The sequence below is a fragment of the Lentzea indica genome, from assembly GCF_012184385.1.
GTDB lineage: Bacteria > Actinomycetota > Actinomycetes > Mycobacteriales > Pseudonocardiaceae > Lentzea > Lentzea indica.
Window position 1 is genome coordinate 1 of sequence record NZ_VSRL01000016.1, and the last position, 55,577, is coordinate 55,577.

A 55,577-nucleotide genomic window follows, 5' to 3' on the forward strand; every position below is an offset into this window, starting at 1 on the left:
GGCACGCCCAGCGGCCGGGAACAACCCCGGGCACCCCCGGCGGCCACCGCCGAGCCAGCCCGGCACCCACCCAGCCGTCCCGCAGCGCCGCCGGCGAAGTCACAGCTCCCGTTGAAACCGACGGCCCCCGCCGGCGGCCGGCGACGTCTTCCTCAGCGACAGGTCGAAGGACCACATCATCCACGGCGACGGTGGCAGGCAGGGCGGCCACCTCGCGGGCAGCGGGTTCTCGAAGAAGACGGAGTTCCCGAAGAACTGGAACGAGGCCAAGATCCTCGACGCGGCGTACAAGGTCACTCAGACGGGTCCACCGGTCGGCCCTGTCATGCCCACCAGGGACGCCGACGGCAACCCGGCGTGGGCGTACAACTACGAGGGCACGGTCGACGGCGTCGAAGTCAGGACGACGGTGTTGTCGACCGGCGAGATCCGCACGTCGTTCCCGAGCAACCCGAACGACCCCGGCGTGATCACCAACCCGTCCTCGCCCCACCCGCCGCCGCAGGGCGTGCCGGCCGCCAGCCCGCCTCGTTTCAGCCACCCCGATCTGGGCGGTGACGGCAGCTGGACCTGGGAAGGCCCGAAGGGCGACCGTGTCGTCAGGGTGGTCCAAGACGCCCAGGGTAACGTCACCAAAACCGATCTCGGCCCGTACAAGAAGAAGTGAAAACCATGGACGTGAAGACCTACGCCGCCGTCACCGACGTGTGCGCGCGGCTCGCGGGCCGGTTGCCGGACGACAACCTGCGTTCAGTACGAGAGGACTACTTCGGCGGCGAGCCCGTGCAGGCCGAGGCGACCCTCCTGCTGACCATGGCGTACGAGAACATCGGCATCACGACCGAGGAACGCGACCTGATCGCGTCCACTTTGGAGGATCCCCACAGCGCTGATCTGGCGGCGGTGCCCCACGTCGACGAGGTACCCCCGGTGCCGTACCGCTTCAGCGCCATCGCGCCCACGAGCGCACCGGACCCGACCAAGGCGGACATCGTTCTGACGGCGGACGCCGCGCGGCACGGTGTCCGTCGCGTGCGTCGCGCCTGGCGTGAGCCGCTCGAAGGCGCGCCCGACGGGGCGAAGTGGGTGTACGTGCTGCAGACGGACGGGAACGCGGACCTGCTCGGTGTGTTCTCCGGGCTTTCCTCGCGGTTGTGGGTGGTGCTGCAGGAGAAGTGGCCGCTGGAGGTCGTGGTCGAGGGCAGGCCGTTGCCGCCCTACCAGGCCGCCGCCGTGACCGTGGCCCCGCAGATCTGGAGCGTCTAGGCACCTGGCCAGGAGTCTTGTCCGCAACCTCAGCGGCTCGCTGGCGCCGAGTGCGTCTGCAAGTACCACCAACTCTTGATCGAATCGCCTTCAACTACACCCAACTCGTTCTGCTCCCGCAGAACCCGACACCCGTGTGTTCGGGCCCGAAGCGACCTGTTGGGCGTAGTTACGCGCCTGTTGATGTTGAGTTGGCGGTACTTGCAGACGCCATCGGGGCCAGGCGCCGGGTCGCTCGGCGAGTAGCGGGCAGGACGTCAGACAGCTTGGTCAGAACTCACCGGACCGCAGGACGCGGCGGAACGTCGAGCACTCCATGTGCGTCGGCGCCGGGCACGCGGCGGCATGACGCAGGTCGTCGCGCATGGACGTGAGCTTGCGGATCGTCGCGTCCAGCTCGTCCGCCTTGGCCGCCAGCATCGCGCGGTTCGGGCTCGGGCGGCCGTCCGGGGCGAACATCAGCGCGATCTCGTCCAGCGAGAAGCCGGCCGAGCGGCAGACCGCGATCAACGCCAGCTGCTCCAGGACCGTTGTCTCGAAGACGCGTGCGAGGCCACGGCGGCGGACCGAGGTGATCAGGCCGCGCTCCTCGTAGTAGCGCAGGGTCGAGGCCGGCACGCCCGAGCGGCGGACCACCTCGCCGATGCCGATTTCGATCGTGTCCACGACACTTGACCTCAAGTCGACTTGAAGTAGGACGGTACGAGCATGACATCTGAGGTCAACAGCGAACAGGCCGCGTGGTGGAACGCCGCGGGACAGGGCTGGGCGCGGGCGCAGGACATCGTGGACCTGGTGCTCCGCCCCTTCCAGGACCTGCTCGTGGACGCCGCGTTGGAACGGCCACGGGACAGGGTGCTCGACGTCGGGTGCGGCACCGGCGCGGTGACCAGGGCGATCGCGGACGCTCTCGACGGTGCCTGCGTCGGCGTCGACATCTCCGAGACGATGATCTCCGGGGCGAAACAACAGGGGAACGTGCGGTTCGTGGTCGCCGACGCGCAGGTCCACACGTTCGAGGAGCGCTTCGACCTGATCGTCTCCCGGTTCGGGGTCATGTTCTTCGACGACCCGGTCGCCGCCTTCCGCAACCTGCTGCGCGCCACCACGCCGGGAGGCGAGCTCTGCTTCATCACGTGGCGAACCCCGGACGAGAACCCGTTCATGACGACCGCGGTCCAGGCGGCCGCGCCACTGCTGCCCGACGCGCCGGCGCCTGATCCCAACGGGCCGGGACCGTTCTCCCTGGCGGACGCCGGCAAGACTCGCAAGCTCTTCGAGCAGAGCGGGTGGAGCGGGATCGAGATCAGCCCGGTGGACCGGATCTGCACGATGCCCGAGAAGCTGCTGGTCCCGTACCTGAGCAACCTCGGGCCCATCGCCCGTGCCCTTAAGGAGGCGGAGGAGTCCGAGCGTCCCCGGATCATCGGGGCGTCCGAGGTGCGTTCGACTCGTTCGTGCACGGCGACGAGGTGCGGATCCCAGGTGCCGTTTGGCAGGTCACCACGTCAGCTCCACTCTGACTGGCGCTGCCACGTGAGCAGGTTGTCGAGGATCTCGCCGGACCAGCCGCGGGTGTCCAGCTCGGCGTGCACGGCGTAGCGGCCGCGGTAGAACAGCAGCGGCTGCGCGTCGCGCACGGGGCCGAGCTCGACGACCGAGCCGACGACCATGTGGTGGTCGCCGGCCTCGTGCACCGCGGACACCTGGCAGTCGACCCAGGTGAGGGCGCCGTCGAGCACCGGAGCACCCGTGGCCGACGGCGTCCACGACACTCCCGCGAACTTGTCCGCGCCTGCCTTGCCGAACACCGTCGACACCTCGCGCTGGTCCTCCGCCAGCACGTTCACGCAGAACGCACCGGCACCGGCCATCGCCGCCCAGCTGCGCGAGGTCCGTTGTGGACAGAACAGCACCAGCGGCGGATCCAGCGACAGGGCCGCGAACGCCTGGCAGGCGAACCCGACAGGGCCGGCCGCGGACATGCCGGTCACCACGGTCACCCCTGTGCAGAAGTGACCCAGCACCGACCGATATCGGCCTACTTCTGGAAGCCCACGCTGAAGTCGTGTCCCCACAGGCTCACCGCCGTGCTTTCGCGTGCGATCCAGTCCTCATCGGACACCTGCCGTCCCTCACAACCGAACTCGACGTCGAACCCGCCGGGCGTCTTCATGTAGAACGACAGCATCAGGTCGTTGACGTGCCGCCCGAGCGTCGCCGACATCGGCACCTTGCGCCGTATCGCCCGGTCCAGGGTCAGGCCGACGTCGTCGGTGTTCTCGACCTCGACCATCAGGTGCACGATCCCGCTCGGCGTCGGCATCGGCAGGAACGCGAGGCTGTGGTGGCGCGGGTTGCAGCCGAAGAACCTCAGCCACGCGGGCGGGCCGTCGGCCGGGCGGCCGACGAACTGCGGTGGCAGGCGCATCGAGTCACGCAACCGGAACCCGAGAACGTCGCGGTAGAAGTGCAGTGCGGCCTCATCGTCCGATGTGGACAGGACGACGTGTCCGAGTCCCTGCTCCTCCGTCACGAACCGGTGCCCGTACGGCGACACCACCCGCCTGTGCTCCAAGGCGGCACCGTGGAAGACCTCCAGGGTGTTGCCGGACGGGTCGTCGAACCTGATCAGTCCGTTGACCCGCCGCTCCGCCAAGTCCTCTGGCGAACCTTCCGCGACCGCGACACCGGCGGAGGCCAGCCGCTTGGCCACCTCGTCGAGCTCGGCCTCGGTCGCGACCTCCCAGCCGGAGGCCTGCAACCGGTCGGCGGAACCCGGCACGATCACCAGCCGGGCCGGGAAGTCGTCCATCCGCAGGTACAGGGCGCCCTCGGTCGACCCCTTGCCCTCGACCATGCCGAGGACCTTCAGCCCGAACTCGCGCCACCGGTCCATGTCGGTGGCCTCGATCCGGAGATAACCAAGAGAACGGATGCCCATCACGCCTCCGTCAGGAAATCGAGAGCGAGCCGGTTGAACTCGTCGAACTTCTCCAGCTGCGCCCAGTGCCCGCACCCGCCGAACACGTGCAGCTGCGCCCGTGGGATCAGCTTCAACGCCAGCAACGCGCCGTCCAGCGGGTTCACGCGATCTTCGCGTCCCCACACGAGCAACACCCGTTGGCGCAGCTTGTAGGCCTCGCGCCAGAGCATGCCCTGCTCGAAGTCGGGGCCGGAGAACGACTTGCCGAGAGCCGCCATGGCGCGCAACGACTCCGGCTTCGACGCCGCCTCGAACCGTTCGTCGATCAGCTCGTCGGTGACCAGCGACTGGTCGAACACCATGATCCGCAGGAACTCCTCGATCTTCTCCCGCGTGGGTGTGCGAGCGAACGCGCTGAGCTTGCGCACGCCCTCGGTCGGGTCCGGTGAGAAGACGTTGAGGGACAACCCGCCTGGCCCCATCAACACGAGCCTGCCCGCTCGTTTGCCGTGGTCCAGGGCGAACCGGACCGCTGTGCCGCCGCCGAGCGAGTTGCCCAGGATGTGCGCCCGCTCGACACCCACCTCGTCGAGCAGGTCCTTCAAAGCCCTTGCCGCGAAGGTGAAGTACTGGTCGTGCTCGGTGGGTTTGTCCGACTGGCCGTAGCCGGGCAGGTCGACGGCCAGCACGCGGAACGACTTCGCGAACACCGGGATGTTGCGGCCGAAGTTGCTCATCGCCGACGCGCCCGGCCCGCCGCCGTGCAGCAGGACCAGCGTCTCGGTGTGGTCGGTGCCCGCCTCGTGGTAGTGCAGCCGCACGTTCATGGAAGCCCCCTCAGAACAGGCCGTCGCGGACCTGGATGCCGAGCTCGCCCTTGCCGTACAGGACGAGCACGCGCTCCGGGTCGTTGGCCGCGTGCACGCGTGCGGCGTGCGCGTCGCGCCAGAACCGGGGCAGCGGTGAACCGGAGTTGATCGCCTTTCCGCCCGCGCTCTCGAAGAGCCTGTCGATCGCCGAGATCGCCCGCGCGCTGCCGAGCACCTGGTCACGCCGGGCCCGCAGCCGCAGCTCGATCGGGATCTTCGTGCCGGCGACCGCGTGTTCCCACTCGTCGTTGATGTCCTTCTCGAGCTGCCACCAGGCGGTGTCGATGTCGTTGGACGCCATGGCGATCCGCACCTGGGCGAACGGGTCCTCGACCGACTTCTCGCCCAGGTAAGCGGATCGGACGCGCTCACGAGTCGCGCCGACGTGCTGCTCGTACGCGCCCACCGCCATGCCGATCATCGGCGCGGTGATCGCGAACGGGTGGATCGACCCGTAGGGCATGCGGAACAACGGCCCAGGATTGACGTCCTGGCCAGGGCAAATGCACCGTGCCGTGTGCATCATGCTCAACGTGCGGTGCTCCGGCACGAACGCGTCGGAGACCACGATGTCGTTGCTGCCGGTGCCGCGCAGCCCGACCGTGTCCCAGACGTCGTTGATCGTGTAGTCGGAGATCGGCAGCAGGAACGTGCGGAAGTCGACGGGCTTGCCCTCGTCGTTCATCACGAGACCGCCGAGCAACACCCACGTCGCGTGGTCGCACCCGGACGAGAAGCTCCACTTGCCGCTGAACCGGAACCCGCCCTCGACCGGTGTCGCCCTGCCGACCGGCGCGTAGGAGGACGAGATCCTGGTGTCCTGGTCCTCCCCGAACACCTCGTCCTGCGCCTGGGCGTCGAACAGCCCGACGTGCCAGGGGTGCACACCCAGCACCGACGCGACCCAGCCCGTCGACCCGCACGCGCTCGCGATCAGCTTGACCGCCTCGTAGAACGCCAGCGGATGTGACTCGAACCCGCCGTGCCGCACCGGTTGCAGCATCCGGAAGAACCCGGCCTCCTGCAACGCCTTCACCGACTCCGGCGGCACCTTGCGCAGCTCCTCCGCCTCCTGCGCGCGATCCCGCAGAGCAGGCAGCAGCTCCCGCACCTTGCCGAGGATTTCCTCGCTCATCGGACTTTCTCCCTGCTCAGCTCCAGTGCGATGTCGATCAGCTGGTCCTCTTGCCCGCCAACGAGCTTGCGTTCCCCTGCCCGGACCAGAATCTGCGCGCCGGACACGCCATAACGCTGGGCTTGGGTGTACGCGTGTTTGAGGAAGCTCGAGTAGACGCCGGCATAACCCATCATCAGCGCCATCCGGTCGAGCAGGCACTCCTCGGGCATGACGGGCCGGACGACGTCCTCGGCCGCGTCCACGATCTTGAAGAAGTCGACGCCGGTGGCGAAGCCGAGCTTGTCGCACACCCCGACGAACGCTTCCAGGGGCGTGTTTCCCGCACCCGCACCGAATCCGCGCACGCTGCCGTCGATCTGCTGCGCCCCTGCCCTGACCGCGGCGACCGAGTTGGCGACGCTCAATCCGAGGTTCTCGTGTCCGTGGAACCCGACCTGGGCGTCATCTCCGAGCTCGGCCACCAGCGCGGAAACCCGGTCGGAGACCTGTTCCAGCACCAGCGCGCCGGCCGAGTCGACCACGTAGACGCACTGGCACCCGGCGTCCGCCATGATCCGCGCCTGCTTCGCCAGCGCCTCCGGCGGCTGCGAGTGCGCCATCATCAGGAACCCGACGGTCTCCAGCCCGCGTTCGCGAGCGAGCGCGAAGTGCTGCACGGAGACGTCCGCTTCGGTGCAGTGCGTGGCGATCCGGACGATCGATGCCCCGTTGTCCTGCGACACCAGGATGTCGTCCTTCACCCCGACGCCGGGCAGCATCAGCACGGCGATCTTGGCCTGCTGAGCCGTGTCGGCCGCGACCTTGATCAGTTCCTGCTCCGGCGTGAGGCTGAAGCCGTAGTTGAACGACGACCCGCCGAGCCCGTCGCCGTGCGTCACCTCGATCACGGGCACACCGGCGCCGTCCAGCGCCGCCACGATCGACCGCACGTCCTCGACCGTGAACTGGTGCCGTTTGTGGTGCGAGCCGTCACGCAGTGACGTGTCGGTCAGCCGCAGCATGGGCGATCTCCTCCCCCACCTTGGTAGCGGCGGCGGTCATGATGTCGAGGTTTCCGGCGTACGCGGGCAGGAAGTCGCCGGCGCCCTCGATCTCCACGAAGATCGACACGCGGCCGGTGTCGAACTGCGGTTCGCTCAGCAACCGGAAACCCGGCACGTACGAACGGATGTCGGTCTCCATCCGCGCGATCGAGTCCGTGATCGCATCCGGGTCAGCGTCCTCGGGAATCGCGCAGAAGATCGTGTCGCGCATGATCATCGGCGGATCGGCCGGGTTCAGCACGATGATCGCCTTGCCGCGCTCCGCTCCCCCGATCGCCTCGATGCCACGACTGGTCGTGCGGGTGAACTCGTCGATGTTGGCCCGCGTGCCCGGCCCCGCCGACACCGACGCCACGCTCGCGACGATCTCCGCGTACGGCACAGGGACCACCCGGGACACCGCGTGCACCATGGGAATCGTGGCCTGGCCACCGCAGGTGATCAGGTTGATGTTGGGCACGTCCTTGTGTTCACCGAGATTCACCGGCGGCACCACGTAAGGCCCGACGGCCGCCGGTGTCAGGTCGATCGCCCGGATGCCCGCCTCGGCGTAACGCGGGGCGTTCGCCCTGTGCACCGCCGCGGAGGTCGCCTCGAACACGATGTCCGGCAGCTCGTCCTGACGCAGCAACCACTCCGCGCCCTCGACCGAGACCTCGAGCCCCAGCGAGGCCGCACGGCGCAGACCCTCGCTGGCCGGGTCGATGCCCACCATCCAGCGCGGTTCCAGCACCGGCGAACGCAGGAGCTTGTAGAGCAGGTCGGTGCCGATGTTGCCGGAGCCGACGATGGCCGCCTTCACCCGTTCACCCCTCACTCGAACTTCAGATCTACAGAGCCGAGTCCGGCGAACTCGGCGTGGAACTCGTCGCCGGGCCGCGCGTCGATGGCCCGCGTGCACGAACCCGGCAGCACGATGTCGCCGGCCAGCAGCCGGACGCCGAAGCTCGCGACCTTCTCCGCGAGCCACGCCACCGCGATCGCCGGATCGCCCAGCACCGCGTCACCGCGTCCTTCCGCGACGACCTCGCCGTTGCGCCGCAACGTCGCCGCGACCGCGGCGATGTCCAGTTCGGACGGTCGGACGCGTTCGGAGCCGAGCATGAACCCCGCCGACGACGCGTTGTCCGCGATGGTGTCCTGCAGGCCGATCCGCCAGTTCTCGATCCGGCTGTCGATCAGCTCGATCGCCGGCGCGACGAACTCCGTCGCCTGCAAGACGTCCTCGACCGTGCACCCCTCACCGGGCAGGTCCCGGCTGAGCAGGAAGGCGATCTCCACCTCGACCCGCGGATACAGGTACGCCGACACGTCCGCCGTGCCCGCGAGCTGCATGTCGTCGAGCAGATGGCCGTAGTCCGGTTCGTCGACGCCCATCATCTGCTGCATCGCCAACGACGACAGGCCGACCTTGTGGCCGATCACGTCACGGTTGCGGTGCCGCACGTTGAGCAGCTGGATCTCGTACGCGTCGACCACGTCGATGTCGGGATACAGCTCGACCAGCGGCTTGATCGGCACGCGGTCGCGTTCGGCCACGCGCAGCAGCTCGGCGGCCGCTTCCCTCTTCTGGATCGTCAGCACCTGGCCTCCCCTGCACCCGTTGATGTGGCAACGTGTTGCCCGGCGCGGCGGCCCGAGAAGACGCAGTCGGCGAGCGCGAGCCCGCTGACGTAGGACTCCGAGCACACCCCGACCGCCGATCGGCCCGCCGCGTACAGGCCGGGAACTCCTTGCACCTGACCGGTCTCCTCGTCCACGACGAGCCCGCCGAGCGTCAGCATCGGGCAGGGGTAACCGAACCCGGCCCGCACGCTCACGTTGATCAACGAGAACGGCGGCGTGCCAACAGGTTCGGGCGTGCCGATTCCCGCCTTGGCCGCCACTTCCTCGATCGTCGGGGCGGTGACCAGGCCGCGGTTCAGCAGGTAGCGGACCTGCCACCGCTGGAACCGCGCCGTCTGCGTTCTGACTTGGGCCCGCGCGACCCGCAGGATGTCGTCGTCGATCAGCAGCCACGCCTTGCCGCCGCGTTCGACGATCTCGTTCCCGATGGCCGCGCCGTACCGGGTCGCATCGCCGAACCGCTTCCCGTCCGCGTCGACCAGCACCCCACGTTGCAACGCACTGGGCGGCGTCACGAACCGCCACACCGAGACCTTGTCCATCCGCGCGGTCTTGCCACCAGCTGCGACACCGAGGCGGATCCCGCCGCCATCGTCGCCGGGCGTGCCGAGGGCAAGACCGCCTCGGTACGCCGGAGCGTTCTCCTGCACCATCGCCCGATCGGCGATGAAGCCACCAGCCGAGATCACGACTCCCTGCCGGGCCACCACGGTGACCGAGCGGGCGAAACGCCGTTCCAGCCACGCTGCCAGCCCGAACAGCCGCCTGCCGAGCGGCGGATAGTAGAGCCACGGCTTGGCGCCGGCCTGGGACAACACCTGATGCACGGCTCGTGGCAGGCCGGAGAGGGTTCGGCACCGCACGCCCGTGACCCGGCCGTCCGAGGTGATCAGCTCGACAGCCCGGGTCTGCGGCATGATCCGCACACCCGCACGCCGGGTCGCCTCGGCGAGCCTGGCGAAGAAAGCCTTGCCCGACGTGCCTTTTGCCCTGGTCCGATGCCCACGCGGCACCGGGTCGGGCCAGGCGTCCTCACTACCGGACTGGTACAGGTAGTAGTCGTCCGTCGGGTACGAAGTCTTGAACGGGCACACGCTCGACGAGAACGGCACGTCCTGGTCCTCCAGCCAGGCCAGCATCTTCGCGCTGTCCTCGCAGAACCGCCGCAGGGTCGCCTCGGACACCGCGTCCCGGACCTCGTGCCGCAGATACCCGAACATCGCGTCGGCCGAGTCGGCCACACCGGCCTCGACCTGCTGCCGCGTCCCACCACCCGCGTACACGACGCCGCCGGACAACGCGGTCGCGCCACCACCGGCGAAACGATCCAGGACCACCACGGACGCACTCCGCCGCCGCGGCCTCGATGGCGGCGCACGCGCCGGCAGCACCGAACCCGATGACGACCACGTCAGCGGCGACGTCCACGCTCACCCTCCCGGAACACGTTCTCGGTGAGTCGACTTGCCTGGAACTCCTACACCATAGCGCCAAACCGGCTCAGAACTATAACCTGTTCTAGTCTGACTTCCGGGGAGGTGCGATGTACGACGTGATCGTCGTCGGCAGCGGCGCGGCAGGCATGACAGCCGCGCTCTGCACCGCTCAGAACGGCCTGCGCACCCTCGTCATCGAGAAGGCCGAGCACTTCGGCGGCTCGACCGCGAGGTCCGGCGGCGGTATCTGGGTGCCGAACAACGCGGTGGTCGCCGCGAACGGCATCCCCGACTCGCCGGAGCGGGCCGGCACCTACCTGGCGCACATCGCCGGGGACGTGCCCGCGGACCTGCGGGAGGCGTTCCTGGACGCCGGACCGGCGATGCTGGCGTTCGTCTGCGCCCACACACCGCTGAAGTTCCGCTGGGTCCGCGACTACGCCGACTACTACCCAGAGGCACCCGGCGGACAGCCCAAGGGCCGCTCGGTCGAACCCCTGCCGTTCAACACGAACCTCATCGGCGAGGAGGTCAAGGACCTCGAACCGCCGTACGTGCCGACACCGGCGGGCATCGTGATCACCCAGACCGACTACCGCTGGCTGACGCTGATCGCCCGGCATCCCCGCGGCCTGGTCACCGCCGCCAAGGTCTTCGCCCGTCGGTTCCTGCCTGGCCGACGGCTGACCATGGGCCAGGCGCTGGCCGCGGGACTCAGGGCAGGGCTCAAAGCGCTGAACGTCGAGGTGCGCCTCAACACCGCGATGACCGACCTGCACTTCGAGAACGGCAGGGTCGCCGGGGTGGCCGTCGGCGACAACTTGATCCTGGCGAAGCACGTCGTACTGGCCGCCGGCGGGTTCGAGCACAACGAACGGATGCGCAAGCAGCACCAGGACATCGGCACGGAGTGGACGGTGGGTGCCAAGGCCAACACCGGCGACGGCATCGAGGCCGGCGTCCGGGCGGGAGCGGCCGTCGGCCTGATGGACGATGCCTGGTGGGGCCCGTCGGTTCCGTTGCCCCGCGGCCCGTTCTTCCTGCTCGCGGAACGCTCACTGCCCGGATGCGTGCTGGTCGACGAGGTCGGACGCCGGTTCGTCAACGAGGCGGCGCCGTACGTCGACGTGGTGCACGCGATGACCGGCAAGACCTGGCTGGTCTTCGACCACACCTACCGCAGCCGCTACCCGTTCTGCGGAATCCCGCCGCGCCGCCCGCTCCCCCGGCGCTGGCGGGACGTCGTGCTTTCCGCACCCAGCCTCGAAGAGCTCGCTCAGGAAGCCGACCTGCCGGAACTCACCGAGACCGTCCGGCGGTTCAACACACTCGCTGTCGACGGCAAGGACGACGACTTCCACCGCGGCGACAGCGCGTACGACCGCTACTACGGAGACCCGCGCAACCACCCGAACCCCAACCTGGCGCCGCTTCTCCAGGCGCCGTTCTACGCGGTCAAGATCGTGCCCGGCGACCTCGGCACCAAAGGCGGCCTGCGCACTGACACCCGCGCGAGGGTGCTGCGCGAGGACGGCTCGGTGATCGAAGGCCTGTATGCGGCGGGAAACACCAGCGCGTCGGTGATGGGTCACACCTACGCGGGCGCGGGCGCCACCCTCGGACCGGCGATGACGTTCGGTTATCTCGCCGGCCTCGACATCTCTGGAGGTAAGCGATGACGCAGGACACCGTGCGGACGATCGACGCAGGCGCACCTCCAGCGCGGTTCGCGCGCGGCTGGCACTGCCTCGGGCTCGCCGACAGCTTCCGCGACGGCAAACCCCATGCCGTGGAGGCGTTCGGCACGAAGCTCGTGGTGTTCGGGACCGAGGACGGCGAGCTCAACGTGCTCGACGGCTACTGCCGGCACATGGGCGGCGACCTCACCCAGGGCACCATCAAGGGCAACGCGATCGCATGCCCGTTCCACGACTGGCGCTGGGCGGGCAACGGCCGGTGCGTCGACATCCCCTACGCCAAAAGGGTTCCGTTGAGGGCGCGCACCCGGTCGTGGATCACGCTGGAGGAGAACAAGCAGCTCTTCGTGTGGAACGACCCGCAGGGCAACCCGCCGCCGGAGCACGTGACGATCCCGCGCATCGAGGCCGCGTTCAGCGACGAGTGGAGCAACTGGACCTGGGACTCGGTGGTGATCGACAACGCGAACTGCCGCGAGATCATCGACAACGTCGTGGACATGGCCCACTTCTTCTACATCCACTTCGCGTTCCCGACATACTTCAAGAACGTGATGGAAGGCCACGTCGCTTCGCAGTATCTCACGACGCGGGGACGCCCGGACGTCGCGATGGGCTCGAACTACACCGGCGACGTCGAGGTTCGTTCGGAAGCCTCGTACTACGGACCGTCATACATGATCGACTACCTGTGGAACGACTACAAGGGCATCGAGATCGAGACGGTGCTGATCAACTGTCACTACCCGATCACGCCGAACTCGTTCAAGCTCCAGTGGGGCGCGATCGTGAAGAAGCTGCCGGGTGTCGACGACGTGCACGCCGACAAGATCGCGGCCAAGTTCGCGCGCGGCATCGGCGTGGGGTTCCTGCAGGACGTCGAGATCTGGCAGAACAAGAGCCGCATCGACAACCCGTTGCTGTGCGAGGAGGACGGGCCGGTCTACCAGCTTCGGCGCTGGTACGAGCAGTTCTACGTCGACGTGGAGGACGTCAGCGACGACATGGTGCGGCGCTTCGAGTTCGAGGTCGACACGAGCCGCGCGGTCGAGGTGTGGGAGAAGGAGGTCGCCGAGAATCTGGCCAGGAAACAACCGGCACCGCAGGAGTCGGCGACATGAGCGAGCGCGACGAGTTCCTCGTCGGCGGGATGGAACCGGTTCGGTGCGACTGCGGGAACCGGGTGCTGGTCAAGAAGAACAGTCCGCAACACACGAGCGTGCAGTGGCTGTCCGACACCAGCACGTGCCCGGAGCTCTGCGGGCCGCGGTCGGCGTTCGTGCCGACCTGCCTGCGCCTGCGGGACAGCATCGAGAAGGCCGTGCGCGACGGGACGCTGGAGGTCGCCGATGGCTGAGGTGCACCGGCTGCGGGTCGACGCGGTGATCGAGGAGACCGCCGACGCCCGGTCGTTCGTGCTGTCGGGCGTGTCGTTCTCGCCGCGCCCCGGCCAGTTCCTGACCGTGCGGGCAGGGGACGTGGCGCGCTGCTACTCCCTGTCCAGCGTGCCGGGTGAGCCGTTGAAGATCACGGTCAAGCGCACGCCGGACGGGTACGGGTCGCACTGGATGTGCTCCGAGGTGCGCGCGGGCATGGAGCTGGACGTGCTGGCGCCTGCCGGGGTGTTCACGCCGTCGTCGCTGGACGGGTCGTTGCTCGCTTTCGCGGCCGGTAGCGGGATCACACCGGTGATGTCGATCATCAAGGCGGTCCTCGCTCAGGGATCCGGGCGGGTGTTCCTCTTCTACGCCAACCGGGACGAGGCCTCGGTGATCTTCGCGCGCGAGCTCGACGAGCTGTGCCGCGCACATCCGGATCGGCTGACCGTCGTGCACTGGCTGGAGTCCGTGCAGGGATTGCCGCACGTGGGCGCGTTGCGCGCGTTCGTCCGGGATTGCGACGAAGCGTTCGTGTGCGGACCTGGGCCGTTCATGGAAGCCGCTCGCAAGGCGCTGCACGGTACTTCGGTCGTGCACATCGAGAAGTTCGTGTCGTTGTCCAGTGATCCGTTCTCCGAGGCCGAGCCCGTGGTGGACGACCGGCCGGACGCGGTGGTCGAGGTCGACCTGGACGGTGAGCACCACCGGTTTCCGTGGCCCGCGCGGACGAAGTTGCTCGACCTGTTGCTGGAGAAGGGACTCGACGCGCCGTACTCGTGTCGGGAGGGTGCGTGCAGCGCGTGTGCGTGCCGGCTCGTCGAGGGCGAGGTCAAGATGCTCAACAACGACGTGCTCGACCCGGAGGACATCGCCGACGGCATCGTGCTGGCGTGCCAGTCGGTTCCGGTCACCGACACCGTGAAGATCACCTACGAGTGAGGGGCGCCTGATGCCGATCGACCCTGACGTTGCGATCGGGGCGGAACTTCCCGAGATCAAGTTCTCCTGGACGCACTCGGACGTGCTGCTCTACCACCTGGCTCTGGGGGCCACCGAACTCCGCTACGTCTACGAGCAGGGCCTGCGGGTGCTGCCCACGTTCGGCGTTGTGGCGCCTCGCTTCCACGAGACCGCGCCGCCCGCCGTGTCGTTCCCCGGTGTGGACATCGACCTGGCCCGCGTTCTGCACGGGACGCAGGAGATCACCGTGCACGCTGCTCTCCCGGCCGAGGGAGAAGCCGTGTTGCGGACGCGGATCGCGGACGTGTGGGACAAGGAGAAGGCAGCCGTGATCGTGCAGGAGTCGACGGCCGTGACTCCCGACGGGAGCGCTTTGTACACGACGAGGTCCAGCATCTTCGCTCGCGGTGAGGGCGGGTTCGGCGGTTCGCGCGGACCGTCTTCGAAGGTGGAGGTGCCTGATCGCGAGCCGGATGTCGTGATCGAGACGCCGACCTTGCCACAACAGGCTTATCTCTACCGGTTGTGCGGCGACCGGAATCCGTTGCACGCCGATCCGGAGTTCGCTCAGCGCGCCGGGTTCGACCAGCCGATCCTGCACGGCCTGTGCACCTACGGCGTGGTGTGCAAGGCCGTGATCGACGCAGTGCTCGACGGGCCGGAGCAGGTTCTGTCGTTCGGGGCGAAGTTCGCGGGTGTGGTCTTCCCCGGCGAGACGCTGACCACGCGGGTGTGGCGGGACGGTCCGCGGCTCGTGCTCACCACCACGGCCGCGGACCGTCCCGTTCTCGCTGATGCCGTGCTCACCCTTCGCGGCTAGCCGTGACAAGCAGCGTCCCCCGGTCGCCGCCATCGGCTCGAGAAGGACCTCGCGCGACGGTCGTAGCGCCGCCCTTGCATGTTGTGCGCCAGTACCTGGTGCGCGAGCGGCACTTGGCCGTAGACGCCGGCCGAAGAGCGGGACAAGCAATAAGTGTAAACCGGGGAAGCCCCACGAGCAGCCGGACGTGAACACGCGGCTGTCGTGAGGGCTTCGCTACTGGTGCGAACTCCGGATCGTCGATTTACTCGAACGTGGCCACGATGTTGCCGGGCCGGTCAAGCCAGGCGGTCTGGCTGTCTGTCGTGACGGTCAGGCCGAACCGGGTGCGCTCCGGGCAGCCGGACTCGACCCACCAGGCGTGGGCCCGCTCAGCCTCGGTCCACAACGCGCGCGGACCCTGCTGGCGAACCTCGAACTCGCCCAGCGCTGTGCTGCCGCCGTCGACCTGCACGGTCGCCCACGAGTCGGAGTCGACGTCGTAGAGCAGCAGCTCGTACGCCTCGCCGTCCTCCTTGTCGTAGGCGATGCTGTGCTGGACTCCGGGCAGGCGCAGGCCCACGGCGAACGCGCCGTCGCGGTCTAGAGCCACCTCATCCGGCCGTACCGTCGAGAAGAACGACGGCACGCCGGTCGCCTCGTCGGCGATGCGGCCGTACTTGCCCGCGAACCCGAACGGCACGCGGTGATCGCGCAGGTTCATGAAGAACGCGTCACCGACGACAGGGCCGACGGCGGTGCGTTCTCCTTGGGAGACAAGGCGAACCAGCACGCCGCTGCCCCACGTCGACTTCCACGGGGTGACGAGCTCGCCGCGCGGGCGCAGCTGCGCGACCCACGCGATCGGGATGTGCCCGGCCTGGACCGACGCGGTGGCGATGATCCGGTCGTACGGCGCGTTGGCGGAGTAGCCCTCGGCGCCGTCACCCACCACGACGGTCGGCTTGCGGCCCACCGCTTCGAGCGCGGCCTGTGCCTGCTCGGCCAACTCCTGGTCGACCTCGACGGTGGTGACCTGCGCGTCGCCGAGACGGTGAGACAGCAGCGCGGCGTTGTAGCCGGTGCCGGTCCCGATCTCCAGCACGTTCGCGACGTCACCGGTGATGTTGAGGGCTTCCAGCATCGCGAGCACCACTGTGGGTTGTGACGCTGAGCTGGTGGCGTTGCGGCTGGTATCCGGCCAAACGGTCTTGCCGTCGTCGAGCTGCGTCACGATCGGAACGTCGGAGTAGACAGCGGCCTCCCACCGGGCATGGTCGGTAGCGCCGTCGAGCGGGCGTGGCTGTCCGTTGTAGTCGTCTACCCAACAGTGCGCGGGGACGAACAGTGCGCGGTCCACGGCGGAGAACGTCTCCGCCCAGGCCGCCGGAAGTGCTCCGGCGGCCGTGAGTTCTGCAGTCAGTTCGGCGTGAGAGCTCACTTGCTGTGCTGCCCGTCCGGCTGGTCCGGGTTGCTCCCGCCCGAGCCCGAGCCTTGCGGCTTGTGCGGCGGATCCTGCCGGTCCTGGTCCGTCTTGTCCTCGTGCTTGCTGTCGCCCATGATCAAGCGCCCCTCTCATCTGGGTGGAACGGTGCACCGGATGTGCCACCGAGTTCAAGGCCGCGACCTGGCGCGGCTGGGTGAAAGTCCTTGCGATGCAGGGAAAAAGGCACCATCGACGCGAGTGCGCAGCGGCGCTGCGCGGTCACCGCGAGCGCGCGCGACGACGCCGAGTCGACGTACCGTAGGCCGGAAGGCTGGTCGAGCGCAGCGCCGCCGTAAGCCGGTCACGGGCGGCGCGGAAGTCTTTCGGCATCGATGTGCGGGTCTCAGTCCTGGGGCTATTCGTTCTCGTCGTGTTAGGCATGCGCTTGGTCGAGTGCCTTCTCGTCGAGCTGGTTCTCGCGTCGCTGCGCGAGCAGTTCGGAGCGTTGTTCGTTGGTCAGGGACAGCCACCGCTCGGCGATGGATTCCGGCGTGAGGTCGTTCATCCGAGTAATCGGCTAGTTGCCGTGTCGCTGGTGACGTCGGTGTGCGGCTGCTCGCCGCCACCAGTCGAAGTGGTCGCCGACATTCCAGGTCCACGTCGCCGTGGCTACGAGGCCGAGGACGATCGTTAGTGCGGTCACGGCTCGTCTCCATGAGGGGCGACGGGGGGCGCGGTGGCGTCCCTCGCGTGGGAGCGCGCGTTTGACGGCGGAGCGGGCGAGCAGTTCGCCGTAGGCGACTGCGATGACGACGCTGATGATCAGCACGACGATGGTCGAAAGCCCGCAGACACAGAGCTGCGCGCTTGCCGCGAGGGCAGTCATCGCGCTTCCTTCCTGGCTGAGCCTGAGCTTGCGCTCTACGTGGTGATCCGCCGGGATGCCCGTGCCGAGTTGCTCAGGCTCGATCCAAGTTAGTGGTGTACTAGAACACTGTCAACTACTGCGTTATAGAGCCCCCCCTTCCGGGGTGAACTTTCACCGTCGCAGCCACTGTGCTAGAACACCGGTATTACCCGATGAGGAGCAGTGGGACAGTGCCTGTCGTCGAACGCCCCGAACCGCCGTATCTGCAGGTCGTTCGGCACATCCGCGAGCAGATCATGGCGGGTGAGCTGACTGAGGGTGAGCTCGTGCCGTCAGCGCGGAAGCTGGCGACCGAGTGGGGTGTCGCCCTCGCCACGGCTGTCAAGGCGCTCAACACGTTGCGCGCCGAAGGCCTGGTGGCAGGTGTGCCGGGCGTCGGCACAGTGGTGACCAGCCGGGAGCGGCACACCTCGCCGCAAGATCGGATGTTGGTGACCCATCGGACAGGTCTGATCTATCCGCCGGGACAACACGCTCGCGTTCGGTCCGCTGAACTCGTTCCAGCGCCGCCCTACGTCGCCGACGCACTCGGGATCGAGTCCGGCGCTCTCGTGATCCGACGCACGCGAACCACGTACAACTCCAAGAACCAACCCGAATCGACCTCGACCTCCTGGTTCAACGGCGACCTCAGGGAGACGTGTCCTGATCTGCTTGAGCTGAAGCGGATCAAGAACGGCACCGCCGGATACATCAACGCGCGGACGGGTCGCCGGCTCGTTCACGGCCGCGACGGCATCGCGGCGGCCGCCGCGACCGGCGAGGTGGCTGCGGAGCTGGGCATCAAGCCAGGCGAACCGGTTCTCCTGGGCCGTAACTGGTGGCGCGACGAACAGGGTGTCGTAGCGGAATTCGGCGAATCCGTCGCTCCGAAGGAGCGCTGGGTGTTCTACGACTATGAGATTGGGAACGGCAAGTGAAGAAGGTCCATGCGGGCAAGGTCCGTGATCTGTACGAACTGGACGGTGGAGACCTGCTGCTCGTGGCCACCGACCGTGTGTCGGTCTACGACGTGTCGCTGCCGACTCCGGTTCCGGACAAGGGAAAGCTGCTCACTGCCTTGTCCACGTGGTGGTTCGGCCAGACAACGGACATCGTGCCGAACCACCTGATCTCCGTCACCGATGTGCCGGAAGACTTCGCCGGTCGCGCGATGCGGTGCAAGCCGCTGAAGATGCTCCCTGTCGAGTGCATCGCCCGCGGCTACCTCACGGGCCTGGGCTTGCGCGAGTACCAGCGCGACGGACGAGTTTCCGGCGTGGAGCTGCCTGCCGGCCTCGTGGATGCCGACCGGCTGCCGGAACCGGTGTTCACGCCCACCACCAAGCTCGACACCGGTACGGGCCACGACGAGTTCATCACGTTCGATGATGTCGTCACCGAAGTGGGCGGGGACGTCGCCGAGCAGCTCCGCGACCTCACCCTGCGGATCTACCGCCGAGGAGCGGAACGCGCCCTCGACAAGGGAATCATCATCGCCGACACCAAGCTCGAGTTCGGCATCGACGCCGACGGTGTCCTGACACTCGCTGACGAGGTTCTCACGTCGGACAGCAGCCGGTTCTGGCGCGCGGAGGAATGGCAGCCAGGCCGGGCAGAAGGCCAGATCTCCTACGACAAGCAGTTCGTCCGTGACTGGTCCGTGAGCACCGGCTGGGACAAGACCCCTCCCGGCCCCGCGATGCCAGATGACGTCGTGGCGGCGACCCGGCAGCGTTACGTCGACGTGTACGAGCGCATCACCGGACTGACGTGGCAAAGTTGAGGGAGCCCGCTGTGAACACCGTTCCTGAGTGGTACAACCCACTCGAGCTCACGCATGAGGTCTACCGCCTTCTGCTGGACAAGGGCCTCCCGGTCGAACGAAGCGGAGACCTCGACGCCGCCGTCGAAGGCGCGGGCATGATCCTCCGCTATCTCGGTCTCGAACCTGTCGTCCCCGCGGCGACCGAGGAGTACCGCAGGCTGGACCACGACGGACACCTCGCCTACAACCGGCGCGTTCACGGAGACTGACCGAGGACCAGCCCGCTGGTCGGGACGCCGGTACCGGCGGTGACCAGGACGTGTTCCACGTTCGCCACCTGGTTCACCGCGGTGCCGCGCACCTGGCGCACGGCCTCCGCGATGCCGTTCATCCCGTGCAGGTAGGCCTCGCCGAGCTGTCCGCCGTGCGGGTTGAGCGGCAGCGAACCGTCCAGTTCCAGCGCACCGGACGCCACGAAGTCCTTGGCCTCGCCCCTGCCGCAGAAGCCCAGTTCTTCGAGTTGAACCAGCACGAACGGCGTGAAGTGGTCGTAGAGCACGGCGACGTCCACATCGGATGGACCGATGCCCGACCTCTCCCACAACCCGCGCGCCACCACGCCCATCTCGGGGAGCCTCGTCAGGTCGTCGCGGTAGTAGCTGGTCATCGTGAACTGGTCGGCGCCACTGCCCTGCGTTGCGGCCTTGACGTGCGCGGGCTTGTTCGGCAGGTCACGGGCACGTTCCGCCGAGGTCACCACCAACGCGACACCGCCGTCGGTTTCCTGGCAGCAGTCGAGCAGCCGCAACGGTTCGGAGATCCAGCGGGACGCCTGGTGGTCGTCGAGCGTGATCGGCCTGTTGTGGAACCACGCGTGCGGGTTCGTGGCGGCGTGCTTGCGGTCGACCACCGCGATGCGGCCGAAGTCCTCCGAAGTCGCGCCGTACTCGTGCATGTACCGGCGGGCGAACATGGCGACCATCGCGGCCGGCGTGCCCAGTCCCATCGGGTACGACCAGCTGTTGTCGATGTTCGCGGCGGCCGCGGTCTGCACCTGGCCGAAACGGTGTCCAGAGCGTTCGTTGAACGCCCGGTAGCAGACGACGACCTTCGCCATGCCGGTTTCGACCGCCATCGCGGCCTGCTGCACGGTCGCGCACGCCGCCCCGCCGCCGTAGTGCACGCGGCTGAAGAACGTCAGCTCCGGGATGCCCAGCTCGCGGGCGACCGCGATCTCGGCGTTGGTGTCCATGGTGAAGCTGACGAGTCCGTCCACATCGGACGGTTCGAGACCGGCGTCGTCCAGCGCCGCGCGTGCTGCTTCTGCGGCGAGCTGCAGCTCACTGCGACCGGAGTCCTTGGAGAAGTCCGTCGCGCCGATTCCAGCGATCGCGGCGTTCACGCGGGCACCTCGATCTTCACGGTTCCGGTGACGTGATCACCGTGGTCGGTCCTGCCGACCACCTCGATGGTCAGGTCCTGCTCCTCACGTTCGATCACCTGACCGAAGAACTTCAGCGTGTCGTAGGCGTAGCAGGGCGCGCCGAGCCTGATGTTCACCTGGCGCACCAACGCTTCCGGACCCGCCCAGTCCGTGACGTACCGCTGCACCAGCCCGGTCGTCGTGAGGATGTTGATGAAGATGTCCTTCGACCCGCGCTGGATCGCCAGGTCGCGGTCGTGGTGGACGTCCTGGAAGTCGCGCGTGGCCAGCGCGGTGCTGATCACGAACGTGGGCGTGGCCTCGACGTGCCACTCCGGCAGGGAATCACCGATCCGCACGGGGCCTCCAGCTCGGCATCGTCAGTTCCTCGTCGACCTTCGTGAACACGACCTCGACCGGCAGGCCGATGCTCGGTTCACCCTCCAGCTCGCCGAGCATCCGCACGCCCTCGTCCAGTTCGACCAGGGCGATCACGAACGGCGTCTGCTTGCCGGGCACCTGCGGGTGGTGGTGCACGACGTAGCTGTAGACCACGCCGCGACCGTCCGAGACGAGGTACTTCGGTTTCGTCGCACCGCATTCCGGGCACATCGGGCCAGGCGGGTGCCTGAGCAGCCCGCAGCCGCCGCACCGCTGGATGCGCAGTTCCTCGTTGCGACAGCCTTCCCAGAAGTACTCGGTGTCGCGGTTGATCGCGGGCCGGATGGCCTGTGCCTTCGGCACTTCCGGCCGGGGCGCAGGTTTCTCCGCCGGACGGAACTTCAGCACCCGGAACCGCATCTCGGCCACCGGCTCGTCACCGACGTACCAGGTGCTCCTGGTCGTGACGAACCAGCCTTCGCCCAGCGCGGTCTTCTTCGGCCCTGTCACGTCCTCCAGGCTCGTCGTCACCGACACGTGCTCGCCGACCTTGAGATAGCGGTGGTAGGTCTGGTCGCTGTTGGTGGCGACAACGGACGTGAACCCCGCCTCGTCCAGGATCTTCATCATCGCGCCGAGCGGGTCGTCCAGGGTGCGCTGGCCGTGCAGACCGGCCATCGTCCACACCTGCACCATCGCGGGCGGCGCGACCTCGGTGTAACCGGGGTGCTGGTCGCCGATGGCCTCCAGCCAGTTGTTGATCATCGGCAGGTTGACCGGGTCCCGCGCCAGCCGTGGCGCCGACTCGCCCTGCTCGGCGATGCGCGCGGCCTCCTTCTCGACGTCGATCATCGCACCACCCGTGGCAGGCCGAGCCCGATGTTCGCGATCAGCTCGCGCTGGATCTCGTTCACTCCCCCGCCGAAGGTCAGCACGAGGTTGCGCCGTGCCTGCACGTCCAGCCACTTCGTCAGTTCCGCATCAGCGCCGTGGCGTCCGACGAGCTCCTCGAGCAGCCTGCCGATGCGCTGGGTCCGGTCCGCGGCGAACACCTTGGTGGCACTCGCATCGGCGACTTCGACCTCACCGCCGGCGACCTGCCAGTTGAGCAGCTCGTTCACGCGGTGCACCGCTCGTGCTTCGGCCAACGCTCGCTGCACGTCCGGCTCGTCGAGGAGCTTGCGGTCCGCGGCCCAGCGGTGGACCCGTTCCAGCAGTGCGCCGATCCGTCCGGACGGGCCGAGCATCACGCGCTCGTGGTTGAGCTGGGTGGTGATCAGCCGCCAGCCCTTGTTCTCCTCGCCGACCCGCATGCCTTCCGGGACGCGGACGTCGTTGTAGTAGGTGGCGTTGACGTGGTGCGCGCCGTCGCAGGTGATGATCGGCGTCCACGAGTAGCCGGGGTCTTTCGTGTCGACGATCAGGATCGTGATGCCCTTGTGCCGCGAGTCCGGGGCTCCGGTGCGGCAGGCCAGCCACACGTAGTCGGCGTCGTGCCCGCCCGTCGTGAACGTCTTCTGCCCGTTGACGACGTAGTGATCGTTTTCCAGGACCGCCTTGGTGCGCAACGCGGCCAGGTCCGTGCCCGCGTCCGGTTCGGTGTAGCCGATGGCGAAGTGGATGTCGCCTTGGAGGATGCGCGGCAGGAAGAACTCCTTCTGCTCCTGCGTCCCGAACGCCTGCAGCGTCGGCCCGACCGTCTGCAGCGTCACGTACGGCAGCGGGACGTCCGCGCGGGCGGCCTCGTTGACGAAGATCTGCTGCTCGATCGGCCCGAACCCGAGGCCGCCGTACTCCTTCGGCCACCCGACGCCGAGCCTGCCGTCGCGGCCGAGCCTGCGCACCAGCTCGCGGTAGGTGTCGCCGTGCCGTTCGGTCAGCATCGCCTCGCGTTCCCCGGCGGACATGAGGTTCGCGAAGTACTCGCGCAGCTCGTCCCGCAGCTTGCGTTGCTCTGCGGTGAGGTCAATGAACATCGATGGCCCCCAAGCGGTGCTCCACTCCGCCGACGAACCGCGTCAGCTCCTTGGCCATGCCGTAGTACCGGTGCATCGGATAGGTGATGTCGAGACCGAGCCCGCCGTGCAGGTGGTGACACGTGTGGACGGCCGGCAGCGCTTCGGCCGCGAGCCAGTAGGCGGCCGTGTCGAGGTCGTTGTCGTCGAGGCTCCAGCAGGCGGACAGGGCGGCCAGGTGGAGCGTGCGGGCGGCGACGTAGACGTCCGCGACCTGACACGCCGCCGCCTGGAAGGTCGCCAGCGGTTTGCCGAACTGGTGACGCGTCCCGAGATGTCGCACGGTGAGGTCGAGGGCGCCGGCCAGCACGCCGTCCGCGACCGCGCAAGCCCCGGCCAGGGCAAATCGGCGAAGACCTTCCGCCGCGCCTTCCTGCAAGGCTTCGCCGTAGGCCTCCGTGAGCTGCACGGAACTGTCCGAAATGGACGAACCCGGTTGTGCCGGGTCGACCACCACCACGACCGATCCCTGGTCGGTCGTGGCGGTGACGAGGATGCGGTGCGCTGACGCGGCATGCGGGACGTTGATCTTCTCGCCGGACACGACGTACCCACTGCCCTCCCGTCGCGCTGTCGTGGCGGGTTTCGGGGGAAAGGGTGTCGATGGTTCGCTCAGCGCCGCCGTGAGCACCCCGTGCTGCTCTGTGACCAGCGGCAGCAACGCGTCCTGCTGTCCCGGGGTTCCGTAACGGACGATCGGCAGCACGCCAAGCGCCAGCGTGGCCAGCGCCGGAACGTCCACCGCCTTGCGCCCGACCTCGGTGAGCAGCACGGCCGTCTCCAGCACGCCGAGCCCGTCACCGCCGAGCCGTTCCGGAACGGCCAGGGCCAGCAATCCCGTCTCCCCCAAGGCCTTCCAGGGGGTGTCGCTCTCCCTGCCCAGCACGTCGGCCGCCAGCGCGGCGATCTCCCGCTGGGCCTCGTCGAGCTTGAAATCCATCAAGACTCCCTCGGTAGACCGAGAATTCGTTCACCGGCGAGGTTCATCAGCACCTGCGTCGTGCCGCCCGCGATGCTCAGGCACCGCGTGAGCAGGAACTCGTGGATCAGCTCGTTGCCGACGGCTCCGTCCGGTCCGAGCAGCTCGACCGCGAACTCCGCGACGTCCTGCCGTTGCCGCACCCCGGCCAGCTTGCGGACGCTGGACTCCGCGCCCGGCTCCTGCCCGTTCAGCACCCGCAGGCTCGCCCGCAGGTCCAGCACCGACACCGCGAGCCCTTCCGCCACCAGGGCGCCCAGCCGTTCCGGATGTTCAGCGGTAGCCGGATGGTGCAGCACCTGTTCCAGGGCGTCACCGAGCGACGAGCCACGCCCCATCGCGACACGCTCGTTGGCGAGGGTGGTCCTGGCCAGCCGCCAGCCGTCGTTCACCGCGCCGACCACGCAGTCGTCCGGCACGAACACGTCGTCCAGGAAGACCTCGTTGAACCGCGCGTCACCGGTGATCTCCCGCAACGGCCGGATGTCGACACCGGACGCGCGCATGTCGACCAGGAAGTACGTGATGCCCTTGTGCTTGGGCACAGAAGAGTCCGTGCGGGCGAGGCAGATCGCCCAGTCGGCCTGGTGCGCGAGCGACGTCCACACCTTCTGCCCGGTCAGCCGCCAGCCGCCGTCGACCTTGACGGCCTTGGTGCGCAACGACGCCAGGTCCGATCCGGCTTCGGGCTCGCTGAACAGCTGGCACCAGGTGATCTCGCCGCGAAGTGTCGGGCGCACGAACCGTTCCTGCTGCTCCGGAGTGCCGTGACGGAGGATCGTCGGCCCGGCCCAGCCGCCGATCACCAGGTCCGGCCTGCGCACCCCGGCACGGGCGAACTCGTCGTCGATCACCATCTGCCGCGCCGGTCCGGCGTCCAGCCCGTACGGGCTCGGCCAGTGCGGCACGAGGAAACCGCTGTCCGCCAGCCGTTCTCGCTGCTCGCCCGGTTCCAGCGCGGCGATCCCCTCCGCGAACGCCCTGACCTCGAGATCTGGCTCGACCTGGACGTGGTGGGACCGGCGCACCCCGGTCAGCGCCAGCTCCGCGACCCGCCGCCGCCATCGCGCGACACCACCCGCGAGCTGCTGCAGTGCCAGCGCCCGGCGCAGGTAGCGATGCGCGTCGTGTTCCCAGGTGAAGCCGATGCCGCCCAGCACCTGGATGCAGTCCTTGGCGTTGCGGGCCGCAGCGTCGAACGCGACAGCCGCCGCGACCGCCGCCGCCAGCGGATGCTCGTCCTCACCAGCCGAACGGGCCGCGTCCCACGCGACCGAACTCGCCTGCTCTGCGCGGCACAGCATCTCCACACACAGGTGCTTCACGGCCTGGAACGACCCGATGACACGCCCGAACTGCTGACGCTGTTTCGCGTACTCGACAGCGGTGTTCAGGCACCACGCCGCGACCCCGCTCGCCTCGGCGGCCATCAGCGTGACCGCGAGGTCCGTCGGATCGGCGACCACCTCACCAGGTGCGTTGACCACCACCGACCCGAGCGAACGAGACAGGTCAACGGGTTCGAGCTCGGTCACCGACACCTGATCGGCCGGCACGAGCATCCAGGAGTCCGTTCGCACCAGCAGATGCGTGGCCTCGGCGGCGCCCACCACGTGCCGCGGCGAAAACCCGAACCCCGCGATCCCGTCGAAGCCGGGGAACAGCACCGAGACCAGCGCCGTCGGCAGCAACGGCCCCGGCACGAGGTTCTCCGCCGCCCGCTCCAGCATCACCGCGAGATCGGCGACCGTGCCGCCCTCTCGCGTCACTTCGAAGAACCCGACCCGGACGAGATCGCCCCACTCGCCCTTGGCCGCGTCCACGCTGTCCCGCAACGCTCGTTGTTCCCCGGTCGTGGCGATCGGCATGCGGCCTCCTCCAGTACGTGAAGAAGTTTATAGAACGTGTTCTATTTCCGGCAACAGATCATGGCCGGGAAACCTATCGAGTACGATGGAGGGGCAGCTGCAACACGTTTCAGGAGGATCATCTCCGTGTCACCTTCGAAGTCGCGCACGGACGCGCTCATGGCAGGCGAGGAGCTCAGCTCCGTCGCCCAGCGCGAACGGCGCAAGCGGATCGTCGACGCGACCATCGCGCTGGCGTCCAAGGGCGGGTTCGACGCCGTCCAGATGCGCGCCGTCGCGGACAGGGCGGACGTCGCGCTGGGCACGTTGTACCGCTACTTCCCGTCGAAGGTCCACCTGCTCGTGTCGAGCCTCGCCGTCGAACTGGAGCGCGCCCAGGAAAAGATGGACCGCACCACCGTCCCCGGCGACAGCCCCTACGAGCGCGTGCTGTTCGTGCTCGGCCGCATCACCAGGGGCCTGCAGCGCAACCCGCACCTCACCGAGGCGATGACCCGCGCGTTCACCTTCGCCGACGCCTCCGCGGGCGCCGAGGTCGACCGCGTCGCGTGGCTCATGGAGAGCATGTTCACCCGCGCGATGAGCGACGAGGACCCGACCGACGAGCAGAAGGCCATCGCGCGCGTCATCGGCGACGTGTGGCTGTCGAACCTGGTCGCCTGGGTCACCCGCCGCGCGACGGCCACCGACGTCGCGAACCGCCTCGAGCTCACCGTCCGCCTGCTGCTGAAGTAGCAACGGCCCTACCCTGGGCGGGTGCAGCGGATCCGCGTGTTCCTGTCGTCGCCGGGCGACCAGCACGTCACTGCCGGAGAACGGCCACATGTCGTAGGCGTTCCAAATCCGGCCGAACGGGCCGGTGAAGGCCAGGAAGGCCGCGCGCATGGCCCCGTTGTGGCGTCTGATCGTCCTCGGGAATGACGCGCGCGTCACTCCGGCGAATGATGCGAGCGCACCGGTGGCCGCAATAACGTCTGTCCTATGAAGACGCTCGTGGTCCTCGCCGTGCTGGCCGTGGTCGGCGCCGGGACGGTCGTCCTGGTCAACTCGTTCGGCGGCTGGAACACGCTCATCGGCAAGGCCTGGGCCATCACCTACGAGGTGTCGGCCCAGCCCGCCGAGACAGCCGTGGACGTGACGTACACCGAGTCGCCCGACCGGTACCGCAAGGAAACCCCGCAGTCGGTCACTGTCTCGAAGCCGTTGCCGTGGACGTTCGAGGTCGTGATCAACTACGGCGAGAAGGCCCAGGTCTCCGCCACGCCCAAGGGCGATCAGGTGCTGTCGTGCCGGATCCTGCTCGACGGCATCAAGGAGCTGGCCAAGGCCACCGCGGCGCCCGGTCAGAAGGTGAGCTGCGAGGCGGTGACGGGCACCTGATCACTCGCCCTTCCCCTCCTCGTCGTCCCCGGACTCCAGCTGCTGCGGCTCCTGCGGAATCCCCGCCAGCGTCTGGTTGATCATCTGCTGACCCACCAGCAACGGCATGGCGCCGTTGGCCGCGTTGGAGTCCATGATCACGCCAGGGGTCTTGAAGTCCTTGAGCTTGTCCAGCGACTCGATCAGCACCTCTGCCTGCGGCCCGAGCAGCTTGACCCTGGCCGCGGTCTCCGCCACCGGGACCTCGGCCCGTTCCTTCTCCGTGTCGATCCTGGTGCTCTCGATCTTCTTCTCGAGCTTGGCGTTCTCCAGCTCGTGCAGCAGCGTCTCCCGCTTGTCGCGCTGCTCGGCCTTCCGGCGCCGGCGGGCGTCGAGCTCGGGGTCCTCGCACTCGAAGTCGCTCAGCGTCGTGCGGCCGGCCTCGACACCCCACTCGTTGAGCGCCTCGGCGACCTTCGACTCCAGCTCCATGCGCACCTCGTTGAGGCCCTCGATGAACTGCAGCACCTCGTACTCGGAGGCGCAGCTCTCGAAGTAGCCCTTCACCGTGCGGCCGAGCACGCGTTCGACGAACCGCTGCACGGGCGCGGGGCTCTGGACGTCGCCGAGGCCCGTCATGTCGCGGTCCTCGCCGAACCGGCGCACCAGGCGCGGCGCCGCCTTGGCCGGGATGCGGATGATCTGGGTCATCGTGAACAGCAGCCGGTTGCCCTCGACGTTGGCGACGATCTGGTCCAGCGCGGCGTCGTAGCGGTCCGCGGACTTGGTGTCCCTGCGTTGCCATTCCAGCGTCAGCTCACGGGTCGGGATGATCACCACGCGGGCGAACCACGGGTTGATGCGGTAGAGGCCGCCGTGCGACAGGGTTTCGGCCTGGGCGCCGCGCCGGCCGCCGTTCTCCAGGAACTCCCAGGGCTTCTGGAAGCTCGCGTGGCCTGGCACGAGTGGGCCGACGGTGTTGTCGTCCTCGTCCGGTGACTCGCCCTCCTTGGCGATGACGACTCCGGTGGCGCCTTCCGGAATGCTGATGTCCATCAGGTCGGACCGGGTGAGCTCGTACTTCTCCTCGTCTCCCAGCGTGTCCACCGTGAGAACCTCGAACAGCGACGGGTTGATGTCGTAGTAGGCACCGCCGGGCAGCACCATGGGCTGCTTGCCCATCTGCCCGCCGCGCAACAGGAACTTCCTGCCGTCCTGGAAGTGGTCGCAGTCGATGTGCCGGCACAGCGAACGTTCGACCGGGGCAACAGCGCCGGCCTTCGCGATGACGAGTCCGATGGTCCCGGTCGGGACGTAGGTCCGCTCGACGGGCTTGACGCGGTAGAGCAGCGGTGGCAACAGGTAGCGGCGATCGGCCTCCAGCGTGGCGGCCTGCACGCCCTGACCGCCGTGCACCCGCACCGGGTACTTCTCGCTCTTGAGGCTGCCGAACCGCTTGTAGACCAGGCCGATCCGGCCGGTCGGCACCGACTGGTACCCGGTCAGCGCCACCACGACTCCCGCGATGGCGGCGACCACCAGAATGACGATCAGGACGTCCATCAGCCTCTTACCCCGCTGTTCCGCAGTCGTGTGTGCACGGCCATCACCGTGTCGGCCCACTTGTCGTGCCAGCTCTCGAAGCGTTCGAGCTGGGGGTTGCGCATCGTCGGGAAGAAGCCCGGCGGGAAGAAGTCGGTGGCGACGAGTTCCTCGTACACCGGGGAAACCTCACCGCGCAGTCCCTTCCAGCCGACCGACAGGGCCAGCCCGAGGAAGTCGCGGTGGCGGCCGGGCGGTGCGCCGGGCGGCGGTCCGGGGTGCCGGGCCAGTTGCACGGCGAATCCCTGTTGTCCGTGCGAGAACTTCGACCAGACGGTGTCGATGTCGGCGAGCAACCCGACGGGCAACCTGGCGCTGTCGGTGCGGCGCAGCCACCCCTTGTCGAGTCGCTGCACGGCGTCGAGCAACAACGACGTCGTCAGAATGTCGGCGTGCGCGAACTGGCCCTCTTCCAGCGCGTGGCGCAGCTTCCGCAGGGAGGTCTCCGCGGGCACGACCGCAACGGGGACCACGGGACTCGACCTCGGCGGCGGTGCCGTGTGCCCTTCCAGGAGATCCCGCAGGTCGCCGATCTCCTGCTCGCCGGGCAACCTGCCGTCCCTGGCGTCGAAGAAACTGGTGGCGGCCAGGAGGAAGTGCCGGTGCCCGCGGAGCAGGACCGGCAGGAACGGCCGTCCGTACCGCTGGCCTTCGAGGATCTCCCGCTCGACCCACTCCGACTGCTCGGACGCGGGCGACATGATCACGATGATGGCGGGCGCCTCGGCCAGCCTGCCGCGGATCTCGCCGGGAACCCGTGCGCCCCAGCGAAGCTTGGCGTCCAGCCACACCGGGAGGTCCGCTGCCTCCAGGTGTTCGGCCAGTCGCTTCACGTACGCCGCATCAGCCTGCGTGTACGACAGGAAGAAACCGGGTGGTCCAAACAACATGCCGCAAGCTATCCGCGGTTCAACCGGTTGGGACAGACGCGGCAGCTGATTGTCCATCAATTGGCCAGTTCGCCTCACCCGCTCGGAGCAGGCGGGCGAACTGGCCGTCCTTCACGCGGTGAGCGCGGGTGCGGCCGCGAGGCCCAGGGGCCGCTCGGCGAACGCCTGCTCGGCCGCCACGGGATAGCAGTGGTTCTCGCTCGAGTCACCGAGGACGGAGTCGACCCAGCCCTGGACCGACGCCACGGAGTCCGACTCCCACAGGCAGGTCACCTCGGTGAGGTCCTGGCTGGGGTAGAACTGGAGCACCTTCACACCCTCCGGTGCTCCGTCACCCGAGATGAGCCGCTGCCCGCGCTGGAAAGCCGCTTCGGAGTTCTTGATGTGGTGGTGGACGACGATGTACATGGCGTGTGCCTCCTCGTTCTGAGTGATGACACGACGCTAGGCAGGACGGGCCCGGTCCCGCCTCGCTCGGATCAACCAACTGCGGCTGGGCGGCGTCCCCAACATTGACCACGCGCCTCAGGCGAGGTGGTGTTCGTGGGCGAACGCGCCCGCGGCCGTCCGGGACGAGACGCCGAGCTTGCCGAAGATGTTCTGCAGGTGCCGGGCCACGGTGTGCTCGCTGAGGAACAACGTCGCGGCGATCTCGCGGTTGCTGCGCCCGGTCGCGACGAGACGGAGCACGTCGATCTCGCGGTCGCTGAGTCCGTGCCGGGACCCGTGGTCTGGTGCGAGAGCCTCCACGTCCGGCCGTGCGCCGAGTGCCGTGAACGTCTCCAGCGCCGCGTGCAGCTCCAGGGCCGACGAGTCGTCGTCACCCAGCTGACTGCACGCCCGTGCGATCAGAACACGGCAACGGGCGGCGTTGTACGGCGCCTCGATCTGGTGCCAGGCCTGCCAAGCCCTGCGCGACTCGGACAGCGCCAGCCGGGGGTCGCCCAGCGCCAACGCCAGTGCGCCGTTGGCCTGCGAGGACACCGCGTGGATGGCGTCGTTGTCCTGCTGCTCCGCGATCTCGCCGAGCTCGCGGCACGCACCGGCTGCCGCGTCGAGATCCCCGGCCACCAGCATGATCTCGACGTACGCCGGCAGCAGTGCGGCACGGGGCAGTCCGCGGGACGTCTCCGCCACGACCCTGCGGACCATCGCGGCCGCCGCGGCGGATCTCCCTTGCGCCAGAAGGAGAAGCGCGTGGCCGGGTTGTGGTTCCCTGCCGAGGGAACTGGCTCTGCGGTACGCCTCCTCGGCAAGAGCGAACTCTCCGCGCAGCCGGCGCACCTCGGCTTCGTGATAGGCGGCGTCTCCGCGTGCCAGCTGGTTCAGGGCGCCTCTGGTCAGCTCCTCGCTCACCCTGCCGAGTTCCACGAGCGCGTCGTCCCAGGCTCCGCCCAGCGTCATGACCTCGGCGCGGTGCACGAGGCAAACTCCTTTGTGGGCCACCATGTTCGGCTGACGCGCGCACCACCGCGTGAGCGCCGCGGTCCACTCCTTTACCCGGCGCAGCTGGTAGACCTCGCGGCAGAAGGAGATCGTGTTGCAGTACACGATCCCAGCGACGATCGGCGAGAGCTCGCCCGAGGTGACGGCGACCATCGTCTCGTCGATCAGCCGCAGGCCGTCCGGTAGCCGCCCGAGCCGGACGAGGGCGTGCCCCTGCTCCATCATGCCGAGCGCGACGAGATCGTCGTCGCCGAAGCGTTCCCCGACCTCGACGATCTCGGCGGCCACCGCTGCCGCCTCCTCGGTCTCGCCGCTCATCAGGTGGCCCAGCATGTCCGTGATCAGCACGTAGCCGCGTTCGGCGACGTCGTGCCGCTCCCGTTCGAGCAACCGCCGCGCACGGGCGAACCAGCCTTCTGCGGGCGCGATCTGCCCGCGAAACAGCCAGCTGTGCCCGATCCAGAACGCACACCGCAGCGCACGCGCCGGCGCCCCGACTCGCAGGTGGGCCCGATGCGCCCGCTCCAGGGCGCTCACGTACTCGTCGTCCAGGCCGAGCATGTAAGCGGTCTCCGCGAACAGCTCCAGGTCCGCCGCGTCCTGGGCCGCCCCGGCCAGCGCGGCGTAGGCGTCCCGCCAGTTCGCCTCGGCGAAGCACCGGCGCCCGAGTTCGAGGTCAGGTTCCACGACCACCTCCGACCGCGCCGTCATCCTGGCACAGGTCTCCGCTTTCAGCCGGGTGAAACGACATCCCCGAGCGAACCGGACAAAACGCCGCAATACATCGGAGGTCTTTATGCCGGAACTGCTGTTGCCAGCCAGATTCGGCATGTTGGCGCCTTGACCCATCGGGTCGATACTGCTTGCGTGACCACGAGCACAGGGGGTCACATGGCTACCAGCAGGCGGCATTTCTTCGGCCAGGCGGCGGCGGTCTCGGCCGGGGTCGCGCTGACCTCGCCGGCGGTGGAGGCGATCGCGGCGGTCGACGCGCCGGGCCCCGGACTCGTCGAGGTGGCGTTCAAGGTCAACGGCGAACGCCGCAAGCTCAGTGCCGACCCTCGGGTCACGCTGCTCGACGCCCTGCGAGAACGGCTCCAGCTCACCGGCACCAAGAAGGGCTGCGACCGCGGGCAGTGCGGCGCGTGCACGGTGCACGTCGACGGCAGACGCGTGCTGTCGTGTCTCACGCTGACGGCCACCTTGCAGGGCAAGGAGGTCACCACGATCGAGGGCATCGCGGACGGCGACGAGCTGCATCCGGTGCAACGGGCGTTCATCGACCACGACGGGTTCCAGTGCGGCTTCTGCACGTCCGGTCAGATCATGTCCGCCGTCGAGGTCGTCGAGGAACGCGAGGTGCGCACCGACGACCAGATCCGGGAGGCCATGTCCGGCAACATCTGCCGGTGCGGCGCCTACCCGAACATCCTGGACGCGATCAAGCAGGCCAAGAAGGGTCGTCCCTGATGCGCGCCTTCGACTACGCGACACCGTCGACCGTCACCGACGCCCTCGATCTCGCCAAGCCGGGTTCCGCGTTCCTCGCCGGCGGCACCACGCTGGTCGACCTGATGAAGCTCGACGTCCTGACGCCGGACCGGGTGATCGACGTCAACCGCCTGCCGCTCAAGGGGATTCGGCTGAAGGAAAGCACGCTGCGGATCGGGGCGCTGGAGCGGATGAGCGACGTGGCCGCCCACCCCGTCGTCACGTCGGTGCACCCGATGATCTCCCGCGCGTTGCTGCTCAGCGCATCCGGCCAGCTGCGGAACATGGCGAGCATCGGCGGAAACCTGATGCAGCGCACGCGATGCGACTACTTCCGCGACGTGACCTCAGCGTGCAACAAACGGATTCCCGGCAGCGGCTGTCCCGCGCTGACCGGCGTCAACCGCGGCCACGCGATCCTCGGCACCAGCGACACGTCGCGCTCGCGACCCACGCCAGGCGACGTCGCCGTCGCGTTCGTCGCGCTGGAGGCGCAGGTCGTGCTGCGCGGCAAGGGCGGCGACCGGACAGTGGCTCTCGAGGACTTCTACCGGCTCCCCGGCAGCACGCCGGAACGGGAGAACGTGCTCGGACCCGGCGAACTGATCGCCGAGGTGGTCGTGCCGGTCCTGCCGTGGACCCGGCACTCGACATACCTCAAGATCCGCGACCGGCAGTCCTACGAGTTCGCGCTCACGTCCGTCGCGGCGGCGGTGAACCTCAAACGCGGTGTGGTGCAGGACGTCCGGATCGCTGCTGGCGGAGTGGGCACGAAACCGTGGCGGCTGCGGGGCGTCGAGGAGAGGCTGAAGGGTGCTGTGGCCGTGGAGAGGACGTTCGCCGAGGCCGCCGAGTCCGCTGTGGACGGAGCACGGCCGCTGGCGCACAACGCGTTCAAGACCAGTCTGCTGAAGCGCTCGATCGTGCGCGCCCTGCTCGACGCGGCGGGTGTGCGATGAGCAGCCTCGGACGTTCCGTCGACCGGGTCGACGGCCGCATCAAGGTCACCGGCACGGCGACGTACGCCGCCGACACCAAGATCCCCGGCGTCGCCTACGGCTACCTGGTCACGAGCACCATCGGCCGCGGGCAGATCACCGCGATCGACACGGCCGCGGCGCTGGCCTCCCCCGGTGTGCTGGCCGTCTACACGCCGTTCAACCCGCTGAAGCTCTTCGCCTACGTCCAGGAGCAGAACGACGAGCGCTTCCCTCCGTTGCAGGACAAGGAGGTGCGGTTCCTCGGCCAGGCCATCGGATTCGTCGTCGCCGAGACGTGGGAACAAGCCCGCGACGCCGCCGGCCTGGTCACCGCGACGTACGTGCCGCAGCCGCCGGTCACCGAGTTCCCCGGCCGCACCGTCCGGAAGTTCGAGGAATTCGAGGAAGTCGTCGCCGACGGCGTTCAGGCCCAGGGCGACATCACCTTCACCGCGAGCTACACAACGCCGTTCCAGCACCACTGCGCGATGGAACCGCACGCGACCGTCGCGACCTGGAACGGTGACCACCTGACCGTCCACACCGTGTCCCAGGGCGCGCTTCTGGTGCAACGCAGGCTGTCCGAGACGCTCGGCGTCGACCCGGCCAAGATCCACGTGCTCAGCCCGCACGTCGGCGGCGGGTTCGGCGGCAAGTGGGGCAACTGGGCACAGGTCCCGCTGGCCTGCGCGGCGTCGAGGCCCTGAGCCGGCCGGTCAAGGCGGCGCTGACCCGCGAGCAGGTGTTCACCATGGCGGGACACCGGCCGATGACCAAGCAGACGCTCACGATGACGTGCACGGCGGACGGCAAGCTCACCTCGATCGTCAACGACGGCATGACCAGCCGCGGCCTCGGCGGCAACTGGTCCGAGTCCGTGGCGAACTGGACCCTCACCACCTACGCGAGCCCGAACATCCGCACGACCAAGACGATCGTGCCGCTCAACCTCGGGGCCGCGACCGTGATGCGCGCGCCGGGCGAGGCGAACGGCTCGTTCGCGCTGGAGAGCGCGATGGACGAGCTCGCGGGGCAGCTCGGCGTCGACCCCGTCGAGATGCGGCTGCGCAACTACGCGACCCTCGTGCCCAACACCGGGAAACCGTGGTCCAGCAAGCACCTCGACGAGTGCTACCGGCTCGGTGCCGAGGAGTTCGGCTGGTCACGGCGACCGAAGACGGTCCGCGCGACCGTGGACGGCGACTGGCTCGTCGGCACCGGCATGGCCACCGCGACCTACGGCGCCTCCCGCGGCCAGGCCTCCATCAAGGTGCGACTGCACCCGGACGGCACCGCGTCCGTGTCGGGCACGGCCGCCGATCTCGGCACCGGCCAGTACACGGTGTTCGCCATCCTGGCCGCCGACGAGCTGGGCATCCCGGTGGCACGCGTGCGCCCGGAACTCGGCGACTCCACCTCCCCCGCCGCCGCCAACGCGGGCGGGTCGAACTCGACGTGCACGAACGGCCCCGCCGTCCAGGTCGCCGCGAAGGCCGTGCAGACCGAGTTGATCGCCCTGGCCGTCAGCAGCCCGCGTTCCCCGTTCCACGGCAAGGATCCCGCTTCGGTCGGGTACCGCGACGGAAGCGTCTCCAGCGGTGGCCTCACGATGAGCTTCGGCACGTTGCTCACGACGTGCGACGTCGGTGGTGTCGAAGCGATCGGCACCTCGCCCCGGCTGGTCGACCCTGAGCACGGCTACCGCTCGTTCGGCGCGCACTTCTGCGAGGTCAAGGTGCACCGGCTGACCGGCGAGCCGCGCGTGACCCGGTGGCTGTCGGTGTGCGACGCCGGCACGATCGTCAACGCGAAGGCGGCCCGCAGCCAGATCCAGGGTGCCGTGGTGATGGGCATCGGCCAGGCTTTGCTGGAGGCGACCGAGGTAGACCACGCCACCGCCCGCTTCACCAACTCCAACCTCGCCTCGTACCTCGTGCCGGTGCACGCCGACATCCCGAAGATCGACGTCCGCTTCCTGGATCGCCCCGATCCGCTGGTCAGCGGACTTGGTGCGAAGGGCATCGGTGAGCTCGGCATCGTCGGTGTGGCCGGCGCGATCGCGAACGCGTCCACCACGCGACGGGTGCCCGGGTTCGCGATCTGCCGATCACACTGGACAAACTGCTGGGCTGATCACACCCAGATGATCAGACGTTGTCGACGTGCTCCACACCGGAGCTGCGGTAGTTCTGCACCGCGGTCCTCACCTCGGCCGGGCTCAGCACCTGGTCCTTGGCGAAGTACACGTAGTCGACCTCCTGCTGGTACGCCCGCTCGGCGCTGCCGCCCTGCAGCCCTCCCGAGATGAACCACAGGTTGAAGTTGATCGACATCGGTGTCTCCGGGTAGTACTTGTCGCCGTGGTCGGCGACCTGCACGCCGTCGATGAAGTACTTCACCCGGCCGTTGGCGACCTGGAAGACCAAGTCGTGCCAGCCCGAGTAGCTGGCCCGCTGTTCGTTGTGGATGTTGTCGGCGACCCACGGCTCGTTCTGGTAGGTCTCCCAGGTCGTCTCGTACATGATGTTGGCCGGTTCACCCCAGCCGCCGTTGGGCAGGTACTCGAAGTCGATCTCGCCGTAGTTCGGGTCCATCGGCGCGTTCAGCGGGGTGATCGTGAAGAACGTCTGCACGACGTGGTCGCCGTCCGGGCCGAAGACCGGCGCGTCGCTGAACTTCACCCTGGACGCGTAGGTGCCCTCGAAGAACTTCCGCTGGTGGAACATCTCGGTCTGGCGTGCCGCGGAGCCGTTGTTCCACGAGTCGAGGCGCATGACCTTCTGGCCGTCGACGGTCGGGAACGTCACGCGCGACGGGTCCCACTCTGCGCCCGGGACACCGGGGCCGCCGCCGCCCGACCGGACGGTCCAGCCGCGCTGGCTGATCCGCGAGTCGCTGGAGCCGGTGTAGCTGAAGTCGTCGAACATCTTGGGGCCGTTGGGGTTCGGCGGCGTCGACGTGGTGGTCGTCGTGGTGGGCGGGCTTCCGCCTGGCGGGGTGCCCCACAGCAACGTGCCGCCGCGGTGGACGGTGACGCGGTTCCACGCCGAGTACGTGCTCTCGCCGCGGAACGAGTAGTCGTCGGACTGGGTGATCGGGCCCCAGTTCGTCCGGTAGAAACGCAGCTGCAGGTCGCCGGAGTCCTGACCGGGCGCCAGAGTTCCAGCGCCCGAGGTGAACCCGACCTCCAGGTAGCGGTCAGCCTGGCCGCCGGTCAGCGTCCCGAACTGGCCGGTGACGTTGCCACAACCGCGAACCGCCCACGAGCAGGCGAACCGGTAGCCGACGTCCGGGGTGTCGACGCGGAAGTAGTAGCGGATCTTCACGTCTGACAGCGGCACGCTCGTGGTGCCCGAGTTGACCAGCTTGAACCACGGTTCGACCTGGTCGGTGGTCGCACCGGACGCGCTGGTCCGGTACTGGGCGGTGATCGCGTCGGCGGCGAAGGCGTTCGGCGCGACGGCCAGCGCGGCCACTGTCAGGGCCGCGCAGGAAACGGCTATGAGTGCTCGCAAGGTTCTCTCCTCACTTCGGCAGGGATGGACAGTTCGGCGAGCCTTGATGAGTGGAGGCGCATCCGGGTGGTGAAGCCCTCCCACTCAGGGCGCTGCGACCAGAGGGTGTCGGCCAGCGCGACGAGACGGGGAAATGCCAGGTATTCCAGGTGTTCTCGTGTTCGGACGTGCTCCGTCCACAGCTGGCACTGGGCGCCGAGCACGCCGTCGGGCAGCGGCACGTGGTAGACGTCGCGGGTGGTCACGACGAACCCGGGCTGGCCAGGCGGTTCGTGCGCGCCGTCGGACCGCGGGTAGTCGAGGTAGGTGGAGGTGTGCGGGGCCATCACCACGTCCTGGCCCCGTTCCAGTGCTTTCGTCGCCTGTGTCTCGTCCTTCCACGGCATCACGACGGCGCGTGGATCACCTGTCGGTTCCCACGCCGCCGGAACACGGCCGCGGTCCAGCAGGAAACCGCCGGCCTGGCGGAGGAACTCGCCGTGCACGTCCTCCGGCATCAGGCACTCGTCACCGCCGAGGTGGACGTGCGAGCCGGGGAACACCTCCAGCACCTCGGCCAGCACCTCGCGAATGAAGCCCATCGCGTGCAGGCCGAACGCGGAATCACTGATGCCCCAACGAGTCCAGACCGGCAACCGTTGCTGGGCGAAGCCGAGGTCCGGGTAGGCGGCCAGCGCCGCGCGGGCGTGGCCGGGCATCTCGATCTCCGGCATGATCCGGATGCCCCGTTCGGCCGCGTGCGCGACGAGCCCTTCCAGCTCGCCGCGGGTGTAGGTGCCGCCGTGCGGGACGCCGTCGCCGTTGGTCTCGGTGCGCCAGCCGCCGACCGAGCTCAGCAGCGGACGGCTCGGCACCGGCATGCGCCAGCCCTGGTCGTCGGTCAGGTGCAGGTGCAGGACGTTGAGCTTGTGCAGGGCCATGAGGTCGATGAACCGGCGCACCACGTGCACCGGCTGGAAGTGCCGTGCGACGTCGAGCATGAACCCGCGCCACGGCAACCTCGGCACGTCGCGGATGTCGGCACCGGGCAACGTCCAGTCCACTTCGGACACCCTGCTCGACCTGAGTGCCTCGACCGGAAGGAGCTGACGGATCGTCTGCACCCCGTGCACCAGGCCGGCCGCGGTACCGGCGCGCAGCAGCACGCCGTGTTCGTTCACGGTCAGCGCATAACCTTCCGCGCCGAGCCCGACGAGCTTGGCGTCCAACGCCATGACGATCTGGCCGTGGTCGGCGATCGGCAACGGCAGGCCGGTGGCAGGCCTCAACAACGCCCGCAGCAGCCTGGCCGCCTGCTCGGCGCCGGGTGTGACCCGCACGCTCGTGCCGCAGTCCAGCGTGAAGCCCTTGCTGCGGCGCACGATCCTGGTCGGGAGCGGAACGATCATCCCTTCACCGCCCCTCCGACGATGCCGGTGGTCACCCGGCCCTGCAGCACGACGAAGATCAGCAGCACCGGCAGCATGAACAGCGTCGAGGCGGCCATCGTGGCGCCCCAGTCCGTGCCGAACGTGTTGTTGAACGACGACAGCCAGACCGGCAGCGTGCGGTCGTCCTGGTCCTTGATGATCAGCACGTTGGCGAAGGCGAACTCGTTCCACGCCGTGATGAAGCCGAACAGCGACGTCGCCAGCAGACCCGGCGCGAGCAGCGGGAACACCACCCGCCGGAACGCCTGCCCCCGCGAGCAGCCGTCGACCTGCGCCGCCTCCTCCAGATCCACGGGGATGGCGGCGAGGAACCCGCGCAGCGTCACGATCGTGAACGGCAGGGTCATCATGAAGTAGACGAGCGTGAGGATCCAGAGCGTGTCGAGCATGCCGGTGTCCCTGGCGATGACGTAGATCGGGATGAGCAATGCCTCCCACGGCGTCATCTGCGCGATGAACACCATCAGCACGAACGCCCTGCGCCCCTTCCACTGCAGCCGTGCGACGGCGAACGCCGCCAGCAAAGCGACCAGCAGCGCGAGGACCACCGCCCCGCCCGCGACCAGAAGACTGTTGCGCCAGAACGAGAAGAACCCGCGGGCCGCGACCGCCGTGCCGAAGTGCTCGAACGTGATCGAGGCCGGGAGGAACGTCGGCGTCGCGCTCTGGATGTCCCGCGTCGGCTTGAAGGCGGTGAGCACCATCCAGTACACGGGAAAGACCGAGACGACGAACACCAGCAACGCCGCTGTGGTGCGCGAGATCCGGCCGATCATGCTTCCCTCTCCTGCCGGTAGAGCTGGCGGAAGTACGCCAGCAGCGCGAGCACGAGCAGCACCACCATGAGCATCGACACCGCCGCGCCGAGGTCGTAGCGCTGCAACGACTGCGCGACCTGGAACGCGTAGACGGGCAACGTCGTGGTCGCCTGACCAGGACCTCCCTGGCTGATCACCCAGATCTGCACGAACGCCTTCACGACCCAGATCACCTCCAGGCACGCGATCAGGCCGAACATGGCGCGCAGCATGGGAAACGTGATGGTCGAGAACACCCGCCACGCACCGGCGCCGTCGATGCGCGCGGACTCGTACAGCTCCTGCGGCACGGTGATCATCGCCGCGTACAGCGACAGCGCGGCGAACGGGATCGACTGCCACACGATCAGCGTCACGAGGATCCCGAACGTCGCCTCGCCGTCGGCGAACCACGTGTAGTCGCGGTACTCCTCGAAGCCCATCGCCACCAACGCCCAGTTCACCACGCCGAGCCGTGACTGGAAGAGCCACTGGAACACCGTCGTGGCCGCGATGATCGGCGTCGCCCAGGTGAGCACCAGCCCGCCCATCACGAGCAGCCGCAGCCACTTCCCGAGCCTGACGAGCAGCAACGCGACCAAAGTGGACAGCACCATGATCAGCACGACGTTGATCGCGGTGAACCACAACGTCCTGCGGACCACGCTCCAGAACTCCGGGTCGGCCAGCACCCGCGCGTAGTTGGCGAGCCCGACGAACTTCGCGTCCCCGCGCACCAGCTGCGGCAGCCCGAACTCCTGCAGCGAGATGATCACGTTGCGCGCCAGCGGGTACAGCAGCAGGTACGCGGTGGCGAGCAACGTCGGCGCGATCAGCAGGTACGGCAGCACCACTCGCTTGCGGCGTCGTGGTTCGGCCGGCGCCGTCGCCTGCACCGGCCGTTCGGCCAGCAACGTCATTTGCCGGAGTTCAGCGCTTGGGTGATCACTTCGTCGGCCTTCGCGGCTGCCGCCCTGGGATCGGCTCCGGTCAGGACCGCCGTCTGGAACTCCTTGATCGGGTTGCGCGCCTCGACCGCCGCCCAGTTGGGCGAGTTCGGGGTGGCGTGCCCGTTGGCCGCGCCGACCGCCATCGCCGCGGTACCGGGGTCACCGCCGACCTCCTTGGCCAGTGACTTCCGGTTCGGCACGTAGTTCATCGCCTTCGCGAGCTCCACCTGCCACTTCTCGCCGGCGAGCGCTTTGACGACCTCGTAGGCGCCGTCCTGACGTGACGACGCCATCGGGATGATCAGATCGCTGCCGCCGGTGAACACCGCGCCGGGCTTGTCGGCGGTCTTGCCGGGGATCGGGAAGAAGCCGATCTTGCCTTCCAGCTCCGGGTTGGCCTTCGTGACGAGCTTCGCCGCGCCGGGCACCGCGATGAACTGCGCCACCTTGCCGCCCGCGACCACGTCGGTCTGCTGCGGCTTGGCCTCGTCCGAGTCCTTCGGGCCGTCGCCCAGCGCCTGCAGCTTCTTGTAGAAGTCCATGCCCGCCAACGCTTCGGGCGTGTTCAGCGAGCCCTTCCACCGGTCGCCGTCCTTCTCGGCGAGGCGCCGCCCTCGTCCCAGACGAAGCCCGACAGCGTGTACCAGTTCTGGCCGGGCAGGTAGATGCCCTGCTGGTCGCCCTGGTCGAGCTTCGCGGTGGCGGCGAGCCACTCCTCACGGGTCTTGGGCGGGGTGCCGCCGGTGAACGTGTGCAGGGCCGGGTCCGCCAGCACCGCGGACATCTCCTGGGCGTGCTCGACCCGGAGCGGGAGCAGGTCCAGCCGGTCGGTGCTGATCATCGCGACACTGCCCCTTGCAACGAGTCTTTTGCGGACGAAGTCCAAAGTCTCATTGCTAAGGGGCAGGTCAGCAAGGGGTAGGGGAACTGATATATCGGATATCGGCTAGGGCTGTGACTCGGATTGGGACTGGGGCTGGGGTGCTGTGGCGGTCAGAGCCTTGGCCAGGCCCTCGAGGGTGAGTTCGATCTGCCACGACCGGGCCCCGCCCTCGCGCAGCACGGCGGCGACGGATTCGGGGGAGAGGTCGGCGGGCGGCTGCCAGCAGGTGCGGCGCACGAGGTCGGGCAGCAGGAGGTTCTCCACCGGGATGGTGTTGGCCTCGGCGACGGTCGCCAGTGCGCCTCGGGCCGCGGCCAGGCGGGCGGCGGCGTCCGGGTCCTTGTCCGCCCAGCGGTTGGGTGGGGGTGGGCCGTCGTGCTGACCCGCGGGTTCCGGGAGCTCTGACTTGGCCAGGGCCGCTGCCTTGCGCAGGGCGTTCATCCAGACGCTGGACATGCGGCGCTGGGCTCGTCCGCGGAAGACCGGAAGCGCGAGCAGTTCGGCTTCCGAAACGGGGTTGCGGGCGGCTGCCTCCATCAGGGCGGAGTCGGGGAGGACTCGGCCTGGGGCGATGTCGCGTTCGCGGGCCACGGCGTCGCGGGCTTCCCACAGCGAACGCACGAGGGCCAGTTGCCGCTGGTTGCGCACGCGGTGGATACCCGACGTGCGCCGCCAGGGGTCGGTACGGGGGCGCGGCAACGGCGCCGTCCGTACCGCCTCGAACTCCTCGAACGCCCAGGCGAGTTTGCCTTGGCGCTCCAGCTCGGCTTCGAGAACGTCGCGCAGCTGCACGAGCAGCTCCACGTCCAGAGCGGCATACGTCAGCCAGTCGGCAGGAAGGGGGCGGCGCGACCAGTCGGCCGCGCCGTGCCCCTTCTCCAGCCGATAGCCGAGCAGTCGCTCGACCAGCGTGCCCAATGCCACGCGTTCGAACCCAGCCAGCCTGCCCGCCAGCTCGGTGTCGAACAGCACGCCGGGTCGCAGCCCGAGTTCGGCGAGGCACGGCAGGTCCTGAGACGCCGCGTGCAACACCCACTCAGTGCCGTCCAGCGCCTGCACCAGCGGGTCGAGCCGTCCGCCCAAGGCGATCGGGTCGACCAACCACGTGCCGGCGCCCTCCCGGCGCAGTTGCACCAGATAGGCACGCTGTGAGTAGCGGTAGCCCGAGGCTCGCTCGGTGTCCACCGCGACCGGGCCCTTCGCCCCGGCGAGCGCGTCAGCGGCTCGCCGGAGCGCAGCAGGATCGGCTACCACGGGCGGGACCCCATCAGCAGGTTCCGTCAGCGGTACCGGATCTGGTCCGGTTGGTGCGGTTGGCTCGTCGGCGGGTACATCCACAGCGGATGACCCTACGACGATCGCACCACCCACAGGTGTTCTCGGCCGGTTCAGTGCTTCAAACCGGTATCTAGCGGATCACGCCGGCACGCATGGCCAGCGCGACCATCTGAGCGCGATCCCCGGTGCCCAGCTTCCGGCCGATCCGCGACAGGTGAGACTTCACCGTCAACGCGGACAGGCTCAGAGCCTCGCCGATTTCCTTGTTGCTCTGGCCATCGGCGACCAGCTGGAGCACCTCGACCTCACGCGCGGAAAGTTCCCGCGGCGTGTTGTCGGTGCCCGGCACCCGAGTACCCGCTGCGAGTACTGGTGCCACGCTCGGATCTGCGTAAACGCCGCCATCGAGAACCCGGCGCACCCCGTCGGTGACCACCATCGGAGAGGCGGACTTCAGGAGTTACGCCTGGGCGCCCGCCTGGAAGGCCGACCTGACCGCGTAGGGGTCGTCGGAGGATGCGAGGACCACGATGCGGGGCCAGCCCTGGGCACGGAGTTCCGTGACCAGGTCGATGCCGGTGCCATCCGGCAAGCCCAGATCGAGGATCGCGAGGTCGCAAGGACCGGTTGCAAGTGCCCGCGCCCGAGCCTCTGCCACCGATGCGGCCTCATGCACTGTCCCGGCTCCCATTTGCGTGAGCCGAGCTGATATCGCCTCCCTCAGCAGTGGGTGGTCGTCGACCACCAGCACTGAAAAAAGCTCTTCCCGCGGGTGCGGGACCATGTTCGCCGGCAACGAGCCGGCTGGCGTGGTACGAACGGCCTGACCTAAGCCGACGGCAGCCACGTCACTACCTCCCTGGAGTCGGTCGTGCCCCCCGACCGGCACCGGAGACTTTCGTCCAATCAGCCGCGCCACTGATCGACCGAAAGTGGTGTCGTCTGGGGCAGCGTAGCCGCCCATGCGGGTCTACGGGACGATCAATCGGGTATCTATCCCTATTGAGTTGTGACAGATGGCCTCATGTGTCACACGATCGGATGACAACTAGATAGGGGGAGTAACACGCGCCCCTCTCAGAACGACATCTAGGAGTTGGTTGTGCCCAGCAGTACCGGTCAAGAGCGAGCGCGAGCGTTGCTGCAGCGTGTGCCTCTCGTCGACGGGCACAACGACCTGCCGTGGGCTCTGCGCGAGTTCGGCGACGGAACGGGCGAGGACGTCTACACGACCGCCGCGAAGATCGATCTCACGGAACGTCATCCCAGCCTGCACACCGACATCGTGAAAATGCGCGAGGGCAGCTTGGGGATGCAGTTCTGGTCCGTCTGGATTCCCTGCCGGCTCGCGGGAGACGGCGCCGTCACCGCCGTCCTGGAGCAGATCGAACTGGTCTACGAGCTGGCCGGCCGGTACTCCGATCACCTGGGCATCGCCACGACCGCCGCGGAGGCTGAAAAAGTTTTCGCTTCCGGGCGTGTCGCGTCCCTCCTCGGTGCCGAGGGCGGACATTCCATCAACTCTTCACTCGGAGTTCTGCGCGCTCTGCGCCGGCTGGGCGTCCGCTACATGACGCTCACCCACAACGACAACACCCCGTGGGCCGACAGCGCCACTGACCAGCCAGAACACGGCGGGCTGACCGAGTTCGGCCGCGACGTCGTGCGCGAGATGAACCGGATCGGCATGCTCGTCGACCTCAGTCACGTCGCGCCGAGCACGATGCACGCCGCGCTCGACACGAGCGTCAAGCCGGTTATCTTCAGCCACTCGTCGTGCCGCCACGTCGCCGACCATCCGCGCAACATTCCCGACGACGTGCTGGTCAAACTGAAGGCGAACGGCGGTGTGGCGATGATCACGTTCGTGCCGAGCTTCGTGACGCCCCGTGTCGCTGAATGGGACGCAGCCCTTCGTGACGCCATGACGTCCGCCGGGGAGAACCACGCCGACCTCGAGGCCCGCAAGGTGTTCGCCGAGAAGTGGGCCGTCGACAACCCGGTGCCGGTCGCCACGCTCGACGACGTGGTCGCGCACCTCGAGCACGCCCGTGAGGTCGTCGGCATCGACCACATCGGGCTTGGTGGCGACTACGACGGCGTGAAGGAGCTCCCGCAGGGGCTCGAGGACGTCTCGACCTACCCGAACCTCATCGGAGCACTGCTCGACAAGGGCTGGTCAGAAGACGACTGCACGAAGCTCGCGGGCGCGAACATCCTCCGGGTGCTGCGTGACGCCGACTAGCGCTGGCCGAACAGGGTGACCCCGACCGGCGGCAGCCCCACGGCCGTCGCCATCAGCTCGTAGAACGCGGTGCCGTGCTCGGCGAGCTCTCCGTCGAGCGCGGTCCACGACGCGCGCAGCTCCAGGTCGTCCGTGCGAGCCGGGCCGGCGATGTCGCCGAAACGGGCCGACGACGTCTGCGTCACGGTCCCGCCCAGCGCGGTGAACCCCGCCCCGGACTGTTCCAGCGCCTCGGTCAGCCACGACCACCCGACCTCGGGCAGCAGCGGGTCGGAGGCGAGCTCGTGGTCCAGCTCGACGCGCACGTACGCCACGACGCGCAGGACACCGCCCCACGCCTCGTCGCCGTCAGGGTCGTGCAGCAGCACGAGCCTCCCGGTCGACAGCTCGTCCGACGGGCCGGTGACCTCAGCCGTCAGCGCGTACGCCCACGGCGCGAGCCGCTGCGGCGGGCGAACCTCGGTGAGTTCGATCTCGGGCCTGTGGCGAACCGACTTGAGCGTCCCCACCGCCCGGCGGAAGATTTCCGGCTCGGTCACGCAACTGACTGTATGCCTCGCAATCCGGCCGGGTGATGGCGGCACGCCGAGACGTGGGACCATGAAAGAGAGATGACTTCCATGGCACCCCTCCTCGTGGCCGCGCATGGCGGCACCCCGTCGCACACCCCTGTCTGGTTCATGAGGCAGGCGGGACGGTCGCTGCCCGAGTACCGGGCGCTTCGTCAGGGCACCGCGATGCTCGACGCCTGCATGGACCCGGAAATGGTCTGCGAGATCACGATGCAGCCCGTCCGGCGGCACGGCGTCGACGGCGCGATCCTCTTCTCCGACATCGTGGTGCCGCTCAAGGCAGCCGGTGTCGACCTCGACATCGTCGCGGGCACCGGTCCCGTGGTCGCGAACCCGGTCAGGACGCTCGACGACGTGCGGAAGCTCCCCGAGCTGCACGCCGAGCAGGTCCAGCCGGTTGCGGACGCGATCGGGTTGCTGCTCAAGGAACTCCCGCAGGAAGTCGCGCTGATCGGGTTCGCGGGAGCGCCGTTCACGCTCGCCTCGTACCTCGTCGAGGGCGGGCCTAGCAAGAACCACGAGCGCACCAAGGCCCTCATGCACGGCAACCCCGAGCTGTGGCACGCGCTGCTCGCCAAGATCGCCGGCGTCACGGCGGCGTTCCTGCACGCGCAGCTCGACGCCGGGGTGCAGGCCGTCCAGCTGTTCGACTCGTGGGCGGGCGCGCTGTCCGAGCGCGACTACCGCGAGTTCGTTCTGCCGCACTCGAAGCGCGTTCTCGAAACGATCACGACGGTGCCGCGGATCCACTTCGGCGTCGGCACCGGCGAGCTGCTGCCCGCGATGCGCGAAGCCGGCGCGGACGTCGTCGGCGTCGACTGGCGGATCCCCCTGGACGTGGCTGTGCAGCGCCTCCAGGACGCGGCCCCGGAGCTGCCCAAGCCGGTCGTGCAGGGCAACCTCGACCCCGCGCTGTTCTTCGCGGGCTTCGACGCCGTCGAACGCGAGGTGCGCCGCATCCACGCCGAGGGCAAGGCGGCCGCCGGCCACATCTTCAACCTCGGCCACGGCGTTCTGCCCGACACCGATCCGGAGATCATCACCCGGACCGTCGAACTGATCCACAGCTTGTAATGCACGGAAGAACGCCGCACGCCGCCCCAAGAGTGGCAATCGTCGGAGGAGGCATCTCCGGCCTGGCCGCCGCGCACCGGCTGCGGATGCTGCTCGGTCCCCAGGCCAGGATCACCGTGATCGAGCAGTCCGACCGCCTCGGCGGCAAGCTGCGGACCACGGAGCTCGCGGGTGTGCGGTTCGACGTGGGCGCGGAGGCGTTCCTGCACCGCAAGCCGGAGGCCCAGGAGCTGATCAACGAGGTCGGCCTCCAGGACCAGGTGGTGCACCCGACGGGTGCGAAGGCATCGGTGCACGCGGCCGGACGCACCCATCAGCTGCCCGCGCACACGTTCATGGGCGTTCCCGCGAGCGTCGAGACCGTGCGGCACATGCTGTCGTCCGAAGGCGCGCTGCGGGTCGAGATGGAACCGACGCTGCCGCCGATCGAGCTCAAAGGTGGCGACGTCGCCGTCGGCGCGCTCATCAAGGACAGGTTCGGCCCCGAGGTCGCCAACCGCCTCGTGAGCCCGCTGCTGGGTGGCGTCTACGCGGGCCGCGCGGACGAGCTGGGCCTGCGCGCCACGATGCCGCAGATCGCGACGCTGCTGGACAAGGGCGTCGGCTCGCTGCTCGCGGCCGCCGCGATGATGATGCCCGCGCCGCCGCAGCCACGCGCCGCGCGACCACCCGTGTTCGCCAGCCTCAGCAGCGGTGTCTCGACGCTCGTCGACAGGCTCGCGGAGATCGCGAAACCCGAGGTGCGCTTAGGCCTTCCGGTCCGCGTGCTGTCGTGGCTCGGCGACGGTTGGCGGCTGGAGATCGGCTCGGCGGCGACCCCGGAGTACCTGGAGTGCGACGGCGTCGTGCTCGCGGTTCCGGCTCCGTCAGCACGGAAGCTGCTCTCCGAGATCGCGCCGCAGGTGTCCGCCGCGTACGGCAAGGTCGAGGTCGCCTCGATGGCGGTCGTCGCGCTGGCGCTGCCGCCGGGCACCGAGCTGCCGGACCGCTCTGGCGTGCTGATCGCGGAGGGGGAGCGGTACTCCGACCGCATCACCCCGTTCACCGCCAAGGCGTTCACGTTCTCCAGCCGGAAATGGGCTCACTACGGCGAACCGGTCATTCTGCGCGGCTCGGTCGGGCGACATGGCGAGACGGCGCTGCTCCAGCGCAGCGACGCCGACCTCGTCAAAGCCGTGCGCAACGACCTGCACGAGCTGACGGGGATCAAAGCCGCGCCGATCGACTACGTGGTGCAGCGCTGGGGTGGCGGGCTGCCGCAGTACGGCGTCGGCCACGTCGACCTCGTGGAGACCATCGAGAAGGGCATCGGCGACGTTCCGGGCCTCGCCGTGGCCGGCGCCACGCTGCACGGCGTGGGTGTGCCCGCCTGCATCGCCACCGCCGACTCGGCCGCCGCCCGTGTCGCAGCACACCTGCTGGGCCGCGTTCGCCGCTGAAGAGCCCGTGCCAAGATGGACGTATGGCGCGCCTGAACTACAACGAACTCAACGACACCATCCGCTACACGATGTGGTCGGTGTTCCGGGTCGAACCCGGCAAGCTGCCGGAGGACCGTTCGGCTGCTGCCAGCGAGACCCAGAACTACCTGGACGCGTTGGAGGGCAAGGGCGTCGTCGTCCGCGGCGTCTACGACCTCGCCGGTCTGCGCGCCGACGCGGACTTCATGATCTGGTGGCACGCCGAGGAGATCGAGCAGGTGCAGGCCGCCTACACCGGCTTCCGCCGCACCCCGCTCGGCAAGGTCTCGACGCCGGTCTGGTCGCAGGTCGCCCTGCACCGCCCGGCTGAGTTCAACCGCAGCCACATCCCCGCGTTCCTCGCGGGTGAAGAGGCGCGCAAGTACGTGTGCGTCTACCCGTTCGTGCGGTCCTACGAGTGGTACCTGCTGCCGGAGGAGGACCGCCGCAAGATGCTGGCGGACCACGGCAAGGAAGCCCGCGACTTCCCGGACGTGCGCGCGAACACCGTCGCGTCGTTCGCGCTGGGCGACTATGAGTGGATGCTCGCGTTCGAGGCCGACGAACTGCACCGCATCGTCGACCTCATGCGCCACCTGCGCGGCACCGAGGCGCGGTTGCACGTGCGTGAGGAGATCCCCTTCTACACGGGCACCCGCGTCCCGGCGGCCGAGCTCGTACTTAACCTGCCGTGACCTTGTAGGCGCGGATCACGGTCAGTTCAACGGTGTTTCCCTTGGCGTCCGTCGCGGTGGCCTTCACCGAGGTCCACTGCGCGTTCGCCGGGTGGTAGATCAGCGCGCTGTTGCCGACCACACCCGCACGGCGCCACGACTGGCCGTCGTCGTGTGAGTACTCGACACCGGTGACGCGCACCTTGCCCGTGTCGCCCTGGGACTGGGTGAGCAACCCGACGCGCTGCAACGTGCCCGCGGGCACCGCGCCGTTGGCGTCGAGCTTCGGCTGGAGCCGCACCACCGACAGCGGCAGCGTGTCCACCTTGTCCGTGGCCTTGGACTTGAAGGTCCACGCCGCGGACACCCTGGTGCTGAACTCGAACTGAGTGCTCCGGTCGAGGCTCACCTCGGCACGGAAGTCGCCTTCCTGCGGCGGCACGTTCTGGAAGCTGCCGCCAGGAGTGGTCGTCTCGCCGATGAGGACACCGTTGCGGTACAGCGCGGCACGTGCACTGTCCACAGTGGAAACACCCTCCCCGTTGCTCGCATCGCTCAGCAGCGGCACGCGGAGGAACATCCGGTCGCCGGACCGCTGGGCGAACGGGAACGGCGACTCCGGCAGGCCCGGTGAGAACACCGGCTTGGCCGCCTGCTCCTGGTAGGTCTTGCCCGCCGCGTACTTGTGCATCCCGGAGATGTGCTGCTCCTGGGCGCCGTTGGCGTGCGACATGCTCACGATGCCCTGCCAGCGCACGTCCTCGGTCGTCACGTAGTCGACGGGCTTGGCACCCGCCGGCACCTGGTAGAGCGCCGATCCGCCGCCGATTCCGTGCACCGACGTCGGGAACGCGCCCTTGGAGGCGAGGCTGTCCGGCTTCCGGTTGCCGATGGAGGTCTCGACGCGAGCCAGGTCCTTGAGCTCCGGGGCACGCGTGAGGCCGTTCGGGAGGCTGCCCCCGACGGGGTACGCGAGCCGGAAGTACTTCGCCGGGTCGGCGGCGGAGTTGGCGTGCAGCGTCGCCATCGACGACAGCTCCTTCGACGGGAGCGGCCCGCCGACCTGGGCCGCGAAGATGCGGTCGAAGCCACCGAACGAGATGAGCGAGGAGCTCATCGTCGCGTCGCCGAACGTGCGTTTCCAGGAGAGCTCGCCGACGACGAAGGTGCCGACGGGTTCCGGCGCCGTCACCGACAGCGGCTGGGCCAGGCGGGCGTCCTGCTTGATCGTCAGATCCCCGGTCAGCTTCACGGTGGGCTGGAGGAGCATGGCCATGCTCTCCGTTGTGCTGACCGACGAGTCGACGACGTAGGTGCCCTTGGGCAGGCGGACCTTCTGGTCACCTGCGCCGAAGACGACCTTGAACGCCTGGTTGTCGAGGCCGGCGATGAACGTCATCGCGCTCGCAGGATCCTGCCCGTCGCGGCCGGTGAGGTCGATCGTGAGGTTGTAGCTCTCCACCTCGCGGTCGACGCCGACGAGCGTGCGGACGGTGTGCGTACCGGACGTGGCGACGACCTCGCCGGTGTACGCGGCGTCCCTGGTGCCGACGCGGGTGTCACCGGTGACGTTGACGGACGCGGTGCCCTTGGCGGGGACCGTGACCTTCGAGGCGCTCAGCGAGAACATGCCCTGCGGGGCGCTGCTCGAGAGCGTGACGTCGAGCGTGATCGGCGAGTCGGTCGGGTTGCTGTAGGTGATCGACTTGGTCTCCGGCTTGTCGTCACCGTGCGGCCACTCGTGGCGGCCGAGGTTCACCGCGACGACGTCGGCGGTCAGCACCTGGTTGATCGCCTTGGCCACGTCGATGCGGCCGGCGCCCTGGTCGAACGCGCTCACGCCCGCCGTCGGCTTGGCCGTGGTGGCCAGCACCGACTTGAGCTGTGCGGGCGTCCACTCCGGGTGCTGCTGGCGCAACAGGGCCGCGGCACCCGCCACGTGCGGCGTCGCCATGGACGTGCCGCTCGCCGCGAAGTGTTCGCCGTTGGTCCCTGCAGCCGCCGCGACGATGTCGACGCCCGGTGCGGTCACCTCGGGCTTGAGCCCGCTGTCTCCAGCGCGAGGACCTTTGCTGGAGAACGGGGCGAGCTTGTCGTCGCGGTCCACGGCACCGACCGACAGCGCGGCCTCCGCCGTGCTGGGCGAGCTGACCGAGCCCGGCGAACCGGAGTTGCCCGCCGCGATGACGAACAACGTGCCGTGCTTGGCCGTCAGGTCGTTGACCGCCTGCTCGAGCGGGTCGATCTCCGGGGTGTCGCCGCCGCCGAGGCTCATGTTGACGACCTGGGCGCCCTGCTCCGCCGCCCAGCGCATGCCGTCGAGGATCCAGGACTCCTGGCAGCCGAACTCGATGCAGACCTTGGCGTCGAGCAGCTGTGCGCCCGGTGCGACGCCGCCGTACTTCGAGTCGTGGCTCGCGACGGTCGAGCCGACGTGGGTGCCGTGGCCGACCTTGTCGGTGTTGTCGGGGTCGGTCGTGAAGTTCTTCTCCGCGATCTGCTGACCCACGAGATCGGGGTGTTTCTCGTCGACACCGGTGTCGACGATGGCGACCTTGATCCCCTTGCCGGTGACACCGCGCTGGTGTGCGGCCGGTGCGCCGATCTGGGCGACGCTGCGGTCGAGGCTCGGCTTGCGGATGCCGTCGAGCCAGATCTTGTCACCGGAGCCGGCCTCGGCCTGGAGAGCCGCCCAGTCGTTCGAGGACCGTGCCCCCGCTCTGGCCCGGCCGTCCACGATCAACGGCATCCGGTCCCGGTAGCCGAACTCCAGCAACGTGGTGACGTCGAAGAGTCTGCGGTCGAGCCGGCCCGCCGCCAGGGGCCCGAACGCGTCCTTCGGGACGACCGTCGTGTGCCCGTCGGCACCGCGGTGCGTCTTGAACGTCATGCCGTTCCTGCCCTCACCGGGCTGAATCGCGACGACGTGCTGTCCCTGTCCAAGAAGGACCTTGTCGCCGGTGACGAGGGTGACCTCGTCGATCGCCTTCTGCGGTGTGCCGGCTTGTGGTGCGGCATGCGCCCCAAGGGCCGGTACCGCGGTCAGTGCGAGCGCCGTGAAGGCGGCGCCCAGCACTTTGATTTTTCCGCCCATTCGAATCCCCTCATGGTTCGAATTTCTGCGCGCTGTGGTCCGCGCAGGCCGGAAAACCTTCCGCAGCAATTGAAAAGGTCCCCCGACCCTTTCGAACGTATCGATGGTGGCTGGGGTCACACAGGGCTGAACGGGGGATTGTTGGCGGGGCTTCGTTCGCCCGTCAGTTCGACTGCCAGAACTTCCAGCGCGCCTTGCGTTTCACTGACAGTTCCCCTGCGGCACGGCACCATTCCGCGAACGACGCGGCATCCTCGCGCGCGCGTGAGCCCGCACGACGCGGGTGTTCCACGGCGTAGGCGTCGAAGAGCGGCCGGAACCTGTCGCCGAGCTCGTCGGCGACGTCAGGGGCCAGCATCCGCACGATGCCGCGGCGTTTCGACAGCAACGCGCGACGTTCGACGCCGAGGCGTTGCTCGTCGAATCCCGCCGGGGCTGGCCCGTTCGCGAGCAATGCATTCAACAGCTCGGACTGCTGGGCGGCAAGCCTTTCGCGTGCGGCCGAAGGATCATTACCGGAAGGTTGGGGCGAGTCGACACGCTCTTCGTCGATTCGCCCCAACCTTCCCGACTTGGTGTCCTTGGGATCGGCACTGTTCATTTCAGCCACGGTGTTTGTCCACGACCGCGCGGATCGCGGCCAGCTCGGACGCGATTTCGGTGTCGGACGGGTAGTTGTCGTCGCGCTCCAGCAGAACGCCGGGTGGCCTGACTCGTGAGCAGAGCTCGTCGAGCACACCGAGCACTTCCGGCAGCACGGCGTGGGCGTGGGTGTCGTGGTAGACGTCGCCGTTGTCTACGCCGCCGGCCACGTGCACGTAAGCCAGGCGCTCCAACGGGATCTCGTCGAGGAACCGTTCCGGATCCGTGGCGATGTTGCGGGCGTTCGCGTACAGGTTCGCGACGTCGACGAGCAGCCAGCAGTCCGTGCGCTCGACGAGCTCGGCGAGGAACTGGCCCTCGGACAGTTCGCCGTCCGGCCATTCGAGCAACGCGGCGACGTTCTCCAGCGCGAGCGGGACGGGCAGGTTCTGCTGAGCCAGCTTGACGTTGGCGACGAGCACGTCGAGCGCGTCCTTGGTGCGCGGCACCGGCATCAGGTGGCCGGAGTCGAGTCCGCCTGCCCGGACGAAGCACACGTGGTCGCTGACCATCGGCGCGCGACCGCCTCGGCGATCTCGCCCAGGTGCGAGACCCGGTCGAGGTCGACCTGGTCCGCGCCGCCCAGCGACAGCGACACGGCGTGGGGGAGCACCGGGACGCCGCGTTCCAGCAGCAGCGTCACCGATTCCGGCAGGTGTCCGATGTGGAGGTTCTCGGCGACGACCTCGACGAAGTCCACGCCGGGCAGCCGTTCCACGGTCAGGTCGATCTCCGAGCGCCAGCCGATGCCGACGCCCAGGTCCGTGATCCCCGCCATCAGTCGCCTCCTCCGCCGCCACCACAGCCACCGCCGCCGCAGCTGCTGCCACCGCTCGACGAACTACTGCTACCACACCCGCTGCCGCAGCTGCCGCACGCCGCGGCCGACCCGCTCCCGCCACCGTCCGAAGAGGACTTCCTGCGCTTGAGCTGGACCATCTTGACGACGCTCTGGGACAGGTCGAAGAGGTCGCCGACGTTCTGGCCGGCGACCTTGCCGCGGAAGCCGTACAACGCCACCGCGAGCACCCGGTCGGTCGCGGCCACCGGCCGCACCGCCGCCTTGCCCGCCCTGGTGACCGGGTCCCGGCCGCGCACCCAGACGGCGAACAGCAGGAATGCCGCCGCACCGATGAGGAACTCCGGTGTCCCGATGCCGAGCACGGTCAGCACACCCCCGACCACCAGGAAGACCCACCACGTCGGGAGCCGGCGGCGAGGGTTCTGCGTCAGCCCCTGCTCTCGCAGCTGCTGGTGCAGCGACTGCATCTCCGTGCTCCACGCGGCGGTCTTCACGACCTCGTCGAACCGGACGGGCATCCGCACGTGGGTGAGGACGCGTGCCTCCAGCCGGGTGGCCGCGCCGTGGTTGTTCTGGTGCACGGCGGACACGTGGCCGTCGCGGGACACGCGCACGAGGCCCGCGTCGAGCAGCCGGGCCAGCGCGGTCTCGGCTGCCCGGCCAGGACCCGCCGCCAGATAGCCGATCTGCTCCGCGGACAGCTGTAAGCCCGATGTGGTCGTAGGTGTTGCCATCGGTGTCCCCCTCAACTGCTGGAACTGCTGCTACAGCTACTGCTGCTACTGCTGCTGCAACTGGAGCTGGAACTGCTGCAGCTGCTGCTACTGCTGGAACAACTGCTGGAACTGCTGCTGGAACAGTTCGACGACGAACCGGCGCAACTGTGGTGGCTGTAGTCGTACGAGCTGCTGCAGCCGCCACCGCAACCGCCACTGTCCGAACTGGACTTCCTCGTGCGCTGCCCGCCGCGGCGCAGGCCGTGCAACGCCACCACGTCCGCATCACCGCGCGGGTATCTCATCGCGTACAGCAGCACGCTCTTGCCGAGCGTGGTGACCCTGCCCTTGTTCCGCATCAGGAACGTGAGGAACAGCAGCACCACCGTCAGTGCGATCAGCTTCCCGTCGAACGCGATCGCGCTGATCGCGGAGGCGATGGCGAGGAGGATCAGCAGTGTCCGGAACGCACGGGTGCCGCCGCCGGCTTTGCCCCACTTCCGGCGCACCATCGCACGGGCGGTCAGGCTGTGCCGCAACGAGCCCATCTCCTGGCTGCCCATCGCGACCTGCACGACCTGCGGGATCGGACGAGCGGTGCCGTGCAGCCCGGAGAGGATGTACGCCTCGAGCGCGGTCGTCGCGCCGTAACCGTTCTGGTAGACGGCGGTCACGAGTCCCTCGCGGGAGATGCGCACGAGACCGCCGTCCATCAGCCGGGCGAGAGCGGCTTCCACCGCCCTGCCCGGTCCCCCTGCCAGGAACCCGATCTCCTCCACGGACATCACCGCGGCTGTCGAAGGCTTGGCCATCAGCACTCCCCTCACTGGTGCCAGTGCATCTTCGACGTGAGATCTACCCCCGGGTTCCTTGTGTTACCTGAAATGGACCGAACAACGGATCAGCCGCCGCCACCGCCGCAGCCGCCTCCGCCCCCGCCTCCACCACAGCTGCTTCCGCTCGAACACGAGGAAGAGCCTGTCGAACACGAGCTGTAGCTGGAAGTGCTGGAGCTCGCGGAGGCGTTGGTGGAGGAGGCGAGCAGCGAGCTGCGCACCGCCAGATCCGGGTAGACGGCCAGGCCGCCGAAGAGAACCACCCCTGCCGCGCCCGCGTACAAGGCGTCGTCGGAGGTCGCGGGCCTGCCACTGCTCGTGGTGCGGGCCGCGTCGAGAACGTTGTTCCCCTTGCTCGTGCGCACGTGCTTGCTGCGCCGAGTGAGGAGCCAGATCAGCACGCCGGTGACGACGAGCTGCAGCGTCAGCCAGCCGACGGGCGCGTCGATGGCGATGCCGTTGACCCAGCGGGCGACACCGATCGCGAGCAGCACCCACAACACGATGGATCCCTTGCGCAGCGCGCTTTTCGCGACGTCCGGGTTGACGACCAGGCCCAGGTCCTCGAGTCGCCTGCCGATCGCGGTGACGACGCCGTCCCTGGAGACGGAGGGGATCATCAGGTTGAGGGTGCGGTTGGTGTAGCGCTGGCTGTCGGTGATGACGGCGCGGTCCACCGGGTTGAGTGACCGCGTGGTGGACGTGACCTGAACGGCGCCACGCCGGGAAGTGCGAAGCTCACCCGAGGTGAGCAGCCGCGCGATGGACGTCTCGACCACGCGCCTTGGACCGCCCGCAAGGTAGGCGAGCTCGTCCATGTCCAGGGAGCGCACGGGCTGGTCGCTGTGACCAGCCCGCACGCGTACCCGAACGATGACCACGACCAGCACCGCCAGTGCCAGCCCGATCCAGTACAGCTGAAGGAACTCCGGTCC

At 68.6% G+C, this 55,577-nt stretch carries 55 protein-coding genes and 4 pseudogenes (1 of these 59 running past the window's edge); 21 read left to right on the forward strand and 38 right to left on the reverse strand.

The features are described from left to right. Window positions 1–178 precede the first annotated feature (178 nt). Window positions 179–667: an EndoU domain-containing protein gene (locus tag FXN61_RS06950; protein WP_312877589.1), complete on the forward strand. Its 489-nt coding sequence runs from the start codon at window positions 179–181 to the stop codon at window positions 665–667. 5 nt (window positions 668–672) lie between these two features. Beyond that, window positions 673–1,266, forward strand: a complete 594-nt coding sequence (locus tag FXN61_RS06955; RefSeq protein WP_167971369.1) for a hypothetical protein — start codon at window positions 673–675, stop codon at window positions 1,264–1,266. A 270-nt stretch (window positions 1,267–1,536) separates the two neighbouring features. Here FXN61_RS06955 and FXN61_RS06960 read toward each other — a convergent pair whose 3' ends face one another. Then, entirely contained in the window at window positions 1,537–1,932 is a 396-nt protein-coding gene (locus FXN61_RS06960) for a helix-turn-helix domain-containing protein (protein ID WP_223165328.1), read from the reverse strand. A gap of 42 nt (window positions 1,933–1,974) precedes the next feature. Between FXN61_RS06960 and FXN61_RS06965 the strand changes: the two genes are divergently transcribed. Beyond that, window positions 1,975–2,868, forward strand: coding sequence for a class I SAM-dependent methyltransferase (locus FXN61_RS06965; protein WP_223165329.1), 894 nt, complete (start codon window positions 1,975–1,977; stop codon window positions 2,866–2,868). Here FXN61_RS06965 and hsaB read toward each other — a convergent pair. From hsaB to FXN61_RS07005, 8 genes and pseudogenes are all read right to left on the reverse strand, one after another. Further along, a complete protein-coding gene (hsaB, locus tag FXN61_RS06970; protein WP_167971489.1) occupies window positions 2,775–3,251 on the reverse strand; it encodes a 3-hydroxy-9,10-secoandrosta-1,3,5(10)-triene-9,17-dione monooxygenase reductase subunit in 477 nt (158 codons plus the stop codon). The two genes, FXN61_RS06965 and hsaB, sit on opposite strands and share 94 nt — an antisense overlap. Before the next feature lie 56 nt (window positions 3,252–3,307). Next, window positions 3,308–4,210, reverse strand: coding sequence for an iron-dependent extradiol dioxygenase HsaC (gene hsaC / locus FXN61_RS06975; protein ID WP_167971371.1), 903 nt, complete (start codon window positions 4,208–4,210; stop codon window positions 3,308–3,310). Further along, on the reverse strand, window positions 4,210–5,019 hold the full coding sequence (hsaD, locus tag FXN61_RS06980; RefSeq protein WP_167971373.1) for a 4,5:9,10-diseco-3-hydroxy-5,9,17-trioxoandrosta-1(10),2-diene-4-oate hydrolase: 810 nt from the start codon (window positions 5,017–5,019) through the stop codon (window positions 4,210–4,212). The genes hsaC and hsaD overlap by 1 nt, the downstream gene beginning before the upstream one ends. A gap of 10 nt (window positions 5,020–5,029) precedes the next feature. Continuing rightward, the gene (gene hsaA / locus FXN61_RS06985) at window positions 5,030–6,196 is read right to left on the reverse strand and encodes a 3-hydroxy-9,10-secoandrosta-1,3,5(10)-triene-9,17-dione monooxygenase oxygenase subunit (RefSeq protein WP_167971375.1); all 1,167 of its coding nucleotides are present in this window, start codon (window positions 6,194–6,196) and stop codon (window positions 5,030–5,032) included. Continuing rightward, the gene (gene dmpG / locus FXN61_RS06990) at window positions 6,193–7,200 is read right to left on the reverse strand and encodes a 4-hydroxy-2-oxovalerate aldolase (RefSeq protein ID WP_167971377.1); all 1,008 of its coding nucleotides are present in this window, start codon (window positions 7,198–7,200) and stop codon (window positions 6,193–6,195) included. Before dmpG ends, hsaA begins: the two co-directional genes overlap by 4 nt. Then, entirely contained in the window at window positions 7,169–8,059 is an 891-nt protein-coding gene (locus FXN61_RS06995) for an acetaldehyde dehydrogenase (acetylating) (protein ID WP_167971379.1), read from the reverse strand. The genes dmpG and FXN61_RS06995 overlap by 32 nt, the downstream gene beginning before the upstream one ends. Continuing rightward, window positions 8,056–8,826: a 2-keto-4-pentenoate hydratase gene (locus tag FXN61_RS07000; RefSeq protein WP_167971381.1), complete on the reverse strand. Its 771-nt coding sequence runs from the start codon at window positions 8,824–8,826 to the stop codon at window positions 8,056–8,058. Before FXN61_RS07000 ends, FXN61_RS06995 begins: the two co-directional genes overlap by 4 nt. After that, window positions 8,820–10,296 (reverse strand): annotated as a pseudogene (locus tag FXN61_RS07005) (FAD-binding protein). Before FXN61_RS07005 ends, FXN61_RS07000 begins: the two are co-directional and overlap by 7 nt. A 115-nt stretch (window positions 10,297–10,411) precedes the next feature. On the opposite strand from FXN61_RS07005, the gene kstD reads away from it, so the two are divergent. From kstD to chsH3, 5 genes are read left to right on the forward strand one after another with little or no spacing between them, the layout of a single operon-like run. Next, window positions 10,412–11,983 carry a 3-oxosteroid 1-dehydrogenase gene (gene kstD, locus FXN61_RS07010; RefSeq protein WP_167971385.1) on the forward strand — a complete coding sequence of 524 codons (1,572 nt, stop codon included), beginning with the start codon at window positions 10,412–10,414 and terminating at the stop codon, window positions 11,981–11,983. Continuing rightward, window positions 11,980–13,122, forward strand: a complete 1,143-nt coding sequence (locus FXN61_RS07015) for a 3-ketosteroid-9-alpha-monooxygenase, oxygenase component (RefSeq protein ID WP_167971387.1) — start codon at window positions 11,980–11,982, stop codon at window positions 13,120–13,122. The genes kstD and FXN61_RS07015 overlap by 4 nt, the downstream gene beginning before the upstream one ends. Further along, the gene (locus FXN61_RS07020) at window positions 13,119–13,358 is read left to right on the forward strand and encodes a hypothetical protein (protein WP_167971389.1); all 240 of its coding nucleotides are present in this window, start codon (window positions 13,119–13,121) and stop codon (window positions 13,356–13,358) included. The genes FXN61_RS07015 and FXN61_RS07020 overlap by 4 nt, the downstream gene beginning before the upstream one ends. After that, complete coding sequence (locus FXN61_RS07025; RefSeq protein ID WP_167971391.1) at window positions 13,351–14,319, forward strand: ferredoxin--NADP reductase; 969 nt, start codon at window positions 13,351–13,353, stop codon at window positions 14,317–14,319. Before FXN61_RS07020 ends, FXN61_RS07025 begins: the two co-directional genes overlap by 8 nt. A gap of 10 nt (window positions 14,320–14,329) precedes the next feature. Next, window positions 14,330–15,160 (forward strand): enoyl-CoA hydratase ChsH3, encoded by an 831-nt coding sequence (chsH3, locus tag FXN61_RS07030; protein WP_167971393.1) that lies wholly within the window; start codon window positions 14,330–14,332, stop codon window positions 15,158–15,160. A gap of 244 nt (window positions 15,161–15,404) precedes the next feature. On the opposite strand, the gene FXN61_RS07035 is transcribed toward chsH3, so the two are convergent. The 4 genes from FXN61_RS07035 to FXN61_RS07040 all read right to left on the reverse strand — a co-directional run bounded on the left by FXN61_RS07035 (window position 15,405) and on the right by FXN61_RS07040 (window position 17,451). Continuing rightward, window positions 15,405–16,580: a methyltransferase domain-containing protein gene (locus FXN61_RS07035; RefSeq protein WP_312877588.1), complete on the reverse strand. Its 1,176-nt coding sequence runs from the start codon at window positions 16,578–16,580 to the stop codon at window positions 15,405–15,407. Continuing rightward, window positions 16,577–16,699: a hypothetical protein gene (locus tag FXN61_RS54140; protein ID WP_281360348.1), complete on the reverse strand. Its 123-nt coding sequence runs from the start codon at window positions 16,697–16,699 to the stop codon at window positions 16,577–16,579. Before FXN61_RS54140 ends, FXN61_RS07035 begins: the two co-directional genes overlap by 4 nt. Window positions 16,700–16,998: 299 nt before the next feature. Further along, window positions 16,999–17,130, reverse strand: a complete 132-nt coding sequence (locus tag FXN61_RS54145) for a hypothetical protein (protein ID WP_281360349.1) — start codon at window positions 17,128–17,130, stop codon at window positions 16,999–17,001. A gap of 12 nt (window positions 17,131–17,142) precedes the next feature. Then, a complete protein-coding gene (locus FXN61_RS07040; RefSeq protein WP_167971397.1) occupies window positions 17,143–17,451 on the reverse strand; it encodes a hypothetical protein in 309 nt (102 codons plus the stop codon). Window positions 17,452–17,663: 212 nt separating this feature from the next. On the opposite strand from FXN61_RS07040, the gene FXN61_RS07045 reads away from it, so the two are divergent. Genes FXN61_RS07045 through FXN61_RS07055 form a run of 3 tightly spaced genes read left to right on the forward strand, consistent with a single transcriptional unit; the run spans window position 17,664 to window position 19,509 of the window. Continuing rightward, window positions 17,664–18,413: a GntR family transcriptional regulator gene (locus FXN61_RS07045; RefSeq protein ID WP_167971399.1), complete on the forward strand. Its 750-nt coding sequence runs from the start codon at window positions 17,664–17,666 to the stop codon at window positions 18,411–18,413. Continuing rightward, window positions 18,410–19,258, forward strand: coding sequence for a phosphoribosylaminoimidazolesuccinocarboxamide synthase (locus FXN61_RS07050; RefSeq protein ID WP_167971401.1), 849 nt, complete (start codon window positions 18,410–18,412; stop codon window positions 19,256–19,258). The genes FXN61_RS07045 and FXN61_RS07050 overlap by 4 nt, the downstream gene beginning before the upstream one ends. A gap of 11 nt (window positions 19,259–19,269) precedes the next feature. Further along, the gene (locus tag FXN61_RS07055; protein ID WP_167971403.1) at window positions 19,270–19,509 is read left to right on the forward strand and encodes a hypothetical protein; all 240 of its coding nucleotides are present in this window, start codon (window positions 19,270–19,272) and stop codon (window positions 19,507–19,509) included. Here FXN61_RS07055 and FXN61_RS07060 read toward each other — a convergent pair. From FXN61_RS07060 to FXN61_RS07085, 6 genes are read right to left on the reverse strand one after another with little or no spacing between them, the layout of a single operon-like run. Next, a complete protein-coding gene (locus FXN61_RS07060) occupies window positions 19,497–20,642 on the reverse strand; it encodes a lipid-transfer protein (protein ID WP_167971405.1) in 1,146 nt (381 codons plus the stop codon). The genes FXN61_RS07055 and FXN61_RS07060 overlap by 13 nt on opposite strands. Continuing rightward, window positions 20,639–21,022: a MaoC family dehydratase gene (locus FXN61_RS07065; protein WP_167971407.1), complete on the reverse strand. Its 384-nt coding sequence runs from the start codon at window positions 21,020–21,022 to the stop codon at window positions 20,639–20,641. Before FXN61_RS07065 ends, FXN61_RS07060 begins: the two co-directional genes overlap by 4 nt. Continuing rightward, window positions 21,009–21,893 (reverse strand): bifunctional MaoC family dehydratase N-terminal/OB-fold nucleic acid binding domain-containing protein, encoded by an 885-nt coding sequence (locus FXN61_RS07070; RefSeq protein WP_167971490.1) that lies wholly within the window; start codon window positions 21,891–21,893, stop codon window positions 21,009–21,011. Before FXN61_RS07070 ends, FXN61_RS07065 begins: the two co-directional genes overlap by 14 nt. Next, complete coding sequence (locus tag FXN61_RS07075; protein ID WP_167971409.1) at window positions 21,893–23,020, reverse strand: acyl-CoA dehydrogenase family protein; 1,128 nt, start codon at window positions 23,018–23,020, stop codon at window positions 21,893–21,895. Before FXN61_RS07075 ends, FXN61_RS07070 begins: the two co-directional genes overlap by 1 nt. Further along, entirely contained in the window at window positions 23,010–23,999 is a 990-nt protein-coding gene (locus tag FXN61_RS07080) for an acyl-CoA dehydrogenase family protein (RefSeq protein WP_167971411.1), read from the reverse strand. The genes FXN61_RS07075 and FXN61_RS07080 overlap by 11 nt, the downstream gene beginning before the upstream one ends. After that, window positions 23,999–25,906, reverse strand: coding sequence for an acyl-CoA dehydrogenase family protein (locus tag FXN61_RS07085; protein ID WP_167971413.1), 1,908 nt, complete (start codon window positions 25,904–25,906; stop codon window positions 23,999–24,001). Before FXN61_RS07085 ends, FXN61_RS07080 begins: the two co-directional genes overlap by 1 nt. Before the next feature lie 159 nt (window positions 25,907–26,065). Between FXN61_RS07085 and kstR the strand changes: the two genes are divergently transcribed. Together kstR and FXN61_RS07095 are read left to right on the forward strand one after the other, a co-directional pair. Then, complete coding sequence (gene kstR, locus FXN61_RS07090) at window positions 26,066–26,641, forward strand: cholesterol catabolism transcriptional regulator KstR (protein WP_246290918.1); 576 nt, start codon at window positions 26,066–26,068, stop codon at window positions 26,639–26,641. A 246-nt stretch (window positions 26,642–26,887) separates the two neighbouring features. Continuing rightward, window positions 26,888–27,286 carry a hypothetical protein gene (locus FXN61_RS07095; RefSeq protein ID WP_167971417.1) on the forward strand — a complete coding sequence of 133 codons (399 nt, stop codon included), beginning with the start codon at window positions 26,888–26,890 and terminating at the stop codon, window positions 27,284–27,286. Here FXN61_RS07095 and FXN61_RS07100 read toward each other — a convergent pair whose 3' ends face one another. From FXN61_RS07100 to FXN61_RS55125, 4 genes are all read right to left on the reverse strand, one after another. After that, entirely contained in the window at window positions 27,287–28,828 is a 1,542-nt protein-coding gene (locus FXN61_RS07100) for an SPFH domain-containing protein (protein WP_167971419.1), read from the reverse strand. After that, entirely contained in the window at window positions 28,828–29,757 is a 930-nt protein-coding gene (locus tag FXN61_RS07105; RefSeq protein ID WP_167971421.1) for a TIR domain-containing protein, read from the reverse strand. Before FXN61_RS07105 ends, FXN61_RS07100 begins: the two co-directional genes overlap by 1 nt. A gap of 111 nt (window positions 29,758–29,868) precedes the next feature. After that, the gene (locus FXN61_RS07110) at window positions 29,869–30,165 is read right to left on the reverse strand and encodes a DUF3303 family protein (protein WP_167971423.1); all 297 of its coding nucleotides are present in this window, start codon (window positions 30,163–30,165) and stop codon (window positions 29,869–29,871) included. A gap of 117 nt (window positions 30,166–30,282) precedes the next feature. Further along, complete coding sequence (locus tag FXN61_RS55125; RefSeq protein WP_223165330.1) at window positions 30,283–31,890, reverse strand: helix-turn-helix transcriptional regulator; 1,608 nt, start codon at window positions 31,888–31,890, stop codon at window positions 30,283–30,285. 204 nt (window positions 31,891–32,094) lie between these two features. On the opposite strand from FXN61_RS55125, the gene FXN61_RS07120 reads away from it, so the two are divergent. The 4 genes and pseudogenes from FXN61_RS07120 to FXN61_RS57085 form a co-directional block, all read left to right on the forward strand. Further along, a complete protein-coding gene (locus FXN61_RS07120; protein ID WP_167971427.1) occupies window positions 32,095–32,673 on the forward strand; it encodes a (2Fe-2S)-binding protein in 579 nt (192 codons plus the stop codon). After that, window positions 32,673–33,653 carry an FAD binding domain-containing protein gene (locus tag FXN61_RS07125; protein ID WP_167971429.1) on the forward strand — a complete coding sequence of 327 codons (981 nt, stop codon included), beginning with the start codon at window positions 32,673–32,675 and terminating at the stop codon, window positions 33,651–33,653. The genes FXN61_RS07120 and FXN61_RS07125 overlap by 1 nt, the downstream gene beginning before the upstream one ends. Continuing rightward, window positions 33,650–34,381, forward strand: coding sequence for a xanthine dehydrogenase family protein molybdopterin-binding subunit (locus FXN61_RS57080; RefSeq protein ID WP_167971431.1), 732 nt, complete (start codon window positions 33,650–33,652; stop codon window positions 34,379–34,381). The genes FXN61_RS07125 and FXN61_RS57080 overlap by 4 nt, the downstream gene beginning before the upstream one ends. 44 nt (window positions 34,382–34,425) lie before the next feature. Continuing rightward, a pseudogene (locus tag FXN61_RS57085) lies at window positions 34,426–35,619 on the forward strand (xanthine dehydrogenase family protein molybdopterin-binding subunit); the annotation flags it as partial. Window positions 35,620–35,821: 202 nt separating this feature from the next. Here the strand turns inward: FXN61_RS57085 and FXN61_RS51605 are convergent. From FXN61_RS51605 to FXN61_RS07170, 8 genes and pseudogenes are all read right to left on the reverse strand, one after another. Next, on the reverse strand, window positions 35,822–37,189 hold the full coding sequence (locus tag FXN61_RS51605) for a cellulose binding domain-containing protein (RefSeq protein WP_167971433.1): 1,368 nt from the start codon (window positions 37,187–37,189) through the stop codon (window positions 35,822–35,824). Continuing rightward, the gene (locus FXN61_RS07140; RefSeq protein ID WP_167971435.1) at window positions 37,174–38,577 is read right to left on the reverse strand and encodes a beta-N-acetylhexosaminidase; all 1,404 of its coding nucleotides are present in this window, start codon (window positions 38,575–38,577) and stop codon (window positions 37,174–37,176) included. The genes FXN61_RS51605 and FXN61_RS07140 overlap by 16 nt, the downstream gene beginning before the upstream one ends. Continuing rightward, window positions 38,574–39,395: a carbohydrate ABC transporter permease gene (locus FXN61_RS07145; protein WP_167971437.1), complete on the reverse strand. Its 822-nt coding sequence runs from the start codon at window positions 39,393–39,395 to the stop codon at window positions 38,574–38,576. Before FXN61_RS07145 ends, FXN61_RS07140 begins: the two co-directional genes overlap by 4 nt. Then, entirely contained in the window at window positions 39,392–40,336 is a 945-nt protein-coding gene (locus FXN61_RS07150) for a carbohydrate ABC transporter permease (protein ID WP_188134775.1), read from the reverse strand. The genes FXN61_RS07145 and FXN61_RS07150 overlap by 4 nt, the downstream gene beginning before the upstream one ends. Continuing rightward, window positions 40,333–40,908, reverse strand: coding sequence for an extracellular solute-binding protein (locus FXN61_RS07155; protein WP_167971367.1), 576 nt, complete (start codon window positions 40,906–40,908; stop codon window positions 40,333–40,335). The genes FXN61_RS07150 and FXN61_RS07155 overlap by 4 nt, the downstream gene beginning before the upstream one ends. Window positions 40,909–40,931: 23 nt before the next feature. After that, entirely contained in the window at window positions 40,932–41,207 is a 276-nt protein-coding gene (locus FXN61_RS50550) for a GNAT family N-acetyltransferase (protein ID WP_223165332.1), read from the reverse strand. Between the two features lie 105 nt (window positions 41,208–41,312). Continuing rightward, window positions 41,313–42,587: a ribonuclease D gene (locus FXN61_RS07165; RefSeq protein WP_167971439.1), complete on the reverse strand. Its 1,275-nt coding sequence runs from the start codon at window positions 42,585–42,587 to the stop codon at window positions 41,313–41,315. Between the two features lie 70 nt (window positions 42,588–42,657). Then, window positions 42,658–43,374, reverse strand: a pseudogene (locus tag FXN61_RS07170) (response regulator). A 255-nt stretch (window positions 43,375–43,629) separates the two neighbouring features. On the opposite strand from FXN61_RS07170, the gene FXN61_RS07175 reads away from it, so the two are divergent. Beyond that, window positions 43,630–44,772, forward strand: a complete 1,143-nt coding sequence (locus FXN61_RS07175; protein WP_167971441.1) for a dipeptidase — start codon at window positions 43,630–43,632, stop codon at window positions 44,770–44,772. On the opposite strand, the gene FXN61_RS07180 is transcribed toward FXN61_RS07175, so the two are convergent. Then, entirely contained in the window at window positions 44,769–45,311 is a 543-nt protein-coding gene (locus tag FXN61_RS07180) for a DUF3000 domain-containing protein (RefSeq protein ID WP_030479951.1), read from the reverse strand. The two genes, FXN61_RS07175 and FXN61_RS07180, sit on opposite strands and share 4 nt — an antisense overlap. Before the next feature lie 72 nt (window positions 45,312–45,383). Here FXN61_RS07180 and hemE point away from each other — a divergent pair, with 72 nt between their 5' ends. The 3 genes from hemE to hemQ are packed head-to-tail and all read left to right on the forward strand — an operon-like array spanning window position 45,384 to window position 48,573. Then, entirely contained in the window at window positions 45,384–46,418 is a 1,035-nt protein-coding gene (gene hemE, locus FXN61_RS07185; protein WP_167971443.1) for a uroporphyrinogen decarboxylase, read from the forward strand. Then, window positions 46,418–47,857 (forward strand): protoporphyrinogen oxidase, encoded by a 1,440-nt coding sequence (hemG, locus tag FXN61_RS07190; protein ID WP_167971445.1) that lies wholly within the window; start codon window positions 46,418–46,420, stop codon window positions 47,855–47,857. The genes hemE and hemG overlap by 1 nt, the downstream gene beginning before the upstream one ends. Before the next feature lie 23 nt (window positions 47,858–47,880). Next, window positions 47,881–48,573 (forward strand): hydrogen peroxide-dependent heme synthase, encoded by a 693-nt coding sequence (gene hemQ / locus FXN61_RS07195; RefSeq protein WP_167971447.1) that lies wholly within the window; start codon window positions 47,881–47,883, stop codon window positions 48,571–48,573. Here hemQ and FXN61_RS07200 read toward each other — a convergent pair. From FXN61_RS07200 to FXN61_RS07225, 6 genes and pseudogenes are all read right to left on the reverse strand, one after another. Further along, the gene (locus FXN61_RS07200; RefSeq protein ID WP_167971449.1) at window positions 48,560–51,646 is read right to left on the reverse strand and encodes a S8 family peptidase; all 3,087 of its coding nucleotides are present in this window, start codon (window positions 51,644–51,646) and stop codon (window positions 48,560–48,562) included. The two genes, hemQ and FXN61_RS07200, sit on opposite strands and share 14 nt — an antisense overlap. Window positions 51,647–51,809: 163 nt before the next feature. Beyond that, window positions 51,810–52,247, reverse strand: a complete 438-nt coding sequence (locus FXN61_RS07205; RefSeq protein WP_246290907.1) for an SCO6045 C-terminal-like domain-containing protein — start codon at window positions 52,245–52,247, stop codon at window positions 51,810–51,812. A gap of 1 nt (window position 52,248) precedes the next feature. Continuing rightward, window positions 52,249–53,066, reverse strand: a pseudogene (locus FXN61_RS07210) (MbnB/TglH/ChrH family RiPP precursor modification enzyme). Continuing rightward, the gene (locus tag FXN61_RS07215) at window positions 53,066–53,824 is read right to left on the reverse strand and encodes a TIGR04222 domain-containing membrane protein (RefSeq protein ID WP_167971451.1); all 759 of its coding nucleotides are present in this window, start codon (window positions 53,822–53,824) and stop codon (window positions 53,066–53,068) included. The pseudogene FXN61_RS07210 and the gene FXN61_RS07215 overlap by 1 nt, the downstream one beginning before the upstream one ends. Before the next feature lie 11 nt (window positions 53,825–53,835). Next, entirely contained in the window at window positions 53,836–54,618 is a 783-nt protein-coding gene (locus tag FXN61_RS07220) for a TIGR04222 domain-containing membrane protein (RefSeq protein ID WP_167971453.1), read from the reverse strand. Window positions 54,619–54,707: 89 nt separating this feature from the next. Continuing rightward, on the reverse strand, window positions 54,708–55,577 hold the 3' portion of the coding sequence (locus FXN61_RS07225) for a TIGR04222 domain-containing membrane protein (RefSeq protein WP_167971455.1). 24 nt of this gene lie beyond the right edge of the window; 870 of the gene's 894 nt are visible here — the last part of the coding sequence; its start codon lies beyond the right edge, outside the window; it ends in the stop codon at window positions 54,708–54,710.

Coding starts and splice junctions, on each gene's coding strand:
- FXN61_RS07095 (WP_167971417.1), top strand. CDS start 26,888: ATGAAGACGCTCGTGGTCCTCGCCGTGCTGGCCGTGGTCGGCGCCGGG.
- FXN61_RS07150 (WP_188134775.1), bottom strand. CDS start 40,336: ATGACGTTGCTGGCCGAACGGCCGGTGCAGGCGACGGCGCCGGCCGAA.
- hsaA (WP_167971375.1), bottom strand. CDS start 6,196: ATGAGCGAGGAAATCCTCGGCAAGGTGCGGGAGCTGCTGCCTGCTCTG.
- hsaD (WP_167971373.1), bottom strand. CDS start 5,019: ATGAACGTGCGGCTGCACTACCACGAGGCGGGCACCGACCACACCGAG.
- FXN61_RS07215 (WP_167971451.1), bottom strand. CDS start 53,824: ATGGCAACACCTACGACCACATCGGGCTTACAGCTGTCCGCGGAGCAG.
- FXN61_RS07110 (WP_167971423.1), bottom strand. CDS start 30,165: ATGTACATCGTCGTCCACCACCACATCAAGAACTCCGAAGCGGCTTTC.
- FXN61_RS07220 (WP_167971453.1), bottom strand. CDS start 54,618: ATGGCCAAGCCTTCGACAGCCGCGGTGATGTCCGTGGAGGAGATCGGG.
- chsH3 (WP_167971393.1), top strand. CDS start 14,330: ATGCCGATCGACCCTGACGTTGCGATCGGGGCGGAACTTCCCGAGATC.
- FXN61_RS07100 (WP_167971419.1), bottom strand. CDS start 28,828: ATGGACGTCCTGATCGTCATTCTGGTGGTCGCCGCCATCGCGGGAGTC.
- FXN61_RS57080 (WP_167971431.1), top strand. CDS start 33,650: ATGAGCAGCCTCGGACGTTCCGTCGACCGGGTCGACGGCCGCATCAAG.
- FXN61_RS07120 (WP_167971427.1), top strand. CDS start 32,095: ATGGCTACCAGCAGGCGGCATTTCTTCGGCCAGGCGGCGGCGGTCTCG.
- FXN61_RS07140 (WP_167971435.1), bottom strand. CDS start 38,577: ATGATCGTTCCGCTCCCGACCAGGATCGTGCGCCGCAGCAAGGGCTTC.
- FXN61_RS07205 (WP_246290907.1), bottom strand. CDS start 52,247: ATGAACAGTGCCGATCCCAAGGACACCAAGTCGGGAAGGTTGGGGCGA.
- kstD (WP_167971385.1), top strand. CDS start 10,412: ATGTACGACGTGATCGTCGTCGGCAGCGGCGCGGCAGGCATGACAGCC.
- FXN61_RS54145 (WP_281360349.1), bottom strand. CDS start 17,130: ATGAACGACCTCACGCCGGAATCCATCGCCGAGCGGTGGCTGTCCCTG.
- FXN61_RS07145 (WP_167971437.1), bottom strand. CDS start 39,395: ATGATCGGCCGGATCTCGCGCACCACAGCGGCGTTGCTGGTGTTCGTC.
- FXN61_RS07020 (WP_167971389.1), top strand. CDS start 13,119: ATGAGCGAGCGCGACGAGTTCCTCGTCGGCGGGATGGAACCGGTTCGG.
- FXN61_RS07080 (WP_167971411.1), bottom strand. CDS start 23,999: ATGGATTTCAAGCTCGACGAGGCCCAGCGGGAGATCGCCGCGCTGGCG.
- FXN61_RS06955 (WP_167971369.1), top strand. CDS start 673: ATGGACGTGAAGACCTACGCCGCCGTCACCGACGTGTGCGCGCGGCTC.
- hemQ (WP_167971447.1), top strand. CDS start 47,881: ATGGCGCGCCTGAACTACAACGAACTCAACGACACCATCCGCTACACG.
- FXN61_RS07015 (WP_167971387.1), top strand. CDS start 11,980: ATGACGCAGGACACCGTGCGGACGATCGACGCAGGCGCACCTCCAGCG.
- kstR (WP_246290918.1), top strand. CDS start 26,066: ATGGCAGGCGAGGAGCTCAGCTCCGTCGCCCAGCGCGAACGGCGCAAG.
- FXN61_RS07075 (WP_167971409.1), bottom strand. CDS start 23,020: ATGTTCATTGACCTCACCGCAGAGCAACGCAAGCTGCGGGACGAGCTG.
- hemG (WP_167971445.1), top strand. CDS start 46,418: ATGCACGGAAGAACGCCGCACGCCGCCCCAAGAGTGGCAATCGTCGGA.
- hsaC (WP_167971371.1), bottom strand. CDS start 4,210: ATGGGCATCCGTTCTCTTGGTTATCTCCGGATCGAGGCCACCGACATG.
- FXN61_RS07125 (WP_167971429.1), top strand. CDS start 32,673: ATGCGCGCCTTCGACTACGCGACACCGTCGACCGTCACCGACGCCCTC.
- FXN61_RS07025 (WP_167971391.1), top strand. CDS start 13,351: ATGGCTGAGGTGCACCGGCTGCGGGTCGACGCGGTGATCGAGGAGACC.
- hsaB (WP_167971489.1), bottom strand. CDS start 3,251: ATGTCCGCGGCCGGCCCTGTCGGGTTCGCCTGCCAGGCGTTCGCGGCC.
- FXN61_RS50550 (WP_223165332.1), bottom strand. CDS start 41,207: ATGATCAGCACCGACCGGCTGGACCTGCTCCCGCTCCGGGTCGAGCAC.
- FXN61_RS07040 (WP_167971397.1), bottom strand. CDS start 17,451: ATGACTGCCCTCGCGGCAAGCGCGCAGCTCTGTGTCTGCGGGCTTTCG.
- FXN61_RS07155 (WP_167971367.1), bottom strand. CDS start 40,908: ATGGACTTCTACAAGAAGCTGCAGGCGCTGGGCGACGGCCCGAAGGAC.
- dmpG (WP_167971377.1), bottom strand. CDS start 7,200: ATGCTGCGGCTGACCGACACGTCACTGCGTGACGGCTCGCACCACAAA.
- FXN61_RS06965 (WP_223165329.1), top strand. CDS start 1,975: ATGACATCTGAGGTCAACAGCGAACAGGCCGCGTGGTGGAACGCCGCG.
- FXN61_RS07200 (WP_167971449.1), bottom strand. CDS start 51,646: ATGGGCGGAAAAATCAAAGTGCTGGGCGCCGCCTTCACGGCGCTCGCA.
- FXN61_RS07085 (WP_167971413.1), bottom strand. CDS start 25,906: ATGCCGATCGCCACGACCGGGGAACAACGAGCGTTGCGGGACAGCGTG.
- hemE (WP_167971443.1), top strand. CDS start 45,384: ATGACTTCCATGGCACCCCTCCTCGTGGCCGCGCATGGCGGCACCCCG.
- FXN61_RS07105 (WP_167971421.1), bottom strand. CDS start 29,757: ATGTTGTTTGGACCACCCGGTTTCTTCCTGTCGTACACGCAGGCTGAT.
- FXN61_RS54140 (WP_281360348.1), bottom strand. CDS start 16,699: ATGGGCGACAGCAAGCACGAGGACAAGACGGACCAGGACCGGCAGGAT.